Annotated in this window: 49 protein-coding genes, 1 tRNA gene and 1 pseudogene; 20 read left to right on the forward strand and 31 right to left on the reverse strand. The window is 41.8% G+C overall.

Annotated features, from left to right (window positions below):
• Nucleotides 1-524: 524 nt before the first annotated feature.
• Complete coding sequence (locus tag F9817_RS05985; protein ID WP_161154044.1) at nt 525-1,421, forward strand: 1-aminocyclopropane-1-carboxylate deaminase/D-cysteine desulfhydrase; 897 nt, start codon at nt 525-527, stop codon at nt 1,419-1,421.
• Between the two features lie 537 nt (nt 1,422-1,958).
• A complete protein-coding gene (fucO, locus tag F9817_RS05990; RefSeq protein ID WP_161154045.1) occupies nt 1,959-3,107 on the forward strand; it encodes a lactaldehyde reductase in 1,149 nt (382 codons plus the stop codon).
• A gap of 68 nt (nt 3,108-3,175) precedes the next feature.
• Here fucO and F9817_RS05995 read toward each other — a convergent pair whose 3' ends face one another.
• A complete protein-coding gene (locus tag F9817_RS05995; protein ID WP_161154046.1) occupies nt 3,176-5,341 on the reverse strand; it encodes a methyl-accepting chemotaxis protein in 2,166 nt (721 codons plus the stop codon).
• A gap of 814 nt (nt 5,342-6,155) precedes the next feature.
• Here F9817_RS05995 and F9817_RS24370 point away from each other — a divergent pair.
• From F9817_RS24370 to F9817_RS06020, 5 genes and pseudogenes are all read left to right on the forward strand, one after another.
• Nucleotides 6,156-6,881, forward strand: coding sequence for a GntR family transcriptional regulator (locus tag F9817_RS24370; protein WP_202436359.1), 726 nt, complete (start codon nt 6,156-6,158; stop codon nt 6,879-6,881).
• A gap of 50 nt (nt 6,882-6,931) precedes the next feature.
• Nucleotides 6,932-8,650: a choline dehydrogenase gene (betA, locus tag F9817_RS06005; protein WP_161154047.1), complete on the forward strand. Its 1,719-nt coding sequence runs from the start codon at nt 6,932-6,934 to the stop codon at nt 8,648-8,650.
• 473 nt (nt 8,651-9,123) lie between these two features.
• Nucleotides 9,124-10,632: a diguanylate cyclase gene (locus F9817_RS06010; protein ID WP_161154048.1), complete on the forward strand. Its 1,509-nt coding sequence runs from the start codon at nt 9,124-9,126 to the stop codon at nt 10,630-10,632.
• 491 nt (nt 10,633-11,123) lie between these two features.
• Nucleotides 11,124-13,028, forward strand: a pseudogene (locus F9817_RS24255) (methyl-accepting chemotaxis protein); the annotation flags it as partial.
• Nucleotides 13,029-13,750: 722 nt separating this feature from the next.
• Nucleotides 13,751-15,082 carry an MFS transporter gene (locus F9817_RS06020; RefSeq protein WP_161154050.1) on the forward strand — a complete coding sequence of 444 codons (1,332 nt, stop codon included), beginning with the start codon at nt 13,751-13,753 and terminating at the stop codon, nt 15,080-15,082.
• Nucleotides 15,083-15,626: 544 nt separating this feature from the next.
• On the opposite strand, the gene F9817_RS06025 is transcribed toward F9817_RS06020, so the two are convergent.
• From F9817_RS06025 to F9817_RS06055, 7 genes are all read right to left on the reverse strand, one after another.
• Entirely contained in the window at nt 15,627-16,361 is a 735-nt protein-coding gene (locus F9817_RS06025; RefSeq protein WP_161154051.1) for a M15 family metallopeptidase, read from the reverse strand.
• On the reverse strand, nt 16,361-17,638 hold the full coding sequence (locus F9817_RS06030; protein WP_161154052.1) for a TRAP transporter large permease: 1,278 nt from the start codon (nt 17,636-17,638) through the stop codon (nt 16,361-16,363). Before F9817_RS06030 ends, F9817_RS06025 begins: the two co-directional genes overlap by 1 nt.
• Nucleotides 17,635-18,138 (reverse strand): TRAP transporter small permease, encoded by a 504-nt coding sequence (locus F9817_RS24480; protein WP_161154053.1) that lies wholly within the window; start codon nt 18,136-18,138, stop codon nt 17,635-17,637. Before F9817_RS24480 ends, F9817_RS06030 begins: the two co-directional genes overlap by 4 nt.
• Nucleotides 18,139-18,200: 62 nt before the next feature.
• Nucleotides 18,201-19,220, reverse strand: coding sequence for a TRAP transporter substrate-binding protein (locus F9817_RS06040; RefSeq protein WP_202436360.1), 1,020 nt, complete (start codon nt 19,218-19,220; stop codon nt 18,201-18,203).
• 80 nt (nt 19,221-19,300) lie between these two features.
• Nucleotides 19,301-20,257, reverse strand: a complete 957-nt coding sequence (locus tag F9817_RS06045) for a LysR family transcriptional regulator (RefSeq protein ID WP_161154054.1) — start codon at nt 20,255-20,257, stop codon at nt 19,301-19,303.
• Between the two features lie 1,152 nt (nt 20,258-21,409).
• A tRNA-Ser gene (locus F9817_RS06050) sits at nt 21,410-21,497 on the reverse strand.
• A gap of 198 nt (nt 21,498-21,695) precedes the next feature.
• Nucleotides 21,696-22,142 carry an L-alanine exporter AlaE gene (locus F9817_RS06055; protein WP_161154055.1) on the reverse strand — a complete coding sequence of 149 codons (447 nt, stop codon included), beginning with the start codon at nt 22,140-22,142 and terminating at the stop codon, nt 21,696-21,698.
• Between the two features lie 342 nt (nt 22,143-22,484).
• Between F9817_RS06055 and F9817_RS06060 the strand changes: the two genes are divergently transcribed.
• Nucleotides 22,485-23,051: a UPF0149 family protein gene (locus tag F9817_RS06060; protein WP_161154056.1), complete on the forward strand. Its 567-nt coding sequence runs from the start codon at nt 22,485-22,487 to the stop codon at nt 23,049-23,051.
• 163 nt (nt 23,052-23,214) lie between these two features.
• Here the strand turns inward: F9817_RS06060 and F9817_RS06065 are convergent, their stop codons facing one another.
• Nucleotides 23,215-24,231 carry a 1-aminocyclopropane-1-carboxylate deaminase gene (locus F9817_RS06065; protein WP_161154057.1) on the reverse strand — a complete coding sequence of 339 codons (1,017 nt, stop codon included), beginning with the start codon at nt 24,229-24,231 and terminating at the stop codon, nt 23,215-23,217.
• A gap of 186 nt (nt 24,232-24,417) precedes the next feature.
• Between F9817_RS06065 and F9817_RS06070 the strand changes: the two genes are divergently transcribed.
• Nucleotides 24,418-24,882, forward strand: a complete 465-nt coding sequence (locus F9817_RS06070) for an Lrp/AsnC family transcriptional regulator (protein WP_161154058.1) — start codon at nt 24,418-24,420, stop codon at nt 24,880-24,882.
• A 72-nt stretch (nt 24,883-24,954) separates the two neighbouring features.
• Here the strand turns inward: F9817_RS06070 and nadA are convergent, their stop codons facing one another.
• From nadA to cysS, 16 genes are all read right to left on the reverse strand, one after another.
• A complete protein-coding gene (gene nadA / locus F9817_RS06075; protein WP_161154059.1) occupies nt 24,955-26,004 on the reverse strand; it encodes a quinolinate synthase NadA in 1,050 nt (349 codons plus the stop codon).
• Between the two features lie 189 nt (nt 26,005-26,193).
• Nucleotides 26,194-26,976 (reverse strand): tol-pal system protein YbgF, encoded by a 783-nt coding sequence (gene ybgF, locus F9817_RS06080; protein ID WP_161154060.1) that lies wholly within the window; start codon nt 26,974-26,976, stop codon nt 26,194-26,196.
• A gap of 15 nt (nt 26,977-26,991) precedes the next feature.
• Nucleotides 26,992-27,543 (reverse strand): peptidoglycan-associated lipoprotein Pal, encoded by a 552-nt coding sequence (gene pal / locus F9817_RS06085; protein WP_161154061.1) that lies wholly within the window; start codon nt 27,541-27,543, stop codon nt 26,992-26,994.
• A gap of 32 nt (nt 27,544-27,575) precedes the next feature.
• Complete coding sequence (gene tolB / locus F9817_RS06090; protein ID WP_161154062.1) at nt 27,576-28,928, reverse strand: Tol-Pal system beta propeller repeat protein TolB; 1,353 nt, start codon at nt 28,926-28,928, stop codon at nt 27,576-27,578.
• Between the two features lie 13 nt (nt 28,929-28,941).
• The gene (gene tolA, locus F9817_RS06095; RefSeq protein WP_161154063.1) at nt 28,942-29,970 is read right to left on the reverse strand and encodes a cell envelope integrity protein TolA; all 1,029 of its coding nucleotides are present in this window, start codon (nt 29,968-29,970) and stop codon (nt 28,942-28,944) included.
• A gap of 14 nt (nt 29,971-29,984) precedes the next feature.
• On the reverse strand, nt 29,985-30,431 hold the full coding sequence (gene tolR / locus F9817_RS06100; RefSeq protein ID WP_161154064.1) for a protein TolR: 447 nt from the start codon (nt 30,429-30,431) through the stop codon (nt 29,985-29,987).
• A gap of 3 nt (nt 30,432-30,434) precedes the next feature.
• Nucleotides 30,435-31,118, reverse strand: a complete 684-nt coding sequence (gene tolQ, locus F9817_RS06105; protein ID WP_161154065.1) for a protein TolQ — start codon at nt 31,116-31,118, stop codon at nt 30,435-30,437.
• Nucleotides 31,108-31,515, reverse strand: coding sequence for a tol-pal system-associated acyl-CoA thioesterase (ybgC, locus tag F9817_RS06110; protein ID WP_161154066.1), 408 nt, complete (start codon nt 31,513-31,515; stop codon nt 31,108-31,110). Before ybgC ends, tolQ begins: the two co-directional genes overlap by 11 nt.
• A gap of 180 nt (nt 31,516-31,695) precedes the next feature.
• Nucleotides 31,696-32,001, reverse strand: coding sequence for a cyd operon protein YbgE (gene ybgE / locus F9817_RS06115; protein WP_161154067.1), 306 nt, complete (start codon nt 31,999-32,001; stop codon nt 31,696-31,698).
• Nucleotides 31,994-32,101, reverse strand: a complete 108-nt coding sequence (cydX, locus tag F9817_RS06120) for a cytochrome bd-I oxidase subunit CydX (RefSeq protein ID WP_161154068.1) — start codon at nt 32,099-32,101, stop codon at nt 31,994-31,996. The genes ybgE and cydX overlap by 8 nt, the downstream gene beginning before the upstream one ends.
• A 12-nt stretch (nt 32,102-32,113) precedes the next feature.
• Nucleotides 32,114-33,250, reverse strand: a complete 1,137-nt coding sequence (gene cydB, locus F9817_RS06125; RefSeq protein ID WP_161154069.1) for a cytochrome d ubiquinol oxidase subunit II — start codon at nt 33,248-33,250, stop codon at nt 32,114-32,116.
• Between the two features lie 16 nt (nt 33,251-33,266).
• Nucleotides 33,267-34,853, reverse strand: a complete 1,587-nt coding sequence (locus F9817_RS06130) for a cytochrome ubiquinol oxidase subunit I (RefSeq protein WP_161154070.1) — start codon at nt 34,851-34,853, stop codon at nt 33,267-33,269.
• A gap of 513 nt (nt 34,854-35,366) precedes the next feature.
• Nucleotides 35,367-36,374, reverse strand: a complete 1,008-nt coding sequence (ruvB, locus tag F9817_RS06135) for a Holliday junction branch migration DNA helicase RuvB (RefSeq protein ID WP_161154071.1) — start codon at nt 36,372-36,374, stop codon at nt 35,367-35,369.
• Between the two features lie 96 nt (nt 36,375-36,470).
• Nucleotides 36,471-37,085 (reverse strand): Holliday junction branch migration protein RuvA, encoded by a 615-nt coding sequence (gene ruvA, locus F9817_RS06140; protein WP_161154072.1) that lies wholly within the window; start codon nt 37,083-37,085, stop codon nt 36,471-36,473.
• A 133-nt stretch (nt 37,086-37,218) separates the two neighbouring features.
• Nucleotides 37,219-37,740, reverse strand: a complete 522-nt coding sequence (ruvC, locus tag F9817_RS06145; protein ID WP_161154073.1) for a crossover junction endodeoxyribonuclease RuvC — start codon at nt 37,738-37,740, stop codon at nt 37,219-37,221.
• Nucleotides 37,741-37,926: 186 nt separating this feature from the next.
• Nucleotides 37,927-39,309: a cysteine--tRNA ligase gene (gene cysS, locus F9817_RS06150; RefSeq protein ID WP_161154074.1), complete on the reverse strand. Its 1,383-nt coding sequence runs from the start codon at nt 39,307-39,309 to the stop codon at nt 37,927-37,929.
• A 146-nt stretch (nt 39,310-39,455) separates the two neighbouring features.
• Here cysS and F9817_RS06155 point away from each other — a divergent pair, with 146 nt between their 5' ends.
• The 4 genes from F9817_RS06155 (at nt 39,456) to F9817_RS06170 (ending at nt 42,585) form a co-directional block, all read left to right on the forward strand.
• Nucleotides 39,456-39,950: a peptidylprolyl isomerase gene (locus F9817_RS06155; RefSeq protein ID WP_161154075.1), complete on the forward strand. Its 495-nt coding sequence runs from the start codon at nt 39,456-39,458 to the stop codon at nt 39,948-39,950.
• A 39-nt stretch (nt 39,951-39,989) separates the two neighbouring features.
• A complete protein-coding gene (gene lpxH / locus F9817_RS06160) occupies nt 39,990-40,715 on the forward strand; it encodes a UDP-2,3-diacylglucosamine diphosphatase (RefSeq protein WP_161154076.1) in 726 nt (241 codons plus the stop codon).
• A 110-nt stretch (nt 40,716-40,825) separates the two neighbouring features.
• On the forward strand, nt 40,826-42,055 hold the full coding sequence (locus tag F9817_RS06165) for an EAL domain-containing protein (RefSeq protein WP_161154162.1): 1,230 nt from the start codon (nt 40,826-40,828) through the stop codon (nt 42,053-42,055).
• Nucleotides 42,056-42,114: 59 nt separating this feature from the next.
• Nucleotides 42,115-42,585 (forward strand): YchJ family metal-binding protein, encoded by a 471-nt coding sequence (locus tag F9817_RS06170; protein ID WP_161154077.1) that lies wholly within the window; start codon nt 42,115-42,117, stop codon nt 42,583-42,585.
• Nucleotides 42,586-42,652: 67 nt separating this feature from the next.
• Here F9817_RS06170 and F9817_RS06175 read toward each other — a convergent pair whose 3' ends face one another.
• Both F9817_RS06175 and F9817_RS06180 read right to left on the reverse strand, forming a co-directional pair.
• Nucleotides 42,653-43,318, reverse strand: coding sequence for a DUF2057 family protein (locus tag F9817_RS06175; RefSeq protein WP_161154078.1), 666 nt, complete (start codon nt 43,316-43,318; stop codon nt 42,653-42,655).
• Nucleotides 43,319-43,383: 65 nt separating this feature from the next.
• Nucleotides 43,384-44,361 (reverse strand): porin, encoded by a 978-nt coding sequence (locus F9817_RS06180; protein ID WP_161154079.1) that lies wholly within the window; start codon nt 44,359-44,361, stop codon nt 43,384-43,386.
• Nucleotides 44,362-44,821: 460 nt separating this feature from the next.
• Between F9817_RS06180 and dinG the strand changes: the two genes are divergently transcribed.
• The 4 genes from dinG (at nt 44,822) to xthA (ending at nt 48,549) form a co-directional block, all read left to right on the forward strand.
• Nucleotides 44,822-46,897 (forward strand): ATP-dependent DNA helicase DinG, encoded by a 2,076-nt coding sequence (dinG, locus tag F9817_RS06185; protein WP_161154080.1) that lies wholly within the window; start codon nt 44,822-44,824, stop codon nt 46,895-46,897.
• Nucleotides 46,898-46,915: 18 nt separating this feature from the next.
• Nucleotides 46,916-47,464, forward strand: coding sequence for a primosomal replication protein (locus tag F9817_RS06190; protein WP_161154081.1), 549 nt, complete (start codon nt 46,916-46,918; stop codon nt 47,462-47,464).
• Entirely contained in the window at nt 47,464-47,631 is a 168-nt protein-coding gene (rsmS, locus tag F9817_RS06195; RefSeq protein WP_161154082.1) for a pleiotropic regulatory protein RsmS, read from the forward strand. The genes F9817_RS06190 and rsmS overlap by 1 nt, the downstream gene beginning before the upstream one ends.
• Before the next feature lie 108 nt (nt 47,632-47,739).
• Nucleotides 47,740-48,549, forward strand: coding sequence for an exodeoxyribonuclease III (gene xthA / locus F9817_RS06200; protein WP_161154083.1), 810 nt, complete (start codon nt 47,740-47,742; stop codon nt 48,547-48,549).
• Between the two features lie 164 nt (nt 48,550-48,713).
• Here the strand turns inward: xthA and F9817_RS06205 are convergent, their stop codons facing one another.
• On the reverse strand, nt 48,714-49,490 hold the full coding sequence (locus F9817_RS06205) for an ABC transporter substrate-binding protein (RefSeq protein WP_161154084.1): 777 nt from the start codon (nt 49,488-49,490) through the stop codon (nt 48,714-48,716).
• An 805-nt stretch (nt 49,491-50,295) separates the two neighbouring features.
• Between F9817_RS06205 and pflB the strand changes: the two genes are divergently transcribed.
• Nucleotides 50,296-52,572 (forward strand): formate C-acetyltransferase, encoded by a 2,277-nt coding sequence (pflB, locus tag F9817_RS06210; RefSeq protein WP_161154085.1) that lies wholly within the window; start codon nt 50,296-50,298, stop codon nt 52,570-52,572.
• Nucleotides 52,573-52,959: 387 nt separating this feature from the next.
• Here the strand turns inward: pflB and F9817_RS06215 are convergent, their stop codons facing one another.
• A complete protein-coding gene (locus F9817_RS06215; RefSeq protein WP_161154086.1) occupies nt 52,960-54,840 on the reverse strand; it encodes a methyl-accepting chemotaxis protein in 1,881 nt (626 codons plus the stop codon).
• Between the two features lie 225 nt (nt 54,841-55,065).
• On the opposite strand from F9817_RS06215, the gene pflA reads away from it, so the two are divergent.
• Both pflA and F9817_RS06225 read left to right on the forward strand, forming a co-directional pair.
• Entirely contained in the window at nt 55,066-55,806 is a 741-nt protein-coding gene (gene pflA / locus F9817_RS06220) for a pyruvate formate lyase 1-activating protein (RefSeq protein ID WP_161154087.1), read from the forward strand.
• Nucleotides 55,807-56,102: 296 nt separating this feature from the next.
• Nucleotides 56,103-56,603 (forward strand): YfbU family protein, encoded by a 501-nt coding sequence (locus F9817_RS06225; RefSeq protein WP_161154088.1) that lies wholly within the window; start codon nt 56,103-56,105, stop codon nt 56,601-56,603.
• Between the two features lie 84 nt (nt 56,604-56,687).
• Here F9817_RS06225 and F9817_RS06230 read toward each other — a convergent pair whose 3' ends face one another.
• Nucleotides 56,688-57,452 (reverse strand): MipA/OmpV family protein, encoded by a 765-nt coding sequence (locus tag F9817_RS06230; RefSeq protein WP_161154089.1) that lies wholly within the window; start codon nt 57,450-57,452, stop codon nt 56,688-56,690.
• A gap of 11 nt (nt 57,453-57,463) precedes the next feature.
• Nucleotides 57,464-57,595, reverse strand: coding sequence for a hypothetical protein (locus tag F9817_RS24260; protein WP_268982043.1), 132 nt, complete (start codon nt 57,593-57,595; stop codon nt 57,464-57,466).
• Nucleotides 57,596-57,671 lie beyond the last annotated feature (76 nt).

Below are 57,671 nucleotides of genomic sequence, written 5' to 3' on the forward strand. Positions count from 1 at the left end.
CTTATTAATTATCAATGAACCATAGACCCTGATGTATCCAGCTATCTGCTCTGAGAAAATGACACTTAAAATAAAATTTTTTTACTCAGCCGGAACTCTTTTATCGTTGGGCAGTCCTAACTTATGTGATTAACAAACCGAGAGCGACATACGCAAGCTCATGCAAAGTGCTTGGCTTACCTATTCTGCTTAAGTGTTTTTTTCATCGTGAAAAACTGTCAGTTTGCTGTTTTTCCTATTAACTCCTACGTTTGTATATGCCCAGTTCGTGTTGTTCTGGGTATTTTTTTGTCTGTTGATCATCGTGTTACTAACGATCAACTTGGCGAGATGAGCCCAATCAGTGATGTTAATATCCCACCTAAACTGGCTCTGGTTTCAAATGACAACCTACCCAAACACGAATTCCCCTGTCGCTGATACAGTATCTTGAAGGTAGCGTGAGAGGCACATTTTAGAATCGTGTATATTGCGGTACCTTAAGTATATACTTCAACCTCATTACGTTTTTCTCACTTGCTAGCATGAAACTTAAGCACACACCCGTTACCCGACACTGTTGTAGTAATATCGAATTTTATCTCAAACGAGACGATTGGCTTCATCCGCAATTTTCCGGCAATAAAGCGCGTAAATTTATGGCGCTGCTTGATGATACCCTGCCCCATATCGAGACACTGATTGGTTATGGCTCACCACAAGCGAACTCTCTCTACTCCATGGCAGCTTTGGCAAATCTCAAACAGTGGCAACTCCGTTTCTATGTGGACCACATTCCCAGTTGGTTAAAACAGCACCCGAATGGTAATTACCGTGCAGCATTAGAACTCGGAGCCGAGCTAATTGAAACACGTCCAACGTTTGATTGCGCCCCAGAACACTACCTCAATGATTATAAGGTCAAAGATAATGAGTTACTGGTTCCGGAAGGAGGCCGTAGCCCTATCGCCAAACAAGGGGTGACACAGTTAGCAACAGAAATTTTAGAATGGACCAGCCAACAACCTGCCAGTCACTGGGTCGTTGCACTGCCATCGGGTACTGGCACGACATCACTGTATCTTCACCAAACGCTGAAAGAACATCATATAGAGGTGGTGACTTGCTCATGTGTCGGTGGAGATGAGTATCTGATTCAACAATGGCAAGAGCTGGGAGCTGATGACTTCCCTTCCATACTTAACCTTGGGAATAAACATCACTTCGGCAAACTGTATGAAGCGGATTACCTCATGTGGCAAAAACTCCAAGCGCAAACTGAGGTTGAATTTGATTTACTTTATGACCCTTTCATGTGGCGTTGCTTAGAAACGTGGTGGCCAACGCAAAACAACAAACAACTGCTTTATATTCACCAAGGTGGAATTCTGGGTAACGAAAGTATGCTTCCTCGTTACCAACGCAAGTATCGGTCGTGTTGATTCAAAGCGACCTAGCGCGGTTAATATCTATACCCAAATGACCTCAAGATGCAGGATTCAGAGCTTCATCAACGAGCCTAGGTCAAGCTCAATCACGGCAGGAATGGTCATTCCCTTTTAACGTGATTGGGCGCAGAAATAGGTTTGTTGATGAGCTCCCGAAGGGCGAGTTTTATTCGCTCCTAGGCTGTGTTACTGATTTTCTACGTAGAATGACTATGTCTTCAAATCAGTGCCTTGCCTAAGAGCGAATACATTCTCGCTGAAACAGCATCTTGAGGTTACTTGGGTATAACCCCCCACTTAAACCTCATCACCGATTCACACATAAACCATTATGTGTGAACTCACTCATCTAAATCTTCAAAATTTCGCCAAACCAGGCAAATAACTACATTTTAATAAAGGTTATGATTACTTGGATGTCGATATTATTCCTCAGCAACATAAAGTCATAGTGCTTTTCATTTCTATACCCAAATACCATTGGATAAGGATATTTGGGTATAGATTGTTGATTTATTAAGGAGTTTTATTATGTCATTTGCACTAAAAATGCCTAAGCTCTGCTTAATGGGTGTCGGAGCGATTGAAGATGCAGTGAACGAGTTGAGCCAGCAAGGAATAGAGAAAGTATTGCTAGTGACCGATCACACCCTGACTGAATTAGGTATTGTAGACCCAGTGATTAATGCGCTAAAAAATAACAAGATTAACTATTCGTTATTTGATCAAGTGACCCCGAATCCCACGGTCACTCTCGTTAATCAAGGGCTAGAACAGTATCAGCAAGAGCAATGTAAAGGGTTTGTCGCCGTCGGTGGTGGTAGCCCAATCGATTGTGCCAAAGCCATTCGTATTATGAGCACCAACCCAGGATCAATCACTGATTACGAAGGGGTTAATCAAGTCAAAAATACGGGGGCGTATTTTGTAGCTGTTAATACCACCGCAGGCACCGCTGCCGAAATGACATCTAATTCGGTCATCACCGATGAAAATGCTCAGAAGAAAATGGTGATCATCGATGACAAACAGATCCCAGATATCGCCGTCAATGATCCGACACTGATGCTAGATCTTCCTGCCAGTGTTACAGCGTCAACAGGCATGGATGCATTAACTCACGCGATAGAAGCGTATGTCTCTGCAGGGCAACACACCTTAACAGATCCAACGGCTTTAGAAGCAATCCGTCTTGTTCATCAATGGCTACCGATTGCGGTGAAAGATGGCAAAAATTTAGAAGCTCGCGATAAACTTGCCTGCGCAGAATACTTGGCGGGTATGGCATTCAATAGTGCAGGCCTAGGGTTAGTTCACGCGATGGCTCACCAACCGGGCGCGACACATAACTTAGCCCATGGTGTATGCAACGCTATTTTGTTGCCTATTGTCAGTGAATATAACGCCCAATACGTACCAGAACGCTTTTGTAACGTTGCGGCGGCGTTGGGGGGTAATGTCACGAACTTAAGTGCTGCCGAAGGAGCACAGCAGTGCATCAACATGATTCGATCACTATCAAGTCAAGTTGGTATTCCTCATGGCTTTAGTGAACTCGGTATTAAAGAGCAAGATATTCCACAATGGATCGATAAAGCTTTGGCCGACCCTTGTTTAGGCTGCAACCCTCACCAACCGACCGCAGATGAAGTTTACCATTTGTATAGTGAAGCGTTATAAATCCTCATCACTTAACGCAAAAGGTCCCTTTCGGGACCTTTTGTTAGAGTTTGTTAATATTGCATATATTATTTCAAACGGAACTGTTTAATGAGGTCGTCCAATTGCATAGCCTGCTCGGTTAACTCTTTCGCGGCTTCAGCACAACTATCTGAGTTGGTACTATTTTGCTGTGTGACTTCATCAATCTGACCAATGCCTAAACTCACTTGATCAGCACCAGCCGACTGCTCACTTGCAGCCTGAGCAATTTCTCCAACCAAGGAAGAGACCTGCCCAGCTCCCGTCACAATCTCTTGTAGCGATTGCACCGTTTGTTTCGACAGTTCAATACCACGGTTAGTTTTCTCTGCCGATTTCGAGATAAGTTCTGACGTTTGCTGCACCGCTTGTGCACTGCGACCGGCAAGTTGGCGAACTTCATCAGCCACCACTGCGAAGCCACGACCATGTTCCCCCGCCCGAGCCGCTTCAATAGCTGCGTTCAAAGCAAGTAAGTTGGTTTGCTCAGCAATCGACTCAATCGTACGAATGATGTTGTTGATGTCATTACCAGAAGCCTCGATATCCTCCATCGCGGTTTGTAACTCAGTCATCAGATGGTTACCTTCATTGGCTGTTTTTTCTGATAAACCGGATAAACGCGTGGCCTCATCGGCATTGGTAGAACTTTGGCGAATTTGCTCAGCAATCTCGTTAATCGTCGCACTGATTTCGGTGACAGCCGATGCCGAATCTGTCGCACCCAACGATAAACTTTGACTCAGACCATTAACTAAATCGGCATTTCGAGCAATCACATCAGAGCGGGCTTTAATATCCCCAACCAATTGATTTAAATCATCAACCATCTGTGACAATGCACGGCCTAGTTGATCTTTATCTGAAGCAAGCGTGACATTGACCGCCAAGTCACCTTGCGAGATTTTCTCCGCAATCGCAACTTGAGCTTGTAAACTTTCTGCCATGTTATCGAGCGCAGCAGAGAGTTGACCAACCTCATCAATACTGTCGTAATTAAGTCTATTATTGAATTGCCCTAACGAAATGGTTTTCGCCATATTGACCGCACCTAAAATTGGGCGGGAGATATTGCGAGCCATAACAAGCAAGAAGAAAATAGCAACGACGGTAATCACTAGGCCTAAACCAATCTGCCAAGTAGTATCTGCTTGGCTATTTGATTTCAGTTCATCAGACAGTGCATTGGCCTCTGCTAATACTTTGTCTAAATCTAAGCGAATGGTCATCGCCCAAGTTACGTTACTGTATCCCAAAGTAAAAGAAGCTAGCGCTTTAACCGCATTCTCGGCTTGGTCGACACGAATTGTGGATTTTTGTTCTCCAATCAGCTCAATAACTTTATTGGTATCCTCTCCAAATAAAGGTTCAATCGATTTACCGACCAAACTGGGATCTTGGCTATCAGCAATCACTAACCCATCTTGGGTAACAATCGATACTCGAGAATTTCCATCATAGAGCTTTGATGCAACCTGCACACTCAGCTTTTGCACAAAATCTAAATTGTAGTCGGCCCCTACTACACCTTGAAACTTGCCATTAACAATAATCGGAGCAGACAGTGTCGCCAACCATACGTTTTTACCTTGCACAATGTATGGCAACGGGGCAGTAACCGTTTCATTTAGGGTCTTCTCAGGCACCTGATACCAAGCGCCTTTTGCCACACCGTTAGGATGTTTATGATCGGAATCGTATTCAACCAGAGGCTGAACATTAATATTACCGGCTGCATCACGAATCCAGTAAGGGGTGAACCGCCCAGTATCAGGGTTATTACCGTCCCGGTTCACGCGATTGGCCGCATCTTTACCATCAAAAGCATTAGGCGCCCACGCACTGTATGTGCCGTTAAGATCAGGATTCGATCTCAACACTTCTTGCAGCATATCGTTAAAGACCGTACGTTCAATAAAACTCGTGCTTTTGTTGACTTCGTCCTGCTTCGCCGCAGACATGGCATCAGATAGTGCTCTCGCCGCACTTAAGGCTTCTTCAAGGCGGCGACTGATCGACACTGAATAACGTTCAGCAGTTGCTTGGACTTGCTTCAATGTGGTGTCTGTCGCGAGTTTAGAAACTTTGGCATTGACTAAATTTTGAGTATTCGCGGCAGAATAAACACTATAACCGACAAGTATGCCTGCAGTTATTAGCAGGCATAAGCCAGCCGTTAATGTGATTTTTGCTTGAATAGACTTTAACTTCATATGTCGGTCCTAACTAATATTGCTAGACTATGTATGTCGTGATCCAAGCTTAAATAAAGCGTAATTGTAGAGAGATGCCACTTTTCACCACAATTAAAAAAGCTTTAATGATAAATTTGTCGGGTTGGTCGCTAAATTGACGAAGTCAAAGCTAGGCAACTAATACCAATGAGTTAGATACAACAATCATGCTCAATAACCATCGACTTATGCAGAATTATCACTTCAACCAGTTCTATACCCAAGTAACCTCAAGATGCTGTTTCAGCGAGAATGTATTCGCTNTTAGGCAAGGTACTGATTTGAAGACATAGTCATTCTACGTAGAAAATCAGTAACACCGCCTAGGAGCGAATAAAACTCGCCCTTCGGGAGCTCATCAACAAACCTATTTCTGCGCTCAATCACGTTGAAAGGGAATGACCATTCCTACCGAGATTGAGCTTGACCTAGGCTCGTTGATGAAGCTCTGAATCCTGCATCTTGAGGTCATTTGGGTATATTATTTCACTCCTCTAAAAACGCCTAAAACACCTCATCCCTCCTCAAAAAATACTTAGACTTCAAAATATTTGTTCTTTAAATAAAATTAACCATAAATAACCACACAATAAATACAGATAAAGCATATAACTCTGGTATTTATTTAAAAATTGTTAATTTATAGCATTTTATATCACACAAATAAGAAACAACCACCTATTGGTACGACCAAAAACAATAACCACATTCGTAATATGGCTAAAAAAGCTCTATATTTACCTCAATGGTACGACCATTATTAATCACTAACATTTCAATGTGGGAATAAATCGTGAGTGCGAACATTGTGTTCAAGAAGGCTCAAGTTGGCCGAGCAAGTGAAGATATCGCGTTGCAAATAGAAGCAGCAATTATGAATAAGCAGCTTGTCCCTGGCGACTGCTTACCTAGTGAACGCGATTTACAAAATCAATTTGGTACTGGCCGAGGAGTCATTAGAGAAGCCATCACCGCCCTAAAACAGAAGGGATTAATTGAGGTTAAAAAAGGCCAAAAAGGTGGTGCCTACATCAAACAAATTGATGTGGCGAATATTAGTGATTCTCTCGCTCTATTTCTGCAGCAGAAAGGAATGAGCATCTTCGATGTCGCAGAGTTTCGTGAAACCATCGACCAAACCATGGGCCAACTAGCCATGGTAAGAGCAACGCCAGAACAGCAACAGCACTTAACCGACACGGTAACTCGCTTAGAAATGGTAGCCAAAGAGCTAAAACCCGATACAGCGCAACTCGCAGAGCTCGACAGAGAGCTGAACATATTACTCGCAGAAATGAGTCACAACCCTATCTTTCTCTGGGTAATGAGAGCGTTGCAACAAGGTTTTAGCTCTCGAGATAACAACTTATATCACGACCCAGAATTTCGCGATAAAACCGTCAGAAACTGGCGAACAACAAGTATCCATTTGATAGAGCAGCACCCCATAAAACTGCAAGCCTCTATCAGTCGACATTATGAGCTTTTACAAGCTTGCTTAGATAAAAGCCAAGCATAATTTATTTTGACATCTAATCATTCTCTCTTCGAGTCCATGGAGGTAAATCAATGACCGAGCAACAGTACGATTATATTATTATCGGTGGTGGCTCTGCCGGATGCGTCCTAGCCAACCGCTTGAGTGCCAATCCAAAACATAAAGTTTTGGTGTTAGAAGCCGGAAAACCAGATTATCGTTGGGATTTTCGTATCCACATGCCAGCAGCACTGACTTATCTACTGACAGATAGCACCTATAACTGGCTATACGAATCCGAGCCCGAGCCGTTTATGCACAATCGAAAAATTGCTCAGCCTCGGGGAAAAGTTTTAGGCGGCAGTAGCTGTATCAACGGTATGATTTATATCCGTGGTAATGCGATGGACTATGAAAAATGGTCTCGTTTCGATGGGTTAGAAAATTGGAGCTACAAACACTGTCTACCCTACTTTCGTAAATGTGAAACACGTTTAGTCGGTGGGGATGATTATCATGGCGATAATGGCCCATTAAATACCACAACGGCAGCGTGTGATAACCCTCTGTTTGATGCATTTTTCCAATCAGTGCAAGAGGCGGGCTATCCGTTAACGGATGATGTGAACGGCTACCAACAGGAAGGCTTCGGCGCATTTGATCAAAACATCTACCGCGGTCGTCGCTATAGTGCTGCTCGTGCCTACCTACACCCTGTAATGAACAGAGAAAATCTCACCGTTTTAACTGGGGCAACCACAAATCGCGTTATTCTCGATGGTAAAACCGCCATTGGCGTAGAGTACGTTCGAAATAAAAAATCCCATTCTGTTTACGGAAAAGAGATTATTTCTTGTGGGGGAGCCATTAACTCACCCAAATTGTTACAGTTATCTGGTATTGGTAATAGTGACGAATTGAAAGCGTTGGGAATCACGCCAGTGCATCACCTACCTGGTGTTGGTGAAAACCTTCAAGATCACTTAGAACTTTACGTGCAGTACACATGTAAGAAACCCGTTAGCCTATACCCAGCACTCAAATGGTATAACCAGCCAAAAATTGGCTTTGATTGGCTCTTCCGTCGTAAAGGTAAGGCGGCCACAAACCACTTTGAAGCTGGCGGTTTTGTTCGCGGAAATGATGAGGTGAAATACCCTAACCTACAGTTCCATTTCTTGCCGATTGCCATTCGTTATGATGGCAGTGCACCACAACAAGGCCACGGTTTTCAGCTGCACGTTGGCCCAATGAATACTGATGTGCGCGGTTATGTGAAAATTCAATCTAAAGATCCAAATCAGCCACCAAAACTCTTTTTCAATTACCTATCGACTGAACAAGAGCGTAAAGAGTGGGTAGAAGCGATTAGAGTATCGCGCAACATCATCAATCAACCTGCATTTGATGAGTTACGCGGTGAAGAATTATCTCCGGGTATTGCTGCACAAACTGATGAAGAAATATTAGATTTTGTTGCTCGTGAAGGTGAAAGTGCCTACCACCCAAGCTGTACTTGTAAGATGGGGTACGACGATTTAGCTGTGGTTGACGCTGAATTAAAAGTACACGGCATCAACAATCTACGAGTCGTAGATGCTTCAGTATTTCCAGCTATCACGAACGGTAATCTTTACGCACCTACAATTATGGTGGCAGAAAAAGCAGCCGATATTATTTTGGGTAACTACATTGAGCCAGCTTCTGATGCCGACTTCTATCGTTATGAAGAACACAATGAGACCATGGCAACATCTGAAGTGCTATCGACAACTGAAGAAACCGTCAATAAAGCAGCAGAAACCGTCTAAGCTCTGTTAATGGTGAAAAACCACGTCTCTACTCTTAAGCCCCCTCAATCATAAGACCGTTTAGGTAGACAAGCCCTTCAAATCATTGAAGGGCTTTATTTATTCAAATTATTCTAATAATTAGCTCAATATCAGAATTACTCCTAAGCTAACCAAAAGAGGTATAGTTTCGACATTTCTATCCGTTTATCCTATAAAAAACAAGATATTAGGTGGGGTGATCATTATCGAAGGGTTCAGGTGCACGTTTTTTACGCGAGTGTAACCTGAAGATCTTGATGATAACTTTCGATATTGATGTTAATCGTTCAATGGATTCAAATAGCCATGAGTTTGTGTCTCACAATTGAACATTCTCTTACACGATGCAGATTTTTAGTTTGCTAAACCGAAAAATTACTACTATCTGATTAGTAATATAGACACCTATAACCTACTGTTTAAAGACGTATTAGTAGTGGTTTTTTTAACTTATGGCATTAACATTCCAACATTCTAAAAAAGCACATCTCTTTTTGGCCTGCTCTGTTTTACTGTTTTTAACCTTAGACAGCGCCATGCTCGCTCTTAATTTCAGAATTACTCATGCAGTTTCAGAAGATGCCGTGATAATTAACCTCGCGGGACGCCAGCGAATGTTGTCACAAAAAATGACGAAATCCATCTTCCAAATCAGTCCTGAGCAGCTAAAAAGCAAACAGACACAGACTCATATTTTGCAATACATGCAAGCCTATGAAATGTTTAATGACACTCTAGAAGCCTTTAATAATAGTGGCTATGTCATTGATGCCGAGAAAAAGCTCGTCATGGTTAAGGCCATCAACCATCCAGAAGCGCGAACAATCATTACTCGAGCGGCCAAGCTATTAGAGCCATTACATGCATTGAATCTCAACATTATGAAAACGGGCCTCACACCAGAACTCTTCCAGCAAATAAAAACGTTGCTCGGTGATAATAACGAACAGTTATTAAATCAGATGAACCAGCTCACGGTAATGGTGGAAAAAAGCTCACGCCAACAAACGCAAGATCTCAGATCAATTCAGCTTGTTACCTTTGCTTTAGCACTACTTAATTTTGCCTTCATTATTACCCAATTTCGCCGTGGTCAACGGCATTCAGAGCAGACTATTAATGTACTTAATGATTTAATTCAATCAGCCAAAGCCGCACTGCTCATCTACGATGAAGCGGGCAAGGTCGTTATGGCTAATGAAAGTGCCAGAAGAATGTTTGGCTATAACGAAGAAGAAGTGGGCACATTAAACAAACGCCAACTTTTCGACCACGAGGGAGAACAATGGATAGCGTTAACTCGTAGTGGTAAAAGAGTGCCTATTGAACTGCATGAACGCTCTCTTATTCGTAATGGAGAAACGGTCACCATTGCAACAATTATTGAAACGCGCCACCAGCTGGCTAAAAATCAATCTCTATTTCAGTTAGCCAATCGTGACACCTTAACTGGCATGTTTAACCGCAACGCTTTAACGATTGTACTGTATCATAAAGCCCAGCAAACCAAGTTTTGGGGCTCTCGTTTTGCCTGTTTTGCGATTAGCTTGAATAACTTTAGCCAAGTGAATAAAGAATATGGCAAAGATATTGGTGATGAGTTATTAAAAGAATTTACCTACCGCCTATGTAAAACAACTCGCGATAGTGATTTTATTTATCGTTATGGCGGCGATGAATTCGTATTGGTTGTTGATCTGGCAGATAATGATGCAGCCTTAAGTCAAATTACTCATAAAATTAATAAGGCAATGCAAGATCCTTTTACCTTAACCAATAATATTAGCTTTGAAGTTTCGCCTAGTATCGGAGTCGCTATTTGTCCCGATGATGAAGCGGATCCGGAAGAACTCATTACAATGGCTCACGAATTAATGAACCGTGGTAAAGGTTCACAAGTCATCGAGTTTTCCAAGGCAATTCAAGCTCGCCATCCGCAATATCATAATGAAAAGCAGTAATACATTCTGGAGCGAATACCATTCGCCCTTTTTGAGATCATCAATAAGCCTATTTCTGCGCCCTATCACATTGAAAGGGAATAACCATTCCTACCGTGATGGAGCTTAACCTAGGCTCGTTGGTACTGCTGTTAATCCTGCCTCTTTAGGTCATTTGGGTATAAAAGATGGTGTCGGCTGATTTTCTTCTTATATTAAACACAGCTCTCGCCTTTTGCCCTTTACATTCATAAGAATAAACTGATATAACCCTTCTGCGCATTTATGTTCAACTAAATCCGTTATATAAGATTGATAAACAAGTATTTATTTAACACTAACCATTGGTTATTTAATGATCGCATTATATTAATGAGAATAATTACCAATTTGTTATTGATAAGTCCACCTAATTAGTTTCCTTTACCAACAAAAACTAAAATTATTTCAAATCAATTAGCAAGATTTAATTTAGTTTAATATCTCGCTAACTCAGTAAGTTAGGAGCCATTATGGGGCTGTCTACATTTTTCAAAAGTAAGTTAAATACTAATAAAAACTCCGTCTATAACATTCATACGCAAAGCCAAAAAATAAGCCATGATTTAAGCGAACTACCGTTTAAACCAACGCTTATTATTGGTTTTGTCTCACCTAATAATGATATTGATTCGGTCGCCAAGCAGATCAAACAGCATATTCCTAGCTGTCAGGTGGTGCTTAGTACGGCAGCAGGTACATTGGCTAACATCAATAATGACTCTTTGTATCATCACACTAACAACCAGTGGTCAGACATCGTTCTGCAATGCTTCGGTGAACATCTCATCGAACAAGTAGAAACCATCAAAGTTCCACTAGGCAGTGAAGATTTATCTCAATCCCAACGCCGAAAACCGCTCGAACAGCGAGTCAGTGATATTCGCGCGGCAATAGAACGCCAATCCGTTGCAATGGATATCGACTACCAGAACACTATTGCTTATGTGACTTTCGATGGCTTATCACGTTCAGAAACCTTCTTTATGGAGGCGATGTACCAATCAGGCAAATTCCCGTGCTTGTTCGTTGGTGGATCTGCCGGTGGGCATCTAGATTTCAAACATACCTTTTTGCATGATGGTCAACAAAGGTTACAAAATCATGCCATCATTACATTTATCAAAACTCAGCCACATATCCGTTTTGGCGTGTTCAAATCCCAAAACTTTGAACCGACTAATTTCTCATTTAATGTGCTGACATCTTCTGTAGAAGATCGTTTTATTGATGAAGTCATCGATCAAGCGGGCAATATCAATTCGATGGTCGATGTGCTATGTAAAAAATTCGCCTGTCAGCCGAACACATTAGAAACGGCGTTAAATGAATACTCATTTGCTGTGAAAGTGGGTGGTGAACTGTTTGTTCGCTCAATACAATCCATCGATACAGACAATAAACGCATCCATTTCTATTGTGATATTTCTGCTGGTGAAGAACTCTTTTTGGTCAAGCGCATTCCTTTTGCTCAAGCAACCAAAAAGGACTTTGCTGAATTTATGCGTAATAAACCATGCGAGCCAATAGCAGGATTACTCAATGACTGTATTTTGCGAAGGCTCAAAAACAGTCAATCTCTGAATAACATGAATGGGGTATTCGGCGATATTCCTGTCGTAGGTAGCTCAACCTTTGGTGAAATTCTCGGTTTGAACCTCAACCAAACATTAACCGCCATCTTTTGGTTTGATCTTTCAACCCAACCCAATCGCGAGTTCCATGACGACTACCTAGATAGTTTTGTTCATCGCTATTGTGAATTTCGCTCGATGTTCTTACATCGAGACATCAGTAAGCTTTCCGGATTAAACCGAGTGATCGTAAAGCAAATTGACCAATTCAAAGAGAGTGATTATGACGCTCTGGTCGACTCGTTTCGACTTGATGCCAAAGTGCGCCCTATTTTTTCTGGGCTAACGGATCTTGGCCAGCGGCTTAACGATGCTGAACAACAACGTGCACAAATGGCATGTGAATTGGCTGCTTGCGCTAACGAGCTCGATCAGTCCGTTGACGACCTATCCGGTCATGTTCAAACCCAAGCCGCCGCAATTGAAGAATCTGAAACCACGGTTGCAGGAATGGCAACCCAAGCGCAAAGTGTCGCGACTAATGCTCGCCAACTCGCTGAATCGAGTAATCGTATTCAAGATATTGTTCAAGTGATTCAGCAAATCGCCGAACAAACTAATTTACTGGCACTTAACGCGGCCATTGAAGCCGCTCGAGCTGGGGAGTTAGGTAGAGGATTTGCCGTCGTCGCTGATGAAGTCCGACATTTGGCGGAGAAATCAGGGAATAGTGCGAATGAAATCAGTGGTGATGTGGTGAAATTAGCTGAGGAAATTCGCGCTGTAGCAGAAGAGATTGAGAGTCAATCAACATCCGTTTCCGAATTGACGTCCGTGTTAGGCTCATTACGTGAAGTAAGCTCACTAACAGCAGAAAATTCTAATCGAACGCAATCAGTCGCAGATAAATTACTGACACTTACTCAAGAAAAACCCTCTCATTAACAGTTTAGTTAATACATTCTATTACAGCGATAGTATCTAAATCGCTGTAATAGAGCCTTCACTTCCATCAATCCAAAATTTACAATTAAGATATTGATAAATAATATTTTTATTTAAATCACCCGCATGGTTGACGCATTCGCAATACATACTTGCATAAATCGGGAGCAAGGATAGCAATTGGTGCAATTTGTCTTAATCTCTNTAATCTCTCAATATTCCAAGATTGATAAAAATTTTTTTCAAAAAATATGTGATTTTTATCAATATCGTAAAAATGGTATTTAGCAAAATTATATATCGATAAAAAGAAGTTTGCCGACGTAGTTTTCTACTTAATAAGGAAAGTGTTATAGAAAATGTTTTTATACAAACATTTCAACCAGTAAATTTACAACATAATATTCCATTTTATTAACACCGCCTCTTTTCAATCCCATATTCTGTGCGTACTATCCTAATTTCCCTGCTACAAAATACTACCCCATTCTCTTTTTGCATCTGCCGTTAAATGTAAAAAGTGCCAGCGTATCAATAGCAGTATTCCTCTAAAAAGAACAAAGGTTAATCACAGGATTACAATGAACACAGAACAGAATTATTCAGAAACACAACAGGATACTCCCCCCAAAAGAAAGATAACGTTAGAAGACGTTAAAACACTGAGCCTATCTGCGCTGGGCGGTGCTCTTGAGTTTTACGACTTTGTTATTTTTGTCTACTTCGCGAACGTTGTAGGTAGCCTGTTCTTCCCTGCCGACATGCCTGAATGGATGCGTCAAGTTCAGACTTATGGCATTTTCGCAGCTGGATACTTAGCTCGTCCTTTAGGTGGCATCATTATGGCTCACTTCGGTGACCTACTGGGCCGCAAACGCATGTTTATGCTTAGTATCTTTTTAATGGCCGTTCCAACAATGGCAATTGGCCTAATGCCAACATACGAAAGCATTGGCCTGGCAGCGCCGTTACTACTATTACTATGTCGTGTTCTTCAAGGTGCAGCGATTGGTGGTGAAGCACCGGGTGCTTGGGTATTTGTAACAGAGCACGTTTCAAAACGTCACATCGGTTTAGCGTGTGGTACGTTATCAGCAGGCCTCGTAGCAGGTATTTTGATTGGCTCACTTGTCGCAACAGGTATTCACTCAGCATACAGTGCAGAAGACATTCACAGCTACGGCTGGCGCATTCCATTCTTGTTAGGTGGTGTATTTGGTTTCGTTACCATGTACCTACGCCGCTGGTTACATGAAACTCCCATTTTCAAAGCGATGCAGGAACACAAACAACTGGCAGAAGAATTACCGATTAAAACAGTTCTTAAAGAACACTTGCCATCTGTTCTAGTGTCTATGGCTGTTACTTGGGTATTAACCGCTGCTATCGTGGTCACTATCTTGATGACACCATCACTACTACAAAAAATTGTTCATCTAGACCCAACAACCTCATTAGAAGCAAACAGTGTTGCTATTGTGTTTATTTTGATTGGTTGTTTAGTTTCCGGTTCACTGGCAGACCGTTTTGGTAATGGCCCAATTATGGCTATTTTCAGTATCGGTTTAGGGGCAAGTTTCTGGGCGTTCTACGGCACAATGTTGCATGACACCACCTACCTATTCCCAATGTATGCCATCGTTGGCTTCTTCGTGGGTATTGTTGGCGTAGTCCCTGCTATTGCAGTAAAAAGCTTCCCAGCAGCGATTCGTTTCTCTGGTTTATCATTCTCATACAATGTCGCGTATGCCATCTTTGGTGGTACAACACCAATGCTGGTCAGTGCCATGATCGCTGAGAACGTCATGTCACCTGTGTATTATGTAGCAGCTGTATGTAGCGTAGGTATTATTGCCAGCGCTGCCGTGATTCGCTTCAAACCACGATTGGATTTGGCAACGGGTAATGCATAACCAGTAACCAATAAAGTGAATTGATAAGGCAGCCTCGGCTGCCTTTTTCTTTGTTAATAAATCTAATGGATTTTTAGGTTCGCTGATAGATGGGCAATCTAGCTGACAAATAATATGAAAGAGCTAGCGAAAGCTGAGCCTAATATTGACTAAATTCTTCATGAAATTTCTCACACTACAACGTTCCGTGGGATCATGGAGCACTTATCGTTTAGTTTCTTATAATTCTCGTTCCTTTTTTGCTGTTTTTTCTTTTCTCAAACAAACTGCTCACTCAAAGTGAACTTCCCCTTTAAATGCCGATACATTATTTAAGGAGCAAAGAGCCCACATTGAAATGGTCATTGATACTCTGAAACGCACGAGATGGTTTAAAACAAAAGCTGGGCACCTACTTAATATGACACTATGTCACATCGCTTATCGTATTCAAATTATGAATATTGAAATGAAGCAGATTTAACCTGCTGCCCATCAACCGAACAAGGCGGACATCAGTCCGCCTTTTTTTGCTCGCTAATCATCAACAACTGGCCTTATTCTATTAACGCCATAACCGTTCTAACGCAAGGGGTTTTGTGCCGCCATAAATAGCGGTCGATTGGTGTTTAAAGTATGCCCAAAGCTGATCACCGTAATCAAAATGCCACCACTCACTGGGAAGATTAGTAAACCCAGCTTGAGTCATCACGTAATAGAGCATTCTGCGATTGTTTAATGCCTCTTGAGATATCTGATTACTGTGGCGATCTTCAAGTGCAGCAGTCCAAGCCAGCGGACTATTCTCATCAAATACCGTTCCCATATCGAGAAGCTGCCCGGCGTCATCACACAAGGTAACATCGACGGCCCCTCCCGTTAAATGTGGGCTAGGACATGTTGGATCAGTGCGAGCGGGTGACGCGATATTACGCGTTAACGCAACCAGCGTGTCCATGCCACTGCCTTGATGTTCAGGGGCGGTACGAAAGTATTCATACACCGTATCGTACAACACCTGTTGCACCGCATACGGACGCCAACCATCGAGAATCACTAAATGAATACCTGTTGGTAACTGTTTAGCGGCCTCGACCAATTTATCCAACACCGTACGTCGAACAAAACATTCTGGGACCGCATGCCCTACTCCCATTTTGTAATAAATCGGGTACGTTTTGATGATCGATGACATGGAGGCAGGAACCAAAGGTTCACCACAATCGTCAATGATAATGGACTCCATCACATCCCAAGTAGGATTCTCTGCAGGCGTAATACGCTTATATTCAATGCTCATTAGTTAAATAACCCGGGTAAAAATAAAGACAATTGCGGCACCGCAATGACACACAGCAAGACCAGCAGCGCATAACCAATAAAGGGAATAATTTCTCTAAACATACGCCCAAGTTCGATATTACTTACCGCCGCAGCAATATAAAGACACCCACCCATCGGAGGCGTTATCAACGCAATCGTGATATTCATGGTGATGACAATGCCAAGGTGAACTGGGTCTACACCCGCATGAATAGCGACAGGCATAAAGATTGGCGTAAGTAGCATTAACGCGGAGACTTCTTCCATCAGCATCCCCACCACAAACGTAATCAAACTAATGATGATTAAGATCAGCGTCGGACTATCGGCAAATGGCATCAATAACGCTTTGAAACTCGCCGGCACTTGTGCGTAGCCCAGTAACCACGTGATAATCGACGACGATGCAATGATAAGGAAAATAGCCGAGGTCAATTTAACGGATGCAATCAGCGCATTAATAATATTTTTAAGCTTCAATGTTTGCGAAATGAGCCCTACTGCAATCGAATAAAGTACAATCAGAGCACCCGATTCAGTGGGAGTAACGACACCAAAAATAATGCTAGTGACTATCAGTATTGGCGCAAAGAGTGCCGGCACTGCCACTAAGAACGCCTTGCAGATCGTAGGCAATGTCGGTTTATGTTCACTGACAGGAATATTATTTTTACGGCAATAGTTGATATTCACGACAAAAAATATCACACCAAGCAATAACCCAGGAACAATACCAGCTAGAAAGAGATCGCCTATCGAAGTATTGGTGAGTGAGGCGTATAAGATCATAAAGATACTGGGCGGAATAATCGGTCCTATCAATGAACTGCCTGCCGTTAACGCGGCGGCATACCCAGCGGAATATCCCTCTTTTTTCATTTCAGGGACTAACAGAGTGCCCAATGCTGTCGTATCAGCGGCGGCAGAACCATTAACGCCCGCGAAAAAGATACTCGATAGAATGTTGACACTACCTAACCCGCCTCGCCAATGCCCCACAAGCGTGCGCGACAAGTTCATCAATTTAGGTGTTAAGCCACTTTCATTCAGTAAGTTGCCCCCAAGTACAAAAAGCGGGATAGCCATTAAGGAAAAGCTATCAATGCCACTTAAAAATTGCTGTGGGATGATTCGGTAAGCTAAGTCAAAATTTACAAAGTAAAATCCCACCAATGAGGCAAATAACAAGGTGACAAATAAAGGCACACCTAATAATAAATTAACAAGGAAAGCACCTATTATTGCAGCAGTCATACTTCCTCCTGCTGATACGAACAAATAGAAAACAGATGACAAAACGATTTAATTAAATTAATTAGCGAACAGAGAAATAGACCTAAAAACCCAATAGGAAGAGAAAACATTGGAATACTCTTACTAATCCCCAACCCTAAGGTAGTAAATTTAGAAATCGATATTGCATAAGTGAAACTAAAATACATTAAAAACCCAAACACGAAAGTCATAATAATATATTGGTAGCATCTACTTATTTTTTGTAATTTTTCTGATTTTATCTTATCAATAAAATTAAGACGCATATGTTCTCCGTCGAGTAATACAACCCCCGAAATCAACATAACGGCGCCAATCATCAGATATCTAGACAGTTCATCAATCCAAATAGGCGAAGCGCCCAATAGGTATCTCGAAAAAACTCCAAATAATAGAGTTAATACATCGACAGAAATACAGCAAATAGAAATACACGTAAAAAACGAAGAAAACTTGCCGTGTAAATAGTGATTAGACATAGAATAGCCTTTTAAATCATGACAGCGAAACACTTGCTGCCATTATTTTTTCATGAATTTACTTAGAGCGTTTGAGCATCTTTTAATGCCATATCAATCCATTTTTGATCGACACCTTGATCTTTTAACCAAGAGACAAAAGAAGGCTGAGCAATTTTTTGGAATTTATCCAATTCATCTTGAGTCGGCTGGTAAACCTTCATACCGTGATTGGCAAGGTAATCAATACGATTTTGAACTTGTGCTTCAACGGCTTTGCGGTTCATCGCTCCCGCTTTGGCAATCGCATCCGTAAGTATCTGTTTCTCTGATTTAGACAGACCTTTTAGCAAGGCATCATTACCAATTAAGAATTGATCTGAATATTGAATATTCGCCAGCGTCAAATATTTTTGCACTTCATTCAAACTGCCCATAATGATATACATCGGTGGGTTCATTTGACCGTCAGCCACACCTGTTTTTAATGCCATGTAGACTTCTGTCCATGGGATAGGTGTTCCTGAAGCACCAAATGCTTGATACAAGGCAACCTGGCTTTTATCCATGGCTCGGAATCTCAAGCCTTTAAAATCCGCCGGTGTTTTAATTTCACGGGTGTTATTTGTGAACGCTAAAAAGCCGCCTTCTTCAACCACGCCCAACATATGTGCGCCCGTTTTTTTGAAAAACGTCTGTTTTAGTTTCTTCCAGTATTCACCATGGTCAAAAAAGTTGTGCGCTTGCTGGTAGTCTTTAAGCATAAATGGAATTGAGCTGGCAAAGACCTCTGGTACCAGTGGAGACACACCACCAAAAGACGCAATATTTAAGCTCGGTGTATTTATCACCTGCTCCATCCGTTCCTGCTCTTCCCCTAGCATACTGTTTGGATAGAGCGTGATTTTCAAATCCCCTTTCGATTCTTTTTCAACAATCGATTTCAGATTTGAAGCAAACAGATGCACGGCGTTTTTATCCGCATCAGGTGCTCCGTTATAGCTAAGGTTGATGGTTTGAGCGTTCACTAAACAGCTCGCGCCCAACAGAGTAATGGTCAACAAGTTACGAGTTAACTTGGTCATCATAGTGTTACTTCCCATGTTAAATATTCCTTTTTCTTTAACCTAGTTTTTACTATAAAAATAAGGTGTTGATGATAAAACAGGTTAGGTGTTGACTCTTAGTCAACGCGTTTTTTTAGTGCATCAACGGGTACATCTGGTGCATCGCTGTTAAGAAAGCGGGAATTGGTGATAAGAAACTCCATAAAGGTTTTTGCCTGCAAAGTCAGTTCTCTATCTTTAAGCGATAACACTCGAGCTTTAGCCTCAGCAAAGACACGGGGATGATAGGAAAGCACCTCAATCAGGCCATTATCAATCTCATCAATGACCGTCAATCGTGGCATCACAGTAATACCGAGCCCAGCGGTGACAAAACTGGTCAATGCCGATACAGAATTGGTATTTAACTTAGGAGTAAGGTTGACGTGCGATAGTTGCTCTTCGATTTTAACTAAACGCCCCATCCCAGTTGAACCATCGATTAAAGCCAATGGGAAATGAACAATATCTTGAATCGATTCTATCGTCGGTCGATGAATCAATTCATGCCCTTTGGGTACAATAATATCAAGGGGATGACTCCGCTCTATATGGGTGCGAAGTTTAGGGTGAGGAGCCGAAGCATACGTGACGGCAAAATCGATTTGCTGATCTTCCAGCAGTTGAATCGCATCGGCGGCGCCCGCGGTTTCGATTGAGAGTTCAATACCGGGGTATTGCGTCATGAAATGCTGCATCGGCTTGGAGATCAAGTCCGCAATAAATCCTTCTCCGACCGCAATGCTGACTTTGCCGTATTTCAGCGCTTTCATATCATGCAGCCTCGAGTACACAGCAGCCTCATGGGCAAGAGTGGAACGAAAGAAATTCAGGAGCTCCACCCCAGCTTCGGTTAATTTTGCCCCATTTTGCAGACGCTCCCAAACCGGGACTTCGACTTGTTCTTCTAACTGGGTCAACATACGGCTGATGGTCGCAGGATCCACATTCATCATCTTAGACGCTTTTCTTAATGAGCCATACCGCGAAATTGAATTAAGATACTCTAACGCACGAATGTTAAAATGATACATATTCACCTATCCTTGACTGACGAAAAAACGTTTATATTCCATTGAAATAAATAATTTTATTTTTAATTTGAAAATATTTTAAATTAAAATTTCATTACCCAAAAATCATAGTTCACCACAGAAGCAGATTTTACTGTTCCTTAGCTTAAAAACGGATATTAAACGTATCACAACATCACCAAATTAGTGCGTTAAAAATTTAAAAAAACAATCAAATCGGCATCATTACCATTTATAGACAAAATAAAAATTAGAAGAGCATTATATTTATATAGTCATTATCCTCTTATAAAAACTAATATATATTCAAACAAATCAATATCATTATTAATTCAACACTAATTAATTATAAAAATATCTTATTAAGGTTGATTGCTATTGTGACTTAAACCAAGATAAATAATATAAAAACAGTTAACATACACCGCGAATTACAGGCGAACGCAACAGCTTTTTTCATCATAAAAGGGCTTGTTTTATCAATGAGAGTGGACGGACGATGAAAAACGTTATCTATTGAACAAGGTAATTGTTAAGGATGTTATTAAGCTCAAGGTAGGGGGCGTTCAGATTTCTGTTTCAGATAATTTTGATTAGATATCTATTCTAAGAAATAAGTGACTACTAGTGGACAGACGGGAGATGGTAACAGATGAAACTTAAGTGCACCACAAACACCACATTCTAATTAGGCTTTTGCACACTCTATGATCACATCTCCAATCCAAAGGAGATGCCATATGTATAAACGACGCACTGGCCAAGAATGGTATTTCTGATTGAGTAATATCAATCCAGCTCGCTCACACAACAAGCTTTGGCAACACTAAAACCGTCTCGGCTACACAATCTATTTAGTAGTTAAGTTACAAATAAATCAATTTGTGAAGCAATAAATATCTATGGATATTAGACTACCGTAGTGAGCGCCATAATGAATGATTTACCTTCTAACGACATAGCAAAGCTAGAATGATTAGATAACTGATAGTTACTCTACCGAATTTGATATCAATACCAAGCAGAACTAACAAAGAAATTGCTCGGATTCCAAACAAAATGAATCCCGCCTTGTTAATATCAAATCATTCTACGTGTTTTCTATTCCCTTAAAACGAGAAAACCCCAGCATTTCTGATGGGGTTTTGAATGTGGCGGTGAGTGAGAGATTCGAACTCTCGATACGTTGCCGTATACACACTTTCCAGGCGTGCTCCTTCAGCCACTCGGACAACTCACCGAATCGTTGTTTGCGTTAACCGCGTCAACGAGGCGCTAATTTAATGATTCCATTCACATTGGTCAAGTACTATTACCAAAAAACTGGCAACGAGACGTTTGTTTGCTTACAAAATAGCTAATTCGACCATTTTCAATGCAAGGTTCCCAAAATCCTATCAATATTATTTGTGCCTCACACAAGTAGAACCAGAATCAATTAAGCATGGTAGTAGCCAGGCACGCGGAACCAACGGCGACATAAATCTAGGAAGTGGCCATATAACACCCCCATTCCACACGAGATAATCGCATTACTTGTTACTGCAGCGACGATTTGATCCCAAGATGCGCCAACAGTCCATAGAATGCCGGCATACACGGGCGATTGGAATAACACGTAAGCAGCAAGGTCGGCGATATTTTTCATCCAGCGTGTATCTGACACACGTTTGCTCTGACGCAGCACAAAATCGCGGAACACACCATAAGGCCAAGCAATGGCAATGTTCACCGGGATAGAGAGCGTTCGTGAAGCTAATGACTGTTCAAATGTCATACCCGAAATAAAAATTTCGACAATCATTCCTGAAATAAAGCAAAACACGACCATTGCGAATGTATCAGCGGCAGCATTGCGGATACAAAAAGGGCCACGAGTTTTCATTAACTTCCTCACCAAATAACATGAATCACTACAATTAAGTGCTTATTGCAAAATAGAACACTAGGTTTATAACTTATTACTAGTTATTGGCGCTATTAGAACACAGCTTTTGTAGTTTTTGATTTCAAATTTAGATATAAAGTGTCGATATTCCACCATTTTTTACTGCAAAAATAGCAGCTCAAACTACTTTAAAAAGTAAGGATAAAAGCACGATATTTCGGGTATGAAATGGGCACTTAATCGCCATATCCATCATGTCGTCTGAGAAATATTCGCCAAACAGAGAGCTTTAACGGTAAACTAGACCACGACCGTAACTAGAATAAATGGGATGGTATTTTGACCCTTCAAGAATTGCTTGCTCAACCTGAGTTAGAAAACAAATTGCTCAATGAAGCAAAAACTACTGGCTTTGTGACTGCTATGGCCTGCTCACCTAATGTGTTACCACCAGAAGAATGGTTGCCTTATTTATGGGGCGGTGAGGAAGTCGCGCCATTTAGTGATGGTGAGCAATTAGAAAACTATCTAGAACAGATTATTGCGATGTGGAATCATTTCCGCCCTGCTTTATTAGATAATCAGTGGGCTTGGCCTGATGGGTATGCGTTAGACGATCAAGAAATCGTTAATGAAAAAGCGCGCGATTTTTGTGAAGGCGTACTGCAAGGTTGGCAGCTGACTCGCGATGATTGGGAAACCATTATGCCGCCAGAAAGTGAAGATAATGCGTTATTGGGTGGCGTTTTACTTTCTCTGAGCATGTTATATGACCCAGAAACGTCAGTGGCAACATTAAGTGAGCAAGGTATTGAAGGACTTGAACAGTTTGAAGAAATATTCAATGCCATGCCACTGATGCTGTGTGGTTTAACGTTACGTGGCGCGGCGTTAGTTCAAGAATAAGCTGTATATTCTTAACGAAAAGAAAGGCATTCTCTGGGATACATACTGAGAAATGCCTTCCACCTAAAATGGGGTGGAGACGTGGTAACGTATACGCTAGATACGTTACCAAGCCAAAAGCTCCCACTAGTGGGAGCTAACAGGGTTTGTTATCACTCAGGACTTAACCGTTGCGGAAAATGTAGCTGTAGGCGTTAATAGCAGGTACACCACCTAAGTGAACATAAAGAACTTTAGAGCCTTTCGGGAAATAGCCTTTCTTCGTTAAATCAATCAAACCTTGCATCGATTTACCTTCGTAAACAGGATCTGTCATCATTGCTTCAGTACGAGCAGAGATTCTGATTGCTTCTACTGTTTCATCCGATGGCACACCATACGCCGGGTAAGCGTAATCATCGATGATGACAACGTCTTCTTTGGTGATCTCTTGATTTAGTTCGACAAGGTCAGCCGTATTTTGCGCGATACGTAATACTTGCGCATGGTTTTGTTCTGGCGTTGCAGAGGCATCGATACCAATCACGTTACGTGCGCGACCATCAGCCGCAAAACCAACAACCATACCAGCCATGGTTGATCCTGTTACCGTACACACAACAATGTAATCAAATTTGAAACCCAGCTCTTCTTCTTGCTGTCTTACTTCTTCTGCGAAGTTAACGTAACCAACAGCGCCAAATTTGTGTTCAGAAGCGCCAGCTGGAATTGGATATGGCTTGCCACCTTTCTCTTCTACATCTTTTAGTGCGTTTTCCCAGCTTTCACGAATGCCGATATCAAAGCCTTCATCAATGAGTTCAACTTTAGCGCCCATAACACGGCTCATCAAAATGTTACCTACACGATCATAAACCGCATCTTGGAATGGTACCCAGCTTTCTTGAACTAAGCGGCATTTCATACCAATTTTTGCCGCGACAGCCGCGACCATACGGGTATGGTTTGATTGCACACCACCGATAGATACGAGCGTATCAGCACCACTGGAAATTGCATCTGGCACAATGTATTCCAGTTTGCGAATTTTGTTACCACCAAATGCTAGACCACAGTTACAGTCTTCGCGTTTCGCATAGATGTCGACATCCCCGCCCAAGAATTCAGAAAGGTTGCTTAGCTTCTCTATCGGCGTTGGTCCAAACGTTAAAGGGTAACGTTCAAATTTATCTAGATTCATTGTGTATCTCCTTATACTCAGCTCAGTTTTGCGAGTGGCACTATTACGGTTTCGATACACAAAGGTTACTTAATTGTGAGTGAAATGTGCTTTCTAATTTAAACTTATTTCTATATATTAATTTTACTATTTAAAGTTAAATTAAATAATTAATCAAAAATTAATAAATAAATAAAAGAAAATTTCATGGAAGATTCACTAGATAAAATCGATTACAAGCTACTACGGTTACTCCAGCAAGATGGGCGCATGTCGAATGCTGAGCTCGCTGACAAAGTGAATATTAGCCCTGCAACCTGTCACCGCAGATTAGATCGGTTATTCAAATCAGACGCCATACAGTCAGTAAGAGCTATCGTTGCACCCAATAAAGTGGATTTATCCAGTTTGGTCATCGTGGGGGTTGTGCTTGACCGCTCCACACCAGAGAGCTTTGCAGAGTTTGAGCAAGCCATTGTTACTATGCCTGTGATTATTGATTGCCAATTGGTAGCCGGAGAATTTGATTATTTCCTGCGTATCCGGGTCAAAGATATGGCTGATTTTAACCAGCTTCATGCCAGCCAGTTGCTCTCTTTACCTGGGGTAAGACAAATACGCACGTTCTTTGTGATGAAAGAGGTGGTAGACAATGGCACGCTCGCATTCTAACGTGCATGTAGACCATTCAGAGGGAAGAAGTCAGCCTACCGCTGACTTCTTTATGCTATGCAAGAATAACGCTTATTTTTGATTTGCTAGTTGCTCGGCGAAATTTAACATTCTGTTCAATGGAATGAGAGATTTCACTCTTACTGCTTCATCGACGAAGATTTCATGATGCTGAACATCTTCGCACAAGGCACTTTCAATCGCTTGCAACCCATTCATCGCCATCCAAGGACAATGAGCACAACTGCGGCATGTTGCCCCTGCCCCTGCCGTTGGCGCTTCAATAAGTTCCTTTTCTGGAACTAACTGCTGCATCTTGTAAAAGATGCCCTTATCTGTTGCGACAATCATTTGCTGGTTGGGTAACGACTTAGCTGCTTTAATTAGTTGGCTGGTTGAGCCGACAGCATCAGCCAATTCAACAACGCTAGCTGGCGATTCTGGGTGAACTAGGATGGCTGCGGCTGGGTAAAGCGCTTTCATCTTACGTAATGCATCAGCTGAAAATTCATCATGCACAATACATTCACCATTCCACAGCAGCATATCGGCTCCCGTTTGTTTGGCGATGTAAGAACCTAGATGGCGATCAGGCCCCCATATGATTTTCGCGCCTTCACTATCAAGATGCTCAACAATTTCTAGAGCGATACTTGATGTTACTACCCAATCAGCGCGGGCTTTGACTGCCGCTGATGTATTCGCATAGACAACCACAGTGTGATCAGGATGAGCATCACAAAATGCCGTAAACTCAGCCTCAGGACAACCAAGATCTAACGAGCACTCGGCTTCTAGCGTCGGCATAAGAATGCGCTTTTCGGGAGTCAGGATTTTCGCTGATTCTCCCATAAAACGAACGCCAGCGATGACTAACGTTGACGCGGGGTGACGATTACCAAACTTAGCCATTTCAAGGGAGTCACCGACAAATCCGCCAGTTTCCTCTGCTAAAGCTTGTATCTCAGGATCAGTGTAATAATGCGCGATGAGTACCGCGTCTTTTTCATGAAGCTTATGCTTGATTGACGCGATGTATTGTTGTTTTTCTTGATCGCTCAATGCCGCAGGCTTAGGTGGAAATGGGTATACAGTCTCTATTTTATCCAGTATATGGCTCATTGCTCTTGCTCACGCAATATCCAAACGTTCGGGTAGTGTATGACAGTTGCTAAGTGAATCAAAGTTTGCTTAAAAATAAATACGATAAATGATAGGTTCGTCAGTTCAAGCCATAAGTTCACTCTTACAAAAACAAAAAAAGAGCAGCTAATCGCTACTCTTTTAAACAGAAACCAAACAAGGTGTATTTTATTTCAAATGCGTTTTAGCAACTTCAGCAGAAGAGCTATTTGGATACTCATCGACAACTTGTTGATAATATTTTTTCGCCTGAGCAGCATTGTTATTGCGCGCAGCAATATCACCCAGTTTTACCATAGCATCGGCACGTTTATTCGATTTATCAAACGCGAGCACAGCAGCGAAATTTTTTGCAGCATCGACATCTTGTTTCTTAGCAAAGAAAAGCTGGCCTAACCAGTAGTGGCTATTTGGCGTGTAGACTGATTTAGGAAAATCTTTCTCAAACTTTTCAAACGCTGCAATCGCCCCTGAATAATCACGCTTTTTAAGAATCAAATCGACTGCGTTTTGGTACGCTGTTTGTTCATCAGCATTACTTGAATAGGTGCCTTGGTCATCATCGGCAGATGCGGACAAATCCGTTGAAGGCGTGGCTGATTTCATAGTGCTACGAACATGGTCTAGTTCCACAAATAGTTCACGCTGACGTTTTACCATCTGTTGCATGTCATAACTATTTTTTTCAATCTGACCACGTAAGTTACGAATTTCTTGAGACATTGCATCCAACTGCTGTTGCATTTGCAGTTGCATGCGACTGCGTGCCTGTAGCAAGCGTTCAAGACGCTGTACATCCCCTTCAGGAGCTTGACTCGAGCTAGCACTGGCTGTGTTTGCGCTGGAGCTATTATTGCCAATATCTGATACTGGAGCTGGTGCAGCGAACACTTGGCTCGCTGCACTCGCCAGTAACGTAAGCGTAACAACGCGCTTTAAGTTACTGAACATGAGGTTCATCCTCTATTAGTAAACGAGAACTGCACGACGGTTTTTCGCGTATGCTTGTTCAGTTTGACCAAATACTAGAGGTTTTTCTTCACCGTAGCTAACAATAGAAACTTGGCTAGCTTCTACGCCTAGCGCTTCAAGATATTTTTCTACTGCTTTAGCACGACGTTCGCCAAGCGCGATGTTGTACTCTGGAGTACCACGTTCGTCAGTGTAACCTTCGATAGTCACTTTCAAGTTAGGGTTTTTGCTTAGGTAAGAAGCATGAGCCGCTAACATATCTTCGTAATCACTAGAGATGGTTGCATTATCAAACGCAAAGTAAACAGTTTGGTTTTCACGAAGAGCTTGTTCTTTAGCTTCTTGTTCAGAAACTGATGCATTACCTTCGTCCATTGGAGTAGCAACAGTGTTGTCTGTTGTATCCGTTGTTGTTGTCGCTTGCTGTTGCTGATTAGTTTCAGTAGAGCCAGAAGCGTTTGCAGCATCGTCACTTGAACTACATGCTGTCATTGCTAGTACTGGTAGCGCGATAAGTAGCCCTTTAAGAACCTTATTCAGTTGCATCTTATTTTTCCTTACTATTGAAAAGTTTGTGCTTATAAAAACGGTGACCAAGCTGGAGCTCTTACGCGCCCATTAGTTGCTGGCAGTCTCGCTTTAAATCTACCGTCTATCGAAACCATCGATAAAACGTTTTTACCTTGGTAGATAGAACTGTAAATAACCATAGCACCATTAGGCGCAATACTTGGAGACTCATCAAGCAAAGTCTTCGTCAGAATTTGCACCGCTCCCGTTTCCAAATCTTGCTTCGCCAAGTGATAGCCTCGGTTATTGTGATTAACCATTACAAGGTAACGTCCATCAGGCGTAATCTGACCACCCAAGTTTTGACTACCTTGCCATGTGAGGCGTTTGGTCGAACCATCACTTAAATTTACTTGATAAATCTGTGGTTTACCACCCCGATCAGAAGTAAATATGAGCGATTTTCCATCAGGCAGCCAAAATGGTTCGGTATTGTTAGCTCGATCATGCGTTACCTGTGTCAATTTACGACTTTGTAAGTCTAATGTGTAAACCTGTAGCGTGCCTGTTTTAGATAACACTAAAGCTAACTTTTTACCATCTGGTGAGAATTCAGGCGCACCATTATGACGAGGGTAAGAGGTCACTTTTTCACGTTTACCCGTGTAAATATTCATCATATATATTTCAGCACGGCCATTTTGGAAGCTGACATAAGCTAATGTTTTGCCATCAGGAGACCAAGATGGTGACATCAATGGCTGTTTAGAACGTAATACTAATCGTTCGTTGTAACCGTCATAGTCAGCTACGCGTAACTGATATGGGTAAGCTTCTTTATTATTAACAACCACGTAAGCAATACGTGTTAGAAACGCGCCTTTTTCACCCGTTAATTTTTCATAGACTAAGTCAGAAATACGGTGTGCATATTCACGTAAACGTTGCGCAGGTACTGTCGCAATTTTATTAAGTAAAATATGGTCTTTTGAAACGATTAATTGACCATCTTTACTTAACGCTTTGCTTTGACCATGAGTTAACTGGCCGCGCACAACATCAATCAACTTATAATGAATGACATAATGGCCGTTAGAATCTTGTTTGATCGTTCCCGTTAATAACGAATCGACACCGAGCTTTGTCCATGCTTGATAATTGATGTCCTCATCTTTATATGGCGTTTGTGGCATTTTATCCGTCGCAATCGGACTAAACTTACCACTTCGCATTAAATCAGATGCCACGACTGATGAGACATCTTGAGGTAAAGGTGTTTTACCTTCCCATTTAAAAGGGATAATGGCGATTGGACGAGCGGCGTTAATACCATCGGTAATAACAAGATCCAGAGCCGCATTGGCCATTTGTACACTACTTACAATAACGAGTAAGCATCCTAGAAGTAATCGCTTTAACACAAGCATTTCCTTTTTACTCAGGTGCAACGGTTAGGTTGATATTTTTCAATTTTTCTACGACGGCTGCGTCATTTTTAGGTAAAGGGAATGTCCCGATTTTTGCCACTGCTGCTTTCGTAGCTCGACATAAACGCGAATCCCCACCCGCGACGCTTAAACTTCCAACAATCGCGCCAGTGCCCGTCGGTATCAATTTGAGGTTCACCTTACACTCCTTTCCTCTAAAACTATCATCCAAGATTAAGTTTTGTTGGATCAGCTGTGTATAGATAGCCCCCCATCGTTCTGATTCACTGGCTACGTGCTTTGCCTTTGCTGAATTGTTTTCTGTTGATTCTGATTCTAAGCCTTTAAAAATATCATCCAGCGCTTTCTGTTGCTGTTGGCTTTGCTCTTTCAACTTACGTAAACGTTCTTTTTCAGCAGCTGCTTTCGCCGCTGCTTCTTTTGCTGCCTTTTCCCGAGCGAGTCGTTCTGCTTTCGCTTTTTCCGCAGCTTCTTTTTCACGTTGGGCTTGAGCTGCGGCCTCTTTTGCAGCTTTTTGGCGTTCTATACGCTGCTGCTCTGCCTTTTTCGCTGCTGCTTCTTGCGCTTTTCGTTGCGCTTCGGCTTTAGCAGCACGCTCTTGCTCTTGACGCGCTTTTTCTGCGGCGGCTTTTTGTTCTTGCTCCTTCTGTTGACGCGCTTTTTCAGCTTCGCGAGCGGCCTTCGCCTCTTTCACTTGCTGTTCCTTGAGCTTACGTATCCTTTCTTCTTCAGCCTGGCGGTTTTTCTCTAGCTGCTCGCTTTCGCGACGCAGCTTATCCAAACGTTGTTGTTCTTTTTTAGCTGCAGCTTGACGTTCATTACGTATTTTCTGAGCTTGTTGTTTGATTACATTGGGGTCTATGACCACAGCTTCAACCATTTTTCCAGACGGTTTCGGCTTTTCCATATTAAAATCAGAACCCCAAATTAAGGCTGCAATCAAAATGACATGTAGAACAACAGATATCACCAAAGGCTTTTTAAAATTGCTCTTGTTCGGTTTCTTCGCTTTCATGAACAGTCACAAGCCTATTCGTTGTCTTTGATATCAGTTAATAATCCCACCTTAGGAATACCAGCTTTACTTAACTGGTCCAAAACCATCACAATGTTGGCATAAGGTGTCGCTTTATCTCCACCGACGGCGACGGGGGTATTGGGATTAATTTGGCGTTCAGCTTTAATGCGAACCACGATGTCTTGCAACGAAACTCCACGTTGCATTTCTTCGTTATTGACGCTAATACCCAACCCACCTTCTTTATTGATTTCAACAATAATAAAACTCGAGCTATCGCCAGCTAATTCAGAAGCAGGTTTTGCGGTGGTGGTTTTCGGTAAGTCAACATCTACCCCTTGAGTCACGAAAGGTGATGTCACCATGAAGATAATCAACAAAACCAACATGACATCGATATAAGGAACGACGTTGATTTCAGCTGTCATCTTCCGTTTTTTCGGTTGATAACCTGCCATAAATTATTCCCTACCAGCCATTGCTTGACGATGTAAGATGCTATGAAACTCTTCAGAAAATGTTGCGTAACCATGTTCTAGTTTACTGACACGGTTAGTTAAACGGTTAAACGCGATAACAGCAGGTATAGCGGCAAATAAGCCCATAGCAGTGGCAACTAACGCTTCTGCGATACCGGGAGCGACCATCGCCAGTGTTGCTTGTTTGACTTGGCCAAGTGCGATAAAGGCATGCATAATACCCCACACGGTACCGAACAGACCGATATATGGACTAATCGAACCAACGGTCGCTAAAAATGGCAGACTTGTTTCTAACTCTTCTACTTCACGGCCCACCGCTACACGCATTGCCCGGCTGGTACCTTCCATAATGAAATCTGGCGAAGCAGCATTAGATTTATGTAAACGAGCAAACTCAGTAAATCCGCAGTAAAAGATCTCTTCGGTGCCGAAAAGTTCATCTTTGCGTTTTTTACTGTCTTGGTACAGGATCGACAGGTCTTTACCTGACCAAAACTTGTCTTCGAATGCTTCTGCACTTTTTTGTGCTTTGGTTAGTGTTTTACTGCGTTGAAATATCATCGTCCATGACAAAATTGACATGCCTAATAACAACAACATGACCAATTTAACGAGGAAACTGGCTTGTAAGAATAGATCTAGAATTGAAATATCAGCACTCACTAGAGGTAAACTCCATACTCATTGATTGAGGCATAGCAATCGGCCTCATGTTCTGATTGTTAATACATGCTACCTTAACTATTGCTTTACACAATAGGTCGCCTTTAGGATTGACCAGCTCTTGACAGAATGTTAGCGAAGCTTTTTTAAGTTGCGAAACACAACTCTTTACTGTCAATTGCTCGTCAAGACGAGCGCCCTTCAAAAAATCAATATCCACATGTCGGACAACAAATCCTATATGTTGTTCCAAAAGTGATTGTTGATTGATGCCTATCTGGCGCAACATTTCAGTACGTGCACGTTCGAAAAATTTCAGATAATTGGAGTGATAGACCACACCACCGGTGTCGGTATCTTCGTAATAGACCGTAACAGGCCATTCAAAAGTCTTCATAGTTTTGGCATGCCAACCCTAAATTATTACAACTGACTGATTACTATAACGCATCTACTGCCCTGTAGTACAAGGGAAGAAGGTACTTTTCACTTTCTCCTGATAAAAAATTAGCGCTGCCTCAAAGAGACAGCGCTATCTTGGTTATTTCATCATCACTCTATTTCAGAAAGATGACAGTTATCCAGCTAACCTAACAAACGTTAGATATAAAAGAATAATCAGTGAAAAATATGGACTGAATACCACCTGCCAAATCCAATGCTTTGGTTTAAAGCCAATACCGAAAACCATACTGGCACATAACGACCAAATCATCAGAGGAGCAATGACGGGGTTAAAACCACCGATGCTCTCTGAATATGCTTTTGAATCCCACATGACCATAGCCAAGTGATAAAAAGCAAGGACCAGTGATAAGGCTCTAAATAGAGCCTTATCGAGTGGTCGATGCAATTTAGCAACGGTATCAGACCAATTATTCACTGTCTTTGTCCATTTGATCGCGGTGCTCTAACCAAAGCGCGTTGATAATACCGAATGAACAAGCAAGTAGTAGGCCTAGAACCCATACGAAATACCACATAGTAAATGCTCCTTAGTAGCCTGCGTTGTTTGGATTTTCAACATGTTCTTTAGTAAGACGACCGTACATTTTGTAGTAACAAAATGCTGTGTAGCACAGAATAATCGGCACGAACACAGCCGCAACACATGTCATTACAGTCAGAGTCAATTGGCTTGAAGTTGCGTCCCACATGGTCAAGCTCACGTTTGGATTTACGCTTGAAGGCATGATGAATGGGAACATAGCAAAGCCTGCAGTAAGAACGATACCCGCCAAACCTAAGCTAGAAGATACGAATGCAAAACCACCTTTTTTCGCACGAGAGAACAGTGCAGCAAGAAGCGGCATTACAACAGCAAGTACTGGAGCAATCCACATTGCTGGGTATTTGCCGAAGTTGTACATCCAAGCACCCGTTTCACGAACGACTTCTTTGTTCAGTGGGTTAGATGAAGCGTGGCCATCAATAACACTTTTTACAACAAATCCGTCAATGTTTTGAACCCAGATACCTGCAATTACCATCAGTACAGCAACGATAACACCAGTGATTTGCGTTACAGAACGCGCACGGTCATAGACTTCTTCTGATGCTTTCATTTGTAGCCATGCAGAACCTTGCATTTGAACCATGATGACACAAACTAGGCCAGACACGATACCAAATGGGTTAAGTAGCCCAAAGAAACCACCTTCGTAACGAACTTGTAAGAATTCGTTTACGCTTAGAGGTACACCTTGTAGAAGGTTACCAAATGCAACACCGATAATCAGTGGAATAACGATACCGTTAATTGCCAAACCGATGTCCATTGCGTTACGCCATCTTGGATCATCAATTTTGATACGGTATTCAAGACATAGTGGACGTAGCCATAAAGAAGCTAGCACCAAAATCATACCGATGTAGAAACCAGAGAATGATGATGCATAGACCATTGGCCATGCAGCAAACAGCGCACCACCAGCAGTGATAAGCCAAACTTGGTTACCATCCCAGTGAGGAGCAATGGTGTTAATCATCATACGGCGTTCAGTGTTCGTTTTACCAATAAATGGAACTAACGCACCAACCCCCATGTCGAAACCTTCTGCGACCGCGTAACCAACAAATAGTACGCCGATCAGTACCCACCAGATAAATCGTAGGACTTCGTAATCAAACATTATCGTGTCTCCTCGCTTAAGCTTCTACTTGGCGGCTAACTTTGTCTTCAACAGAGTTACCGTTTTGTTCGAAATGGTAGCGACCAGTATGTAGGCTACTTGGACCTTTACGACCAAATTTAACCATTAGATAAACCTCTACCACTAGGAAGATGGTGTACAACGCTAAGATAATGATTAACGATGTAATTAGATTACCCATACTCAATGCTGAAGCAGCTACGTTAGTCGGTAAGATTTCACCTACAGCCCATGGTTGACGACCATATTCTGCAACGAACCAACCTGTTTCAACTGCAATCCATGGTAGTGGAATACCAATAAGTGCAGCTTTAAGTAGTAGTGGGTGTTGTTGAATCTTGTTACGGCAAGTTTGAATAAATGACAAGCCAAAGATTAAGAACATTGCCACACCACATGCAACCATGATACGGAATGAGTAGAATAGCGGCCAAACTTCAGGAATTGAATCATCCGCTGCTTTTTGGATCTGTGCTTCAGTCGCATCTGTTACGTTGTTTGTGTAACGTTTAAGAAGCAGACCATAGCCCAAGTCACCTTTCACTTTTTCGAAATCTACTTTATCTTCTGGAGTACTTGTACCAGAACGTAGTTTTTCTAGAAGTTCGTAGGCGTACATACCATTACGGATGCGATCAACGTGTTGAGCGCGAAGATCACGAAGGCCAGGAACTTGTTCATCAATAGAACGAGTTGCGATGATACCTAGCGCCCAAGGAATTTGCACGGCATAGTGCGTTTCTTCATCTTCATTACTTGGTAAACCTAACAGAGTCCACGCGGCTGGTGCTGGTTGAGTTTCCCATTCACCTTCGATCGCAGCAAGTTTGGTTTTCTGTACCGCACCCATTTCGTAACCGGATTCATCACCCAGCATCATTACAGAAACGACTGCACAAATACCGAATGAAGCAGCAACGGCAAATGAACGACGCGCGAATGCAATGTCACGGCCTTTCAATAGGTAGTATGCACTGATACCAAGAATGAACATCGAACCAGTACAGTAACCTGCTGCTACAGTGTGAACAAATTTCACCTGAGCAACTGGGTTTAGTACCACTTCGGCAAAGCTCACCATTTCCATACGCATACTTTCATAGTTGAATTCTGCGCCAACTGGGTTTTGCATCCAGCCGTTTGCAACAAGAATCCAAAGTGCCGAGAAGTTAGAACCGATTGCGGTTAACCAAGTCGCCACTAAGTGTTGACGTTTAGATAGTCGATCCCACCCGAAGAAGAATAGACCTACAAAGGTAGACTCAAGGAAGAAGGCCACTAAAGCTTCTACCGCAAGCGGGGCACCGAAGATATCACCTACATAGTGAGAGTAGTAAGACCAGTTAGTACCAAATTCAAATTCCATGGTTAAACCGGTAGAAACACCTAGGGCAAAGTTAATACCGAATAATTTACCCCAGAACTTTACCATGTCCTTATAGATAGGTTTATCGGTCATTACGTACAAAGACTCCATGATGGCAAGCAGGAACGTCATGCCTAGAGTCAGAGGTACGAATAAGAAGTGATACATCGCTGTTAATGCAAACTGCAATCGCGACAGATCAACTACGTCAATCATAGTAACTCCTTTGTGTCGGCTGAAAGACACGTTGAGCACACTTACTCCACTCACTTTGTTACAACACCCTGATAAATGTTATAAAAAAGTGATTTTTGTTGTAAACATGTGCCGTTGTGGTTAGTTAATTGTTAAGCGCTAGCTAATATAGCTGCGGCTAATAGTACTGCCAAACGAAGATTGTTTCAAAAGGTTTATAGAATCTTTCCGTATTGATTTAAATCAATAGTATTCAGGCAGCGATAGGTAAGAAACGAACAAAATGATTCAAATCAATGAAATCAACTTTTCAATGTTACAGTTTAGTGAAATATGGGGAATTAATAGCGATGTGATACACAAACAGTTAACATAGTGAAAAATATCGTTAACTAGAGATATAAAAACAGATTGTAAAAAACGTGATACAAGTCACACTAAATGAACAAATATAAACAGATGCTAATTTTTGTTACTGAGTTGACTCATTCACACATAGTATAAATGAGTCAATATTTCATATAAATGGCACTGTTAGGCTTTATCAATACCAAAGTGAAGGTACGAACGATCGGTTGCTATTCGTCCTCTAGGAGTTCGTTGCAAAAAACCTTGTTGAATAAGGAAAGGCTCTAACACATCTTCAATCGTGTCTTTTTCTTCCCCTATTGCAGCGGCTAAGTTATCAAGCCCAACCGGTCCACCACCAAATTTTTCCATGATGGCGAGCAGTAGCTTGCGATCCATGTAATCAAATCCTTGGTGGTCAACATCTAACATGTTGAGAGCTTTATCTGCGATATCAGCACTGATATGACCATCACTTTTTACTTCCGCATAATCTCGAACACGTCTTAACAAGCGGTTGGCAATACGAGGTGTACCTCGAGCTCGACGAGCCACTTCTAATGCACCGTCCTCTGCCATTGATAACCCTAAGCATTCTGCACTTCTTTGCACAATATGCTGTAAATCAGGCACATTATAATACTCAAGTCGTTGCACAATTCCAAATCGATCTCGTAGCGGGGATGTTAATGAACCCGCTCGGGTAGTCGCACCAATTAATGTAAAAGGTGGGAGGTCGATTTTTATGGATCGAGCAGCAGGGCCCTCTCCAATCATGATATCAAGTTGGTAGTCTTCCATTGCAGGATAAAGCACTTCCTCTACTACTGGGCTGAGGCGGTGAATTTCATCAATAAAAAGAACATCATTTTCTTCTAGGTTAGTGAGCAGCGCAGCCAAATCGCCAGCTTTTTCCAACACCGGCCCCGAAGTAGTTCGAATATTCACTTCCATTTCATTGGCGACAATATTCGCTAATGTCGTTTTACCGAGCCCTGGTGGCCCAAAAATAAGTAAGTGATCAAGTGCTTCACTGCGCTTTTGCGCCGCTTGAATAAAGATTTCCATTTGATCGCGCACGTGATCTTGACCACGATAATCTTCAAGCTTTTTAGGACGAATAGCGCGATCAATCAGCTCTTCTTCTCTAAATGACGGACTTTCGGCGGCAATAAGACGATCAGCTTCAATCATTGAAGACATTCCTAATTGACTAACTCCCGACCATTTTCTTATCGGGAAAATAATGAATTACCCTATCCAATAACAAAGATTGTCATTGATTAGGGGCTACACCATAGATTTTAGAGCATCTCTGATCAGTTGCTCGCTACTCATACCTGGCTTGGCGATTTGTGATACCACTTTAGACGCTTGAGTCGGTTTATAGCCTAAAGCCAGTAATGCGCTCACAGCCTCTTCTTCAGCACTTTGATCAACACCTGTTACTGTATCTACCGGTGCCGCATCGGTTGCTGGAGTGAGCAGATCACCTGTCCCCCACCCTTTAAGGCGATCTTTCATTTCAACGACCAAGCGTTCAGCAGTCTTCTTACCAACGCCTGGTAGCTTAACTAGTGTTGAAATATCTTCACGTTCTACACATGACACAAACTGGTTAGCTGTCATACCCGATAAAATGCCTAATCCCATCTTAGGACCGACGCCATTGGCTTTAATCACTTCGCGGAATAAAGCACGTTCACCAACGGTATTGAACCCGTATAACAACTGTGCATCTTCACGTACAACGAAGTGAGTATAAATGATGGCTTCTTCACCGACATTGGGTAGTTCATAGAAGCAACTCATCGGCATTTGTACTTCGTAGCCAATGCCACCAATATCAACTAATACTTGTGGTGGTTGTTTTTCAATTAATGTGCCGCGTAAACGTCCAATCACGGGCGATACCTTTTTGATCATGAAACATGAAAAAGATGATAATCAATAACTGGATGGATAGCCAGTAAAAGATAAATCGCTGAAGGTGTGAGCCAAACCGTCACTTTAAAGAGATTACCTAGAGGATAAAGGTTTAACGATATCGTCCACGACGCGCACTCGTCGCCTTACCTGCCATAGCAATTAACGTTTTATTGGTATTGGCATGGCAAATAGCAACACCTAAAGCATCAGCCGCATCGGCCTGCGGGCGGGCAGGTAACTTAAGCATTTGTTGAACCATATGCTGTACTTGCGCTTTATCTGCACCACCGGTTCCTACTACAGCCTGTTTAATTAAACGAGCTGCGTATTCAAACACGGGTAAATCTGCGTTGACTGCAGCGACGATAGCACTGCCACGAGCCTGACCTAGCTTTAAAGCTGAATCAGCATTTTTAGCCATAAAGACCTGTTCGATGGCAAACACATCGGGCTGAAATTGAGTGATAATTTCCGAAACCCCCGCGTAGATTTGTTTTAAACGAGGCGGTAATTCTTTCTCCGATGTACGGATACAACCACTGCCTAAGTACTGCAAATGACGACCTTGTTGACGGATTACACCGTAACCTGTAATACGCGAACCAGGGTCGATTCCTAGGATAATGGCCATTGAGATAGATACCTTACTTTATTGTTTCAACCAATTTTGTAGACTGTCCTCTTCTATAGGATCTTAGATCACTAAACGAAGCATTATGTTCATAGAGCAACATATAAAGTAAAGAAAGTGGACCGAAGTCCACTTTCTTATGATGTTTCAACTCATTGATATTTGTTGGCTATACATTAAAAACCGTTATTTACGACGCCAAGTCGTGCCTTCAGGGCCATCTTCTAAAATAACCCCCATTTCATTGAGTTTATCACGCGCCATGTCAGCATTTGCCCAATCTTTAGCAGCACGCGAATCATTACGTAATTTGATGAGTGCTTCAATTTCCGCGGCTTCGTCGTCATCACCTAATTCACCCTGTAAAAATTGCTCAGGATCTTGGTAAAGAATACCAATCACGTCAGCTAGTTCACGCATCAATGCACCTAACGAATTAGCTTGCGCCTGATCTTCACCTTTCAATCGGTTGATATCACGTGCCATATCGAACAATACTGAGTAAGCCTCTGGCGTATTGAAATCATCATCCATTGCTGTATTGAAACGCGCTTTGTAATCATGATTATCAGCAGGTGCTACTGTTAAATCTAGCCCACGTAAAGCCGTGTATAAGCGTTCAAGTGATGCACGAGCCTGCTTTAGGTTTTCTTCACTGTAATTAAGTTGGCTACGATAGTGGCCTGACATTAAGAAATAGCGGACAGTTTCGGCATCGTAATGCTCTAGAACATCACGGATAGTAAAGAAGTTACCGAGAGATTTTGACATTTTCTCGCGATCAACCATGACCATACCGCTGTGCATCCAAGTATTCACGTATTGACTATCGTGAGCACAGCAAGATTGAGCAATTTCGTTTTCATGGTGTGGGAATTGCAAATCAGAACCGCCACCATGAATATCAAAATGATCACCCAAAATGGAAGAGTTCATCGCTGAACATTCAATATGCCAACCTGGTCGACCTTTACCCCATGGCGAATCCCATTCAGGCTCACCTGGCTTCGACATTTTCCAAACCACAAAATCCAGTGGGCTGCGTTTTGCCGATTCAATATCAACACGAGCACCTGCTTGTAGTTGGTCTAGATCTTGACGGGAAAGACGTCCGTACTCATCAAACTTTGATACTTCAAACATCACATCGCCATTATCAGCAACGTAAGCGTAGCCTTTATTGATCAATGTTTGAACGAGTTCGATGATTTGCGGGATAAATTTCGTTGCACGTGGCTCAACGTCTGGACGACGAATATTCAATGCATCGAAATCGTTGTACATTTCTTGCACCAAACGTTCAGTCAATGATTCGCATGACTCGCCATTTTCTGCAGCACGTTTAATGATCTTATCATCGATATCGGTAATGTTGCGTACAAATGTTAAATCGTAGCCTGAGTAGCGCAGGTAGCGCGACACAACATCAAATGAAACAAAAGTTCGCCCATGTCCGATGTGACAGAGATCATAGATGGTGACTCCACAGACATACATGCCAACTTTGCCAGCAACGATGGGTTTAAATTCCTCTTTCTGTCTTGTCAGTGTGTTATATATCTTCAACATGATCTCTATCTAATTTGTCTATAAAACGAAATGGTGTAACAGTATAACAACTCTATTATGCTTAGGTCATCCATTTGATGTTTTGAATGAACAAAAAGTTAGGCTAGAATTGCTATTTCATACAAAACAAAGCAAAGGTAATGCTCATGATCACCCTTCATACTAATTTTGGTGACATCAAAATCCAACTTAATGAAGAAAAAGCACCAGAAACAAGTGCCAACTTCCTACAATACTGCCGCGATGGTTTCTACGACAACACTCTTTTCCACCGTGTTATCGATGGCTTCATGGTTCAAGGTGGCGGCATGACTTCTGGTTTAAAAGAAAAAACCAGTCGTGCACCAATCCGTAACGAAGCTAATAATGGTCTGAGCAATAAAGTGGGTACGCTAGCAATGGCTCGTACAATGGAACCACATTCAGCAAGCTCACAGTTCTTCATCAACGTGAACGACAACACTTTCCTAGACTTCCGTTCAGAAAGCCTAGACGGTTGGGGTTACTGCGTATTTGGTGAAGTAGTTGAAGGTATGGACGTTGTTAACCAGATTAAAGGGGTTAGCACGGGTTCATACGGTATGCACCAAGACGTACCACTAGAAGACGTGGTTATTACTGGTACTACCATCGAAGAGTAATCAAAAAGCTGAGCACTTTAGTGCTCAGCTCCTTTATTTATGCAAAAGACACTTTTTATTTCCGATCTTCACCTTACCCCGACCCGACCAGATATTACTGATTGTTTCATGCGCTTTATGCAGAATGAAGCCATAGAGTGTGATGCATTATATGTACTGGGAGATTTATTCGACTTTTGGATTGGTGACGACGACGATAGCCCATTTGCCAGACAGATTAAACAGGCATTTAAACACCTAACGGATCAAGGCATTCCTTGCTATTTTACCTGTGGAAATAGGGATTTTCTCGTTGGTAAACGGTTTGCCAAACAAACGGGAATTACGTTATTACCAGACGAACATGTCGTTGATCTCTATGGCCGTAGAGCCGTGGTTCTCCATGGTGATACATTGTGCACACAAGATGAACGTTATCTCGAATTTCGCGCCAAAGTTCATCAACCATGGTTACAGCGATTGTTTAAATGTTTACCTATGTTTGTTAGACGAAAGCTGGTTGCTCGTATTCAATCTGATATCCGCCAAGACAAACAACAAAAATCCATGGATATTATGGACGTCACGCCCTCAGAAGTGGTGAATGTTATGCATCGACATCAGGTAGATTTAATGATTCACGGTCATACCCATCGCCCAAATATTCATCAAAATACAGATTCGAGTCAAACGCGTATTGTGTTGGGAGATTGGTTTGAACAGGGCTCTGTTTTAATCGTTAAACACAATGACTTTCAATTGGAACAACGTGAGTTTTTTCACTAAACACCATTTTTTTCGTCCACACTCACTGGAAATAGAATACGCTTATAACAATACTGTAAATTTGTGTGCGCGGAGCTAGACAGAATTCTATGGGCGATAGCCAAAAGATAATCAAATATTCTTATATTGCTCGTCAGCCGATACTCGACCAAAATAAATGCACTGTCGGTTACGAGCTATTGTTTCGTGATGGGCCTAATAATAGCTTCCCTGATATTGACCCAGAGACAGCGACGAGCAGGCTCTTATCTGACCACTTCTTATCGAATCATTACCAAACGTTAGGCGAAAATTTTGGTTTCGTTAACTTTCCTTACCAAAGTTTAATCAATCTGATTCCAACACTCTTTCCTTCACATAGTTTAGTTATAGAAGTACTGGAAACCTGTGAACCTTCGGATGAGTTATTGAGTGCAATCAAGCATATGCGTAAGCAAGGCTATAAAATCGCACTGGATGACTTTATTCCTAATCAGGCTTGGAAGCCTTTTATCCCGTATATTTCCGTTATCAAGTTTGATTTACGCGCAATATCTATCGCCAAAGCAAAAATCTTTATGGATCGAGTTAAAGGGTATGATATTGAGTTTTTGGCGGAAAAAGTAGAAACCTATGACGAATTTCAGCAAGCAAAAGCGGCAGGCTTTACCTTATTCCAAGGCTATTTTTTTAGTCAGCCCGAAGTCTTACAACGTAAATCTTTAAACCCTACTTTCCTCACTTTAGTTCAATTATGTAAAGAGATTTCTAAAGAGAACCTTGACTACAAAAAACTAGAAGAGATTATTACGAAAGACTTATCTGTCTCATTTAAACTGTTGTCGTTCGTGAATGCATCGGCTTCGGTGAGTTCCAAAATTCAAAATTTTAAACAAGCGTTAGTCTATCTAGGCGAACAAAAGTTACGCCGCTTTGTCTCTATTGTTGCTATTGCATCCACTCAAGACGACAAACCTAACGCGCTGTACACTTTATCCATACAACGAGCCCGCTTTTGTGAGCTACTTTGGCAACGAGCTAGAGTAAAATGTAACAACTTCGATTTAGAAGATGGAGCGGCCTTTCTCACCGGTATGTTCTCTTTGTTGGATAGCTTACTCGATCAACCCTTAGATAACATCGTCGAACAAATACCGATTGATGAAGCATTAAAACAAGCACTACTAAAAAAAACCGGCATATTGGGCAATATTCTAACGTTAGTACAGTCTTATGAGCACGCTGATTGGGATGTAGTGGCTCGCCAATCTAAGGTACTTCAACTTTCAGAAAAAGACGTGATCAAAAGTTACGATGATGCGATTGAATGGGCTGATGTCATGATGGATATGCAGCTATAGACTTTTAAGAGTCCTATGAATACACTTGTTTCTTTGTTTCCCAACAGTACCTTCCAACTATGACCCTATGCTATTGTTGCTCTGGCCTAACCTACGCTCAGTGCTGCGAACCTATTCATAACGACCATGCTAAGGCCGAAAAACCGGAACAGTTAATGCGCGCTCGCTATAGTGCTCACGTACTCGGTTTGGTCGACTTCGTCGTTAATACCTACCACTCATCATGTGACGCTGAACAGCAACGAGAGAGCATTGCTGAATCAATCAATAGTGATTGGCGCCAGCTAGAAGTGCTGTCAGTCGAAAATAGCGCAAACCAAGATGAAGGGTTTGTCCATTTTAAAGCGCATTTTGCCGATCATAACCAAACTTATTGCTTAGAAGAAAAATCCCGCTTTGTACGAGAACATGGACTCTGGTATTACATAGATGGTGAATTTCCTCAACACCAACCAAGCACAAAGATTGGACGCAACGATCCCTGCCCTTGTGGTAGTGGCAAGAAATATAAAAAGTGTTGTGGTAAGTAGCTCTTTGAAATAAAAAACCAGCTTATAAGCTGGTTTTTCAATACAAAGGAAAAAGCGATTCATACGATTATTTTTGGTCAATAATCCACTTTTGAAATGCCTTACGATCTTCAACTGAAGCACTTTTATAAACGCGTTTTAGAGTCGATAAGTTATCGCCAGGTAACACTTGTCCAGACCCCTTCACTGATTGACTACTAACCACTTTACCTGTGTTATCAGTAGTAATATAGGTCATTGCAACGGCCGCTTTACCGCCTTTTTTATTATATTCTTCTGCATCATTCGCATAGTTACGGCCAAAGCGTAAACCATCTATACTCAGCTTATCTGCAACTTTTTTAATATCTTTACCTGAATTTACTGACTGTAAATGCCACGCCAAATTAGGCATTTTTTTCTTAGCAACCGCATAACTATCAAATTCAGGTAACACCATTTTTATTTTGTCTTCTGATGCAGAAAAGCGAGCGATGATGATATCGCTATAAGCCTTTTTATAATCGTCGTGATCTAAAAAATCCTGCGTATATTGGAAAACAATTTGGTTTACACCATCAGGCAAAGTCAGTGATTTCGTTTTATCTAAAAGCCCACCGTCAACATCAGGCTTTTTCATATTTACAGTTAAAATGCTAATACCTTCGGGAAACTGCAATTCCACAGACGCATTTGCTGTATAAGATACTAGTAAGCCAATACCTAGTGCACCAACACTCCAAATTTTTTTCATTATTTTCTCCATTAAAAAACCCAGCATTAAATGCTGGGTTTATTGTACATGCTAAGTTACTGTTATTACCAGTAAACGCGAGCACCTACAGCTAGGCCATTACGAGCTTCAGGTTGAGTACCGTTTACACCTGAATCTTGGAAACCATACTCAACATAAGTTAGGGCCCAAGTAACTGGACGGTAGCTAACACCTAGATAAACATTGTTTAGATCAGCGTTGTCTTCGTCTTGCATTTTAACAAATTGGTAACCGCCATAAACAGCAGTCGCTTTAGAGATATTGTAAGAAGTTGCAAGGTTGATTGCATCTGAATCATCATCAGCATCGTTTACATTACGATCGATGTGTGCATATGTAACACCGATTAGAGCGTCACCAACAGTGTATTCACCAGTCAACTCAGTAGAAGTAGACTCGATATCACCTGTGTAGTTACCACTTGTTAGGTCATTGCTGTGGTAGTACGTAACACCAGCGTGCACTTTTAGATCACCAAATGCAGTGCCGGCAAACAATGCACCTTCAGTAGGAGCAGATTTGCTTTCATCTAGGTTGTACTGAGCGCGAACCCAGAAGTTGTCTTTATAAAGATCGTAGTTGATAGAGTTCTTTTGCCAGTAGTCATCATTCGCAACTTCGTGATCATAAAGAGCTTTATCAGCAATACCGTAGTACCATGAGTACTCAGCACCATACACATCATCAGCTAGTAGTGCATTACGACCGAAGTACAGTGAACCGTACTCATCGCTAGCAACACCAATCCAGTTTTTACGACCATTCATATCGTTAGTCAAACCGAATTCTACGTTACCAATAAGGTTTAGAGAATCAGTCAGTTTCCAAGAAGCGTTGATCCCTGCACGAGAAGAACCTTCGTCGATAGCTGTTTCTGAGGAGTTATCTGTAGTTTCGTAAGTGATCGCTTCACGGATTTGACCGTAGAAGTCAACTGTACCGCTGTCGTTTTTAACGATCTCTGCTGCGTTTGCAGAACCTGCTGCTGCAAGCACTGCTAGTGCTAAAAGAGTCTTTTTCATAATAATCCACTGCCTTTTCTTAAATCGGGAGATCCTTTGCCCGGTTCCCTTTTTGTTATTGATGATGGCTGACAACTCTACGGTTATTCACCATCGCCACTAAATTCGGGACTAAGATTGCAAAAGAAAATTCTAAGTGTCAAATACTCTAAAAGCCAAGTTAAAAAAACATAAAAATACTTATTTTTCATAACCTTAATTAAAAACCGATGTAAAAAACGCNGGATAATTATCTCTTTATAAGGGTAAAATGTATCAATATTTAGAATTTTATAAAGCTAATTAACCACGTATGGAGATTTATATTTTTGAATCGTAAATAATCCTTTAACTACATGAAGGTTCAATCTTTTTTTGTGAACGAGATCTACATTTGATTTAAAACAGTGTTGTTTTAGCGAACTACTTGTTAAGTAACGATCTGTGGTAGACTCCGCCCGTCTTGATGATGAGAGCCATTATGCTTAGCCCAAACGTTCAAAAATCCATACGAAATAGCTATCAAAACCTGCAAGCACAACTCGATAATTTTGTACCTCGCCGAGCACAAAACTATTTGGTGGCTGAAATTGCCAAAAGTTTGAGTGGTAGCTACCACAAAACGAATCGTATGTTAGTGGCTGAAGCGGGTACAGGGATTGGTAAATCGTTGTCTTACCTCATGGGGGCGATTCCAGTTGCGATCGCTAATAATCGCAAAGTGGTCATTTCTACAGCTACGGTTGCGCTTCAAGAACAGCTTCTTAATAAAGATCTCCCACTCTTTCGCCGCATTACCGATTTAAATTTCTCTTTTATCGTGGCCAAAGGACGACAACGTTACTGCTGCGCAGAAAAGCTTGCCTCTGCTGCCGGAGTTGATGGTGGCCAAATGGCCATGTTTGAAACCAAACCCAAACAAGCCGATATCGAGTTACTGCAAAAGCTCTATCACGAATTAGCTCAGCAGCGTTGGGACGGCGATAGAGACTCTTGGCCAGACCCTATAGATGATGCTATCTGGCAATTGATCGTTAGTGATAAGCACACGTGTAACCATAGTTTTGCAGCTCACCGTCACTGCCCCTTTCAGAAAGCTCGTGCGGAATTAGATAAAAATGATGTCATTATTGCCAACCATAGCCTAGTCATGTCTGATGCTAACCTCGGTGGCGGTGTCATTTTGCCAGAACCAGAGAACACCATTTATGTATTTGATGAAGCGCATCATTTACCTCATGTTGCTCGCGATCACTCTTCTGCATCCGCAACATTAAAGGGAGCGGCAAGTTGGCTAGAGAAGCTTAACCAGTCATTGGCTAAATTTTCTAATTTGGCTGACGAAAAACGTGTATCTCGCTTTCGCAATCTAGCTCAAGAAAGCTTCCAGCAATTGATACCAACACTCTCGCAATTACCAAATCGCTTTAATATCGAGGGATTTGAAGAAGGCGTGTTTCGCTTTGAAAACGGTGAACTCCCCGATTGGTTAGAAGAACAAGCGAAAGAACTAAAACGCGACAGTCAAAAAGCCAATCAAGCAGTAGCGAAAATTGCCGATTTAATCGCCGAAAGAGTAAAAGAGGGAGAATTATCGTCTCGGCTCGCGGAACCCGCTTTAACAGAGCTCGGATTTTATATTCAACGCTTGGAAAACCTGCAGCAAGTTTGGGCCTTAATGGCAGAGGTTGTACCTGATAAAGCCGCACCTTTAGCACGTTGGTTAGAGGTAAGTCCGGAGCGTGATCGTGACTTCATTGTTAATGTCGCTCCCCTTGAAATAGGTTGGCAGTTAGACCAACAACTGTGGAGCCGATGCATTGGCGCCGTTTTGGTATCAGCCACGATGCGAGCACTTAACTCTTTTCATTATTTCTGTCGCCAAGCTGGGATCAGTGAAAAAGAAGAAGACGGTGTTCAATTTTTAGCGCTTGCCTCACCGTTTGACTATAAACAGCAGGCAGAGTTACTGATTCCTAAAATGGATTATGAGCCAGCAGCACCGCAATTTACTCAGTATTTGTCGCAACGCTTAGAACACTTTATCGAGCCCAATAAAGCCAACCTGGTGCTCTTTTCATCTTATTGGCAAATGAAAGAAGTCGCTGAATACATCGCACCCATTTGTAAAAGCAAGGGGTGGACGCTACAACTTCAAGGAACAAAGTCGCGTAATGAAATTCTAAAAAAACATAAAAATCTAATTAAAAAGCAAAAAACTAGTGTTTTATTTGGCACAGGAAGCTTTTCTGAGGGATTAGACTTACCTGGTGAGTTATTGGAAAACTTGGTGATCACAAAAATTCCGTTCGCAGTTCCGACATCACCAATAGAACAAGCACATGCTGAATATATTCAAAATCGCGGTGGCAACCCGTTTATGCAGATTACCGTTCCTGAAGCCAGTAAAAAACTGATACAGTCAGTTGGGCGGTTATTACGTAAAGAACGCGATTCAGGACGTGTAGTGATACTCGATCGACGTATTGTCTCTAAACGTTATGGGAAACAATTACTTGATTCACTTCCACCGTTTAAGCGCAACATTGAATATTAATGACTCGGGAAACCAGTTATGAAAGATTTTAGCCACATTAGACAATTGTTAGAAACTCTGAGCGTTCAAGCTGCTAATTTAGATCGGCAACGCGGCGAACATCACTTGCCATTATTCGATGATATACTCTTTCATTGTCACGCAAAATTGCTCACCCCCTGCGTACAAGAAACGAAAAGTACGCTAGAAAGCTTAATTCGCGAACAAGACTCAAAGCGACTCACGCAAAGCCGAGCGGAATATTTAACGGAAAGATTATTAGCACAGATCAGCGCAATTCAGCGCGAAATTTCAACCACCAGCGTGCGCAGTCATGAACCCAAACACGCGTCTTATTATCGCAAACCGATTAGCACGCTTTATCAAGAATTAGCACAACATCAAGAATGGGAAAGACGTCTTGCTGACATGGTTCAAGATAAACAATATGCCCTGGACAATGCGCCTTTTAATGAAAAACAGATAGCTCAAAGTGCGCTACTAGCGGTAGAGCAACGGTTAAAACGCTGTCAAACCGCTAAAACTAAACTGGAAAATCAAATCACTTATCGCGAGAGAAATCAGTAATGAGTCAATCAACCCCATCACTTGAGCAAGCGCCAGACGAAATTAAATTAGCCGTTGATCTAATTTATCTACTAGAAACCAATAACGTCGATCCAAAGGTTGCTTTAGCTGCGCTAGAGATAGTAAGGCAAGATCTAGAAAAGAAATCTGAGCCAAACCCAACATAAGTTGGCTAATAACCCGTAGATAAACAAGGTTGAGGCATCCAGCCTACATGGTAATATGGGTTACAGAAGACTATCTCACAAGATAGGTTAACCAGCAAAGGACAGATAATGAAAGTTGTTAGCTTTAATATCAATGGCTTACGCGCTCGCCTTCACCAACTGCAAGCCCTTATCGACAAACATCAACCCGACGTTATTGGCTTACAAGAAATCAAAGTACACAATGATGCCTTCCCTGTTGCTGACGTTGAAGCCATGGGTTACAAAGTCTACTTCCATGGTCAAAAGGCACATTATGGTGTTGCCATGTTATGTAAACAAGAACCGGTTGATGTTCGTTACGGTTTTCCTACCGATAGTGAAGAGCACCAAAAACGTATGATCATGGCCACCTTTGAAAACGAACAAGGTGAAAAAACAACCGTATTAAACGGCTATTTCCCTCAAGGGGATAACATTAACCATGAGACGAAATACCCATACAAACGTCAATTCTACAAAGATTTGATGCAGTACCTAAATGATTATCACACAAGTGACGATAATCTCATCGTTATGGGTGATATCAATATCAGCCCTATCGATGCCGATATTGGCATTGGTGAGCCGAACCGCAAGCGTTGGTTGAAAACAGGCAAATGTTCATTCCAACCTGAAGAAAGAGAGTGGCTGCAAACGTTAATCGATTGGGGTTTTGTTGATACCTTCCGTCAAGTTCATCCTGATGTTAACGACCAATATTCGTGGTTTGACTATCGTTCACGAGGTTTTGATGATAACCGAGGGTTACGAATCGATGTCATTTTGGCGACACCTAAACTAGCAGCAATCTGTCAAGAGTCAGGCATCGATTACGAGCTGCGCGGTATAGAAAAACCGTCCGATCACGCACCTATCTGGTCCGTATTCCAACAGTAGACATGGCTATCGCCTAGTCAATCTAGCCCGTTTCATTGTTATCCATGCTAACGGGCTTTTTATCCTCCAAACCAGTGACGCGCTTTCAGCCACCCTAGCAACTATGTTCGAGAGTTTGAGAACCGCCCCGACAATACTAATAAAAGCCCAACGGATAAAAGCGTCTAATTCCCAAACACATCATAAGTAAAATATTTCGCTTCAATCTGTTTATATACGCCACTCGCTCTGACCTGATCGATGGCTACGTTAAGTTTTTGAGTCAGATCTTTATCCTGTTTACGTACTGCAATACCAAACCCCTCACCAAACCATTTAGGATCAGTCAATGTCGGACCTACAAAATGATACTGATCGCCACCAGGCTTTTTGAGCATACCTTCTTCAAGAGCAGAAGCATCCCCTAATACTGCGGCAATTCTTCCATTAGCGAGATCTAAGTACGCTTCGTCAAATGATCCGTAACGCACAATATCCACAGAATCACCATAATTGTCGGAAAGGTATTTCTCGTGTGTTGTGGCACGTTGCACACCAATTTTGACCCCTTTCAACCCTTCCTTAGTGAAATCGATATGAGTTCCCTTTTTCGCAATAAACTTATTAGGAATGAGCGCATATTTATGAGTAAAATCGACTTGCTTACGGCGATAATCAGTAATCGACATGGCAGCAATAATGGCATCGTATTTTCGCGCTAATAAAGACGGAATAATACCCTCCCAATCTTGGCGGATAATTTTGCATTTGACCTGCATCTGTTTACACAGAGCATGGGCCATATCGACATCAAATCCTTTCAGTGATCCATCAGGCTCGGTCCAACTAAAGGGAGGATAAGCACCTTCAATACCAAAACGAACAGTGGTCCATTCTTTCGCTTGAGTATTACCAGCAAGAACAGTCGCCAGAACAGCAGCCGTAATTATCCATGTTTTCATGTTCATACTCCCTTAATCGCTATTTGACCCGTGCTCGGATAACGCTCTGAATCCTGCATCTAAAGGTCATTCAGGTATAGCGTTATTTAATTTTTGAGCGATCACTGCAACCATTAATAAATAGAAGAGAAAGTCTTTTAAGCGAGTGGATTAGCCCGACGCGTTAAAGCTATCACCAGCTTTTTGTATATGCAATAAATAAGGAAATAACCATTTCTGCCCTAATTGAGGTTAACCTGTGATCGTTGATGACCTTCTGCTATTACACCTTGAGAGCGTTCAGGTATCGCTCACCACCACCTAGTTCATGATGAGTTTAGTAACTGAATCACCACTATAGAATATCGCGTTACCACAGCAACTCACACGCTTGTACTGGTTTATATCGACATAACATCGTTAAAATTCCACCTATGTCACTAAACTTTAAGTGAGTCATGTCACAATACATGAGCAATAAAGTTGAACACAAAATAAGCGGGAATCATTTTCGTGATAAAAAAGTGGCTGGAAGTGCCGTGCAATAAGGCCAATCAAGAATTCAATCGCTCAATAAGTAGGAAATGAAGCGTTACCATTTACTTTATTTCAATTTTTGAAGATTTATTGATTTAGTTTAAGGTTTGCTACTTTTTTTTAGCTTAAATTGTTTCCCAACGAGACAAATGACAGTATCTATATTCATACAGTTGTATTGAGTGGGTATAACTATTGTTATTTTTATGAGTGTACTGCTCCATCAAGGATAGCTGGCTCAACGGCTAAGACAGTACGTGTTTTTTCTACTAATAAAGGTAGGTATGTCATGGCAGAGCAATTTGCTAAAGCTTGGGAAGGTTTTGCTGACGGTGAGTGGCAAAATGAAGTAAACGTTCGTGATTTTATTCAAAAGAACTACACACCTTATGAAGGTGACGAATCTTTCCTAGTTTCTGAAGGTACTGAAGCCACTAAAACGCTTTGGGCTAAAGTAATGGAAGGTATCAAACAGGAAAACGCGACTCACGCACCTGTTGATTTCGATACTTCTGTTATCTCTACCATCACTTCACATGATGCTGGATACATTAACAAAGACCTAGAAAAAATCGTAGGTCTTCAAACTGAAGCTCCTCTAAAACGTGCGATTATCCCTAACGGTGGTATCCGCATGGTTGAAGGTTCTTGCAAAGCATACGACCGCGAGTTAGACCCTGAAGTTAAAAAAATCTACACTGAATATCGTAAAACTCACAACCAAGGTGTGTTTGACGTATATACTCCTTCAATTCTTAAATGTCGTAAAGCTGGTATCTTAACTGGTCTTCCAGATGCTTACGGTCGTGGTCGTATCATTGGTGACTACCGTCGTATCGCTCTTTACGGTATTGACTACCTAATGAAAGACAAATACGCACAATTCACTTCGCTACAAAGCGATTTAGAAAATGGCGTTGATCTTCGTGAAACTATCCAACTACGTGAAGAAGTAGCAGAACAACACCGTGCTCTTGGCCAAATCAAAGAAATGGCTGCTAAATACGGTTGTGATATTTCTCGTCCAGCTGAAACTGCTCAAGAAGCAATTCAATGGACTTACTTCGGTTACCTAGCTGCTGTTAAATCTCAAAACGGCGCGGCAATGTCTCTAGGTCGTACTTCTACTTTCCTAGATATCTTCATCGAACGTGATATCGCTGCAGGTAAACTGACTGAAGCTCAAGCTCAAGAACTTGTTGACCACTTCGTAATGAAACTACGTATGGTTCGTTTCCTACGTACTCCTGAATACGATGAACTATTCTCAGGCGACCCAATCTGGGCAACTGAGTCAGTAGGTGGTATGGGTCTTGACGGACGTACTCTAGTTTCTAAAACTAACTTCCGTTTCTTAAACAGCCTATACACTATGGGTCCTTCTCCAGAGCCAAACACTACTGTTCTTTGGTCTGAAAAACTTCCTGAAGGCTTCAAAAAATTCTGTGCAAAAGTGTCAATCGATACTTCATCTATCCAGTATGAAAACGACGACCTAATGCGTCCAGACTTCAACTCTGATGACTACGCAATCGCATGTTGTGTATCACCAATGGTTGTTGGTAAACAAATGCAGTTCTTCGGTGCTCGTGCTAACCTTGCGAAAACCATGCTTTACACTATTAACGGTGGTGTAGACGAAAAACTGAAAATTCAAGTTGGTCCAGAAATGCCTAAAATCACTTCTGAAGTTCTTAACTACGACGAACTTTGGGATAAAATGGACCACTTCATGGACTGGTTGGCAAAACAATACGTGACTGCATTGAATGCTATCCACTTCATGCACGACAAATACAGCTACGAAGCGTCTCTAATGGCTCTTCACGATCTACATGTTAAACGTACAATGGCATGTGGTATTGCTGGTCTTTCTGTTGCAGCTGACTCTCTATCAGCAATCAAATACGCAAAAGTTAAACCAGTTCGTGACGAAGATGGTCTAGCAATCGACTTTGATATCGAAGGTGATTACCCTAAATTTGGTAACAACGACCCTCGTGTAGATGACATCGCATGTGAACTTGTTCGCGTATTCATGAACAAAATTCGTGAACTTAAAACATACCGTGATGCTATCCCTACTCAGTCTATCCTTACTATCACTTCTAACGTTGTGTACGGTAAGAAAACTGGTAACACTCCTGACGGTCGTCGTGCTGGCGCTCCATTTGGTCCTGGTGCAAACCCAATGCACGGTCGTGACCAAAAAGGTGCTGTAGCATCTTTGACTTCAGTAGGTAAACTACCATTTGCTGACGCACAAGACGGTATCTCTTACACATTCTCTATCGTACCTAATGCTTTAGGTAAAGAAGAAGGTTCTCGCCGCGCCAACCTAGCAGGTTTGATGGACGGTTACTTCCACCACGAAGAAAGTGTAGAAGGTGGTCAACACTTGAACGTTAACGTTCTAAACCGTGATACTCTTCTAGACGCGGTTGAACACCCAGAGAAATACCCTCAATTAACAATTCGTGTATCTGGTTACGCAGTTCGTTTTAACTCTCTAACTGCAGAGCAACAACAAGACGTAATCTCACGTACTTTCACTGAATCAATGTAATTCAGACTGAAAAGTTAAGTTAATAAATCCCGCTTCGGCGGGATTTTTATTGCCTCACCCATCTATCCAAACACACCCTATCAATTCCTCTTGTTCTCGTATTTTACTGTTACTTGCTATCTTGCTATCTTGCTATCTTGCTATCTTGCTATCTTGCTATCTTGCTATCTTGCTATCTTGCTATCTTGCTAGGGCATGGTGATATCATCTCAAACGCATACAACCCCGTTATTTAACCTTCTGGCGACGATTCTATCTGGAGTAAAAACTCACATAGTAAACTGCGGTAGAAAGAGGTGAGGGAAACATGGATAGATATAAGAAAGCCGGACAACAGCCCGGCCAAATAAAATAGATAAAATATAATTAAATCATAATGTTAAACAACTAAACCACAAACCTTTGGCAATCATTGTGCAAATTAGTTGAGCGTTTATCCACACCCTGACTCGTCTCACTCAATCGGGTATTATTCTCTTCTAAAGAGCTCATTGCTGCTGATATTTGCACCATACTATCGGCCATCGATTGACTCGTTGTCGCCAATTCTTTCATCGAAGCGAAAATCACTTCAGTTTGGCTGGCAGCTTCATCGGCTTTAGTGGTGATCATTCCCATTGCATTCATCGCCTCATGGCCACGCTGTTGACCAATCTCCATCGACTGTTGCGATTGGTTAATATACTGAATCACTTCATCGCTTTCAGTTTTCATGGTTTGAATAGTAGAGGAGATATCAGCCACAGCATCAACTGTACGCACTGCTAAACTACGAACTTCATCAGCGACTACGGCAAAGCCACGCCCTTGTTCACCGGCACGCGCAGCCTCTATCGCTGCGTTCAAGGCCAGCAAATTGGTTTGTTCGGCAATACCATTAATGATATCCATCACTGAATCAATTTTTAATGAGGCTTGTTCTAACTGCTGAATATGACTCGCTGCTGAGTTTAATATCTCACCAATATCTTGTAGTGACTCAATAGCAGCCGAAATGACCGTCGAACCTTCTGTTGCCGCTTGGTTTGAGGCTTTACTCATTTCTGCCACGAATTCTAACGAATTTGACACTTCTTTCGTTGTGACACTCACTTCCTCAGTTGCTGAAGCAAGTAGCTGGCTTTGACTCATTACGTCAGTTTGGCTTTGTGTGAGTTTATCAACACCAGAATGCAAAGCAGCAGCATCTCCCGATAAGGCTTGGCTGTTTTCCTGAACTTTTCTCACCAAACCAGCTAGGTGTTCACAGCTTTGGTTAATCGCAACGGCAAGCTGATTAAACTCATCATTAGGGTTATTCGACACCTGCATTTTCTGCGTCAGATCCCCTTGCGATAATTTCTCTAACACTCGCTTTGTTTGACTTAGAGAACGCGTTAGTGACACACTTTGCATCACAAAAATTGAAATGGTTACCAAGGCTAAAACCGCACAAGCAATAAGAACAGACCACAAAGTAACATCACCAGATTGAGCAGCCTCAGCTTGATACTTCGCACTCAATTTTTCAATATCACCGGAAATAGCATGAATAATGTCACTCGCTTTGGCTTCTCCAGCCAACAGATTTTGCTCTTTAATGGTTTCCTGTTGGCTAAGCTCTGCAACACGCTTAAATGTTGCTTTAAATTGTTCTACTTCTTTTTGGTACAAATTCAGCATCGCATAACTGTTTGACGTATTGACGAAGCCAAACATTGCACGATTGAATAATTTCAGATTGTTCTCACTCTGTTTAAGTAAATAATTTTGCTGCGCTTTAATCATCGCTTGAAAATCTGACATTACGGTTACCATACCCGTTTCATTTATTTTCTTTTCAATTGTCGTTTCCAATGATTTAAGCTCACCTAATTTACCTTCATCGACACTAAAGCCAAGCTCAGATTTAATATTCAACCAAGGGCGAAAAGAGTTGTCGAAAGACTGGGTTGCCGCTAATAAGTCATTTGCTTGCGCAGATAAACCAATACCATTTAAAAAAACGACATCTTGTTTTACTTCATTAAGAAGTTCATCAAGCTCTTTTTTTACCATGGGTATTTGTTTTGAGGAAAGGTCGTCCCGCCCGGCGGCGAGTGAGAGTAATTTTGCTTGGGTGGCGTGTATACCCACTACCCCTTCGGTAATGGCATTACTATTTTGATATTGTGTGCTCATGCTCTTGAGACTGTGCCCAGCAAAAATGCCAAGAGCCACAAATCCTAAACACAGTACAACAATGAAAGCAGTGATTTTCTGCTTTTGAGACAACTTCATTACATCCATGTATTTATCCCTGTTAATTTGTTAATTTATTTTTATTAATAATATTATAAAAAAACCTTTTTATTATGGCTAACTATAACACTGTTATAACACATTGAATTTGAATATCTAAGCGTTTTTAATTTCCCGTAAATTATCCCTAACATTACCAAGGAAAAACTATTTAATTGCAGGTATTTGTAATAAAATGGGCAACAAAAGAAACCTCCAAATAGAGAGCTGCTCATGTCTACTACTGGTCGTATACACTCCTATGAAACCTGCGGTACTGTCGATGGTCCAGGCATTCGTTTTATCATCTTTCTCCAAGGATGCCTCTTCCGTTGTAAGTATTGTCATAACCGAGACACATGGGATGTGCACGAAGGTAAAGAAACCACAGTTGAAGAAATCATTAATGAAGCGAAAACTTATCGCCATTTTATGAATGCATCAGGTGGTGGCATTACTTGTTCTGGTGGTGAGTCAATGCTGCAGCCAGAGTTTGTTCGTGACCTGTTTCAAGCAGCCCATGAAGAAGGCATTCACACCTGCCTCGATACTAACGGTTATATTCGTAAATACACCCCGGTGATTGATGAAGTACTGGAAGTCACCGATCTGGTTATGCTGGACATTAAACAGATGAAAGATGATGTTCACCAAAACTTGGTGGGAGTATCAAATAAACGTGTACTTGATTTTGCTCGTTACTTACAAAAAATAGGCAAATCAACATGGCTGCGGTATGTCGTAGTGCCTGGTTATACTGATGATGAAGAGTCGGCCCGTCTGCTTGGTGAGTTTATTAAAGATATGAGTAATATCGAAAAGATTGAAATGCTACCTTACCACAAGCTAGGCGCACATAAGTGGGAAGCAATGGGTGAAGTCTACCCTCTCGAAGGCGTTGAGCCTCCGAGTAAAGAAACGATGGAATTCATCAAAGGGATCCTTTCTGAATACCATGATAACGTTAAGTACTAAATAGCTGTCTGCTTATTTCTCCCCAGATACCGAAATAAGCCGACATATCGGCTTATTTCGTTACCAATGACGCGAAATTGAACTGCCTTATCGGCTTTTATTCTCAGAAAATATTCCCCAAACTCACCATTTCTATTTCGCTGAATCCATCACATAGACGTAGCACGAATTTTTCGCTATTCGTGGGTAAATTTATGCACCAAATACGTGGTCAGATCATATTTATTAACTGCATGTTATTTTAATCTGAGCCCAGAAACACAAATTTTAAATTTTATACTCTGGTGAGGCCCGCTATGGAAATGACAAATGCTCAACGTCTTATCTTATCTAACCAATACCTATTAATGGCGCAGTTAGACCCATCAAATAGTGCTAAGTATCAACGTCTCAAAACCATCGTTGAACGAGGTTATGACCTACAGATGAGTGAGCTAAACAAAGAGTTTGGCTGTTTGCCTGAAGAGCAATGTCGTCAGGTTATCAATATCATGGAAATGTATCACGCGATGCAAGAATCGTATAACCAACTTAGCTCTGATGCTAAAGCTGACGTTGATCAACGTCGTCTACAATTCCTCGGTTTTGATGCAGTGACAGAAAATCAACTCGTCCAATATGTGCGTTTCCTTGTTGACAGTGAAGGCATGTACCCACAATTTGAAAAAGGTGAACATGGCTTTAACAGTCAAGTTCCGATGCTAGACAAATATCGTAAAATGCAAGCCGTGTGGAGTCAGTGCCCTCGTCAATACCATTTGTCTGCAACAGAGCTCCATCAACTGCTTAACGCATAGTATCTATCCCCAAGTATCCACACTGTTTTTTTAATGAACGACTGCTTTATTTCCGCTGCCAAGATGGCAGCGGAATGTTAAACACTAAAATACATATGACGCCGCAACAAACAGCGCGGCATTGTTACCATGCGCAACGATCGGACTATCTTTTATCTCAGAATCGTAATGGGTAAAACGTAAACCACTGTCAAAGCGGATATGCTCTGTGAGCTTGAAAAAACCATTAACGCCCATGTAATATTGGCCAGCACCGTTGACATGATAACGTTGAATACCGCTATGGCGCGCCTCATGATCAGACACACCATATAAATAATTCGCCATTTTTTCTGAGTTATGTTCATAACCCAAATTGGGAATAATCCCCATATTGCCCATAATGAGCGGATAACTCCAACCCACCGTTGCTAAATAACCTTGATGTTCACCAGTAAACTCAACCGCAACGCCACTTTCAAACGTCCCAGCAGCCGTTTTAATTTGCATTTTAGGACCGATAAGACCCGTACCGTGGCGCTTATCTAGTTGTTTCATCTGCTGATCATCTGAATCGCTGGGGTCAAAATGTCGTCCGTCATACAACACTCGTAACATAACATTCTGCTTAGCATCTTTGGCAAAGAGACGGTAGCCAAGTTCAGTACCTTTAAGATAAATATGCTCTCCATCGTAACCACCGAGCAAGGTGGCATTCGAATCAGAATGAGTATCTTTGTACAGTTCAGACGAAACACCACCACCAACTCCGATAGACCAAGGGCTAGGCGCTGCAATTGCTTGGTTTAACGTCGTAATACCAGCGAAAACTATCCCTAATGGCACGACACTGGAAATGTTTATTTTCATTTTTTTAATCCTTATTCCACAAAAAATGCTACTTGAGTCACACTTGTTTCACATTCTTTGTGCGAGTAATAAATAGGGTTAATCGTGTTTTGTAGGTCAGCCGCTTCCTTAAGTTTGGCATAAGCATAATCATCAACGTTCATATTCATGTTCATAATGTCAAAGATGTAAACACGATACAACCATCACGGAATTGAAATAAACGCATAATTGTTAAGC

This window comes from Vibrio eleionomae (assembly GCF_009874545.1).
GTDB lineage: Bacteria > Pseudomonadota > Gammaproteobacteria > Enterobacterales > Vibrionaceae > Vibrio > Vibrio nitrifigilis.

Excerpts from the sequence above, each read along its gene's own strand:
- F9817_RS05985 (WP_161154044.1), top strand. The coding sequence starts at position 525 with ATGAAACTTAAGCACACACCCGTTACCCGACACTGTTGTAGTAATATC.
- fucO (WP_161154045.1), top strand. The coding sequence starts at position 1,959 with ATGTCATTTGCACTAAAAATGCCTAAGCTCTGCTTAATGGGTGTCGGA.
- F9817_RS05995 (WP_161154046.1), bottom strand. The coding sequence starts at position 5,341 with ATGAAGTTAAAGTCTATTCAAGCAAAAATCACATTAACGGCTGGCTTA.
- betA (WP_161154047.1), top strand. The coding sequence starts at position 6,932 with ATGACCGAGCAACAGTACGATTATATTATTATCGGTGGTGGCTCTGCC.
- F9817_RS06010 (WP_161154048.1), top strand. The coding sequence starts at position 9,124 with ATGGCATTAACATTCCAACATTCTAAAAAAGCACATCTCTTTTTGGCC.
- F9817_RS06020 (WP_161154050.1), top strand. The coding sequence starts at position 13,751 with ATGAACACAGAACAGAATTATTCAGAAACACAACAGGATACTCCCCCC.
- F9817_RS06025 (WP_161154051.1), bottom strand. The coding sequence starts at position 16,361 with ATGAGCATTGAATATAAGCGTATTACGCCTGCAGAGAATCCTACTTGG.
- F9817_RS06030 (WP_161154052.1), bottom strand. The coding sequence starts at position 17,638 with ATGACTGCTGCAATAATAGGTGCTTTCCTTGTTAATTTATTATTAGGT.
- F9817_RS24480 (WP_161154053.1), bottom strand. The coding sequence starts at position 18,138 with ATGTCTAATCACTATTTACACGGCAAGTTTTCTTCGTTTTTTACGTGT.
- F9817_RS06040 (WP_202436360.1), bottom strand. The coding sequence starts at position 19,220 with ATGGGAAGTAACACTATGATGACCAAGTTAACTCGTAACTTGTTGACC.
- F9817_RS06045 (WP_161154054.1), bottom strand. The coding sequence starts at position 20,257 with ATGTATCATTTTAACATTCGTGCGTTAGAGTATCTTAATTCAATTTCG.
- F9817_RS06055 (WP_161154055.1), bottom strand. The coding sequence starts at position 22,142 with ATGAAAACTCGTGGCCCTTTTTGTATCCGCAATGCTGCCGCTGATACA.
- F9817_RS06065 (WP_161154057.1), bottom strand. The coding sequence starts at position 24,231 with ATGAATCTAGATAAATTTGAACGTTACCCTTTAACGTTTGGACCAACG.
- F9817_RS06070 (WP_161154058.1), top strand. The coding sequence starts at position 24,418 with ATGGAAGATTCACTAGATAAAATCGATTACAAGCTACTACGGTTACTC.
- nadA (WP_161154059.1), bottom strand. The coding sequence starts at position 26,004 with ATGAGCCATATACTGGATAAAATAGAGACTGTATACCCATTTCCACCT.
- ybgF (WP_161154060.1), bottom strand. The coding sequence starts at position 26,976 with ATGTTCAGTAACTTAAAGCGCGTTGTTACGCTTACGTTACTGGCGAGT.
- pal (WP_161154061.1), bottom strand. The coding sequence starts at position 27,543 with ATGCAACTGAATAAGGTTCTTAAAGGGCTACTTATCGCGCTACCAGTA.
- tolA (WP_161154063.1), bottom strand. The coding sequence starts at position 29,970 with ATGAAAGCGAAGAAACCGAACAAGAGCAATTTTAAAAAGCCTTTGGTG.
- tolR (WP_161154064.1), bottom strand. The coding sequence starts at position 30,431 with ATGGCAGGTTATCAACCGAAAAAACGGAAGATGACAGCTGAAATCAAC.
- ybgC (WP_161154066.1), bottom strand. The coding sequence starts at position 31,515 with ATGAAGACTTTTGAATGGCCTGTTACGGTCTATTACGAAGATACCGAC.
- cydX (WP_161154068.1), bottom strand. The coding sequence starts at position 32,101 with ATGTGGTATTTCGTATGGGTTCTAGGCCTACTACTTGCTTGTTCATTC.
- cydB (WP_161154069.1), bottom strand. The coding sequence starts at position 33,250 with ATGTTTGATTACGAAGTCCTACGATTTATCTGGTGGGTACTGATCGGC.
- F9817_RS06130 (WP_161154070.1), bottom strand. The coding sequence starts at position 34,853 with ATGATTGACGTAGTTGATCTGTCGCGATTGCAGTTTGCATTAACAGCG.
- ruvB (WP_161154071.1), bottom strand. The coding sequence starts at position 36,374 with ATGATTGAAGCTGATCGTCTTATTGCCGCCGAAAGTCCGTCATTTAGA.
- ruvC (WP_161154073.1), bottom strand. The coding sequence starts at position 37,740 with ATGGCCATTATCCTAGGAATCGACCCTGGTTCGCGTATTACAGGTTAC.
- cysS (WP_161154074.1), bottom strand. The coding sequence starts at position 39,309 with ATGTTGAAGATATATAACACACTGACAAGACAGAAAGAGGAATTTAAA.
- F9817_RS06155 (WP_161154075.1), top strand. The coding sequence starts at position 39,456 with ATGATCACCCTTCATACTAATTTTGGTGACATCAAAATCCAACTTAAT.
- lpxH (WP_161154076.1), top strand. The coding sequence starts at position 39,990 with ATGCAAAAGACACTTTTTATTTCCGATCTTCACCTTACCCCGACCCGA.
- F9817_RS06170 (WP_161154077.1), top strand. The coding sequence starts at position 42,115 with ATGACCCTATGCTATTGTTGCTCTGGCCTAACCTACGCTCAGTGCTGC.
- F9817_RS06175 (WP_161154078.1), bottom strand. The coding sequence starts at position 43,318 with ATGAAAAAAATTTGGAGTGTTGGTGCACTAGGTATTGGCTTACTAGTA.
- F9817_RS06180 (WP_161154079.1), bottom strand. The coding sequence starts at position 44,361 with ATGAAAAAGACTCTTTTAGCACTAGCAGTGCTTGCAGCAGCAGGTTCT.
- dinG (WP_161154080.1), top strand. The coding sequence starts at position 44,822 with ATGCTTAGCCCAAACGTTCAAAAATCCATACGAAATAGCTATCAAAAC.
- F9817_RS06190 (WP_161154081.1), top strand. The coding sequence starts at position 46,916 with ATGAAAGATTTTAGCCACATTAGACAATTGTTAGAAACTCTGAGCGTT.
- rsmS (WP_161154082.1), top strand. The coding sequence starts at position 47,464 with ATGAGTCAATCAACCCCATCACTTGAGCAAGCGCCAGACGAAATTAAA.
- xthA (WP_161154083.1), top strand. The coding sequence starts at position 47,740 with ATGAAAGTTGTTAGCTTTAATATCAATGGCTTACGCGCTCGCCTTCAC.
- F9817_RS06205 (WP_161154084.1), bottom strand. The coding sequence starts at position 49,490 with ATGAAAACATGGATAATTACGGCTGCTGTTCTGGCGACTGTTCTTGCT.
- pflB (WP_161154085.1), top strand. The coding sequence starts at position 50,296 with ATGGCAGAGCAATTTGCTAAAGCTTGGGAAGGTTTTGCTGACGGTGAG.
- F9817_RS06215 (WP_161154086.1), bottom strand. The coding sequence starts at position 54,840 with ATGGATGTAATGAAGTTGTCTCAAAAGCAGAAAATCACTGCTTTCATT.
- pflA (WP_161154087.1), top strand. The coding sequence starts at position 55,066 with ATGTCTACTACTGGTCGTATACACTCCTATGAAACCTGCGGTACTGTC.
- F9817_RS06225 (WP_161154088.1), top strand. The coding sequence starts at position 56,103 with ATGGAAATGACAAATGCTCAACGTCTTATCTTATCTAACCAATACCTA.
- F9817_RS06230 (WP_161154089.1), bottom strand. The coding sequence starts at position 57,452 with ATGAAAATAAACATTTCCAGTGTCGTGCCATTAGGGATAGTTTTCGCT.
- F9817_RS24260 (WP_268982043.1), bottom strand. The coding sequence starts at position 57,595 with ATGAACGTTGATGATTATGCTTATGCCAAACTTAAGGAAGCGGCTGAC.